The following is a 57,671-nucleotide window of genomic DNA, read 5'->3' on the forward strand; positions in this document are numbered from 1 at the left end:
ATGCGTCACCGTCGTGGACTTCCGGTTCGTGGTCAACGCACTAAGACTAACGCTCGTACCCGTAAGGGACCGCGTAAGCCAATCAAGAAATAATTGAGGTATAATTAAATGGCAAAGACACCTGTTCGTACACGTAAACGTGTTAAAAAGCAAGTTTCTGATGGTATAGCTCATATTCATGCATCATTTAACAATACAATCGTAACTATTACCGATCGTCAAGGTAATGCGTTGGGTTGGGCAACCGCTGGTGGTTCTGGTTTCCGTGGCTCTCGTAAGTCAACACCTTTTGCAGCTCAAGTAGCCGCGGAGCGTTGTGCTGAAGCCGTCAAAGATTACGGAATTAAGAATCTGGAAGTTATGGTAAAAGGACCTGGTCCTGGTCGTGAGTCAACAATTCGTGCATTAAATGCAGCGGGTTATCGCATCACTAATATTACTGATGTTACTCCGATTCCTCATAACGGTTGTCGTCCACCAAAGAAACGTCGTGTTTAATTTTATTAAACATTGAATGTTTAGGATTATTGGAGAAATAAAATGGCAAGATATTTGGGACCAAAGCTCAAATTAAGTCGTCGTGAAGGTACAGATTTATTCCTTAAGTCTGGTGTCCGAGCGATTGATAGTAAATGTAAATTAGAACAAGCTCCTGGACAACATGGTGCGCGTAAACCGCGTTTATCAGATTATGGTGTTCAGTTACGTGAAAAACAAAAAGTTAGACGTATTTATGGAATCTTAGAACGTCAATTCCGTAATTATTACAAAAATGCTGCGCGTATTAAAGGCAATACCGGGGAAAACCTACTTGGTCTTTTAGAGCGTCGTTTAGATAACGTTGTTTATCGTATGGGATTTGGTGCAACTCGCGCTGAAGCTCGTCAATTAGTTAGTCATAAAGCTGTTCTTGTTAATGGTCAGGTAGTGAACATTGCTTCTTATCAGGTTTCACCTGAAGATGTCATTAGTGTTCGCGAAAAATCAAAAAAACAAGCACGTATTAAAGCCGCTTTAGAGTTAGCTGAACAACGTGAAAAACCAACATGGTTAGAAGTTGATGCTAGCAAAATGGAAGGTGTATTTAAACGCTTACCAGAACGTTCAGATTTATCTGCTGACATCAACGAACATTTGATCGTCGAACTTTACTCTAAGTAAAGTTTAGCACTTAAGAGAGGACATAATGCAGGGTTCTGTAACAGAGTTTTTAAAACCTCACCTAGTTGATGTTGTTCAATACAGTCAAACTCATGCTAAAGTGACTTTAGAGCCACTTGAGCGTGGTTTTGGTCATACTTTAGGTAATGCACTACGCCGCATTTTATTATCATCTATGCCGGGACATGCAGTAACCGAAGTTGAAATTGACGGTGTTCTGCATGAGTACAGTACTAAAGAAGGCGTTCAAGAAGATGTGCTTGATATTCTGCTTAATTTGAAAAAATTGGCAGTTCGAGTACATAATAAAGATGATGTTATGCTGACTTTAAATAAATCAGGTATTGGTGCGGTAACTGCATCGGATATCACTCATGATGGTGATGTTGAAATTGTTAATCCTGATTTAGTAATTTGTCATCTTACTGATGCCAATGCTTCAATTAGTATGCGTATTCGTGTACAACGAGGACGTGGTTATGTCCCTGCTTCTGCTCGTGTCAAGTCAGAAGATGAAGATCGACCAATTGGTCGTTTGTTAGTTGACGCATGTTATAGTCCTGTTGAGCGTATCGCTTATTCTGTCGATGCTGCTCGTGTGGAACAGCGTACAGATTTAGATAAACTGGTTATCGATATGGAAACAAATGGTACAATCGATCCTGAAGAATCTATTCGTCGTGCATCAACAATTTTGGCTGAACAACTTGAAGCTTTCGTTGATTTACGTGATGTACGTCAACCTGAAGTTAAAGAAGATAAACCGGAGTTCGATCCAATTCTTTTACGTCCAGTAGATGATTTGGAATTAACCGTTCGGTCTGCTAATTGCTTAAAAGCAGAAGCAGTTCATTATATTGGTGATTTAGTGCAACGTACTGAAGTTGAGTTACTGAAAACTCCTAATCTTGGTAAGAAATCGCTTACTGAAATTAAGGATGTGCTCGCATCTCGTGGTTTATCTTTAGGCATGCGTCTTGAGAACTGGCCACCAGCAAGTATTGTTGAAGACTAAGATAAAATTTATAAGAAGGATAAAGTTATGCGCCATCGTAAAAGTGGTCGTCAACTGAACCGAAATAGCAGCCATCGTCAAGCAATGTTTCGTAACATGACTAGTTCACTTGTTGAACATGAAATCATCAAAACTACATTGCCTAAAGCAAAAGAGTTGCGTCGTGTTGTTGAACCGTTAATTACGCTAGCCAAAAGCGATAGCGTAGCTAATCGCCGTCTGGCATTTGCTCGTATCCGTGATAAAGATACAGTGAAAAAATTATTTTCAGATTTAGGTCCACGTTTTGCTACCCGTCCTGGTGGTTATGTACGCATTTTAAAATGTGGTTTCCGTGATGGAGATAATGCCCCAATGGCTTATATTGAATTAGTTGATCGCCCTGCAGTAGAAGCAGCAGAAGCAGCAACTGAGTAATTATAAAATCATTGTGTACAAAAACCGGCTATAAGCCGGTTTTTTATTAATCAAATATAGGTTATTCATTTGTAGGAGATGGTATATTTAAATAACAAATAATTAACTTTATTATTGTGTTTTCAGTTAAAAATTCAATGTAGTCACTATAAAATGTACAATACATATTAATAATGTGGCGGTGGAGTCTCTTCAGATAAGTTAGCAATATTTGACACTTGTGTAGCTTGAAGTTTTTGTGATAACAACGTTAATTGTTCTTTAAGTTTGCTGATATCCGATTGTAGGTTAACCACCATCTGATTCAATTCTTCAATGGTCATTTCTTGAAATGCAACTTTTGTTTCTAGTAATTCTAATTGATGTTTCATAAAGCGTTTTTTTAATTCGATTCATTTTTTTATATTGTAAGCAAAAAAGCTTATGAAATCCATCCACGTTCGGCAAAAGAGACATATTCTCCTTTACCTATTACAAGATGATCAATAACTCGGATATCAATCAACTCACAAACTTGCTCTATTTTTTTAGTTAATATACGATCAGCCTGACTTGGTTCAGCCATTCCTGATGGATGATTATGCGCTAAAATCAAACCTGCTGCATTATGTTGTAATGCTCGCCTAGCGACTTCCCTCGGATGCATTTCGACACAATTGTAGGTACCTACAAACATTTCTTCAGATGTAATTACTTGATGTTGATTATTTAAAAAAATCACCATAAAAATCTCACGATCTTTATTCGCTAATCGGCTGGCCAAATAATGATGTGTTAAGGATGGTGAGGAAAGAAAGTTTTCATTTGCCATTTTAACTCTAAGATATCGATGTGAAAGTTCAATGACTGCTTTTAATTGTGTGTATTTAACTGTTCCTAATCCATGTTTATTACAAAATTCACTATGACTTGCATTAATTAAGTTATATAAGGAACCAAATTCACTTAATAATTGTTGAGATAACTGTAAAACAGGTAAATTACGCGTACCAGTACGTAAAAATATTGCTAATAATTCAGTATCACTTAAGGTTTCTACTCCAAATTTCAAAAGCTTTTCGCGGGGCATTAATGTTGGATGTAGTGCAGGCATAATACAATTCCTATTATTCAAAACTGAATTATTGGTGAAATAATAAATTAGATAAAATAATCAATAAAAGTATTATGAACTACTTCACAAAAAAAGAGAAATTTTGCACAATAGAAAAAAAGCGCCTAACAGCGCTTTTGAAATATTGTAATCATTGTCGAAATAATTAATGACAACCACAACCACCGTGACTACCACCACAACAAGCATGGTTATCGTCTTCTTCATGATCATGTTCACCACAGCCACAACCGCCATGCCCATGATCGTGACCATGTTCACCATGAATATGTCCATGAGCAATTTCTTCTTCTGTTGCTTCACGTATAGCTAATACTTCACCTACAAACTGTAAATCTTGTCCGGCTAACATGTGATTGCCATCGATAGTGATACTATCTCCATCAATAGCTGTTATTTCCACCGGCAGCGGTCCATGCTGTGTATCAGCAAAAAAACGCATGCCAACTTCTAATTCATCTACACCAACAAAAACATCTCGCGGAACATTTTGTACAAGTGCATCGTTAAAATCACCATAAGCATTAATTAGCTCAATATCAAATTTATCACCGATTTGATGACCTTCCAATGCTTTTTCTAAATCCGGTAATAAGTTTTCTGCTCCATGCAAATATTCACAAGGTGCGGCTTTAGTTGCTTCATCAACTAGTACACCATCTTTAGTTCGAACTTGAAAAGTTAAACTGACAACTTTATTTTTTGCTATTTTCATTTTTTCTCCAATAAACTTTTATTGAGCAAATTAAGTTAGATTTTAACGGAAAAAATCTAATCTGTATGCTATTTTCTTTTTAAAAAAATTTGGGATGAAATTAAGGAAATTTTTTAATCTTCTATAAAATTTTTTCGATAAAAGATGCTTAAATCTGTTAACATCTGTAATATACTTAGCTCTATTTTATATTGTTTTGTATAAATCTATCATTGCTGAATTAAAGTTGTTCTGTTTCATTTTTTAATAATACATGTTTGGAGATGAATCATTTATCAATAAATTACTCAATTCAATCAAAATTCGAAACTAACTAAAAATTATAAGGAGTGATTGTGTTAAATATAAAACAATATTTTAATGGTAAAGTTCAGTCCATTGGCTTTCAAAATGCGTCTGTTGGTCAAGCATCTATTGGAGTAATGCTACCAGGTGAGTATATTTTTAGCACCGATAATCCTGAAGAAATGACTGTGATTACAGGCTCATTGAAAGTATTATTACCTACAGCAAAAGATTGGCAGATTTTTGAAATGGGGCAAATTTTTCATATTGCAGGAGAAAGTCAATTTGATGTTGTTGTTGTAGAACCTACAGCTTATTTGTGCCGCTATTTAGCAAAATATTAAATTATCCTTAATACTTTTCATGTTCTTGCAATATTCAATTCAGTAGCTTTACTGATTGATAGGAATAAATATCACTGTTCATTCGTTTTTTAGCAGATTTTAACTTTACTATGAACCATTCTCCCGTAACTTTACGGGAGAATAATGATATTGGGAATTATTTGAGTTCTAACTCATTCATTGCAGCGATACTAAATCCACCATCGACGTGTACAACTTCGCCAGTAATACCTGATGCAAGGTCTGAACATAAAAAGGCTGCTGAATTACCAACATCTTCTATTGTAACCGTACGGCGGATAGGAGTAACAGATTCGCAGTGCGATAACATTTTTTTGAAGTCTTTAATGCCTGATGCGGCAAGTGTACGAATTGGACCAGCTGAAATTGCGTTAACACGTACTCCTTCTGGTCCCATGGCGTTTGCCATATAACGAACATTTGCTTCAAGCGATGCTTTAGCTAATCCCATTACGTTGTAGTTAGGAATTGCACGTTCAGCCCCTAGGTACGAAAGTGTCACTAATGCTGAATTTGGATTTAACATTGGACGACATGCTTTAGCCATAGCCACAAAGCTGTATGAACTAATATCATGAGCGATAGTAAAGCCTTGGCGTGTAACCGCATTAACATAATCACCATCTAATTGGTCACCTGGAGCGAAAGCGATTGCATGTACAAATCCATCAAATTTGTCCCATGTTTTTTCTAGTTCAGTAAAAAGCTCAGTAATGCTTTCATCATGTGCTACATCACATGGTAACACGATTTTAGAAGCAAAATCCGCAGCAAACTCTTCAACACGAGTTTTCAATTTATCATTTTGATAAGTGAAAGCTAATTCAGCACCTTCACGATGCATAGCTTTTGCAATACCATAAGCAATAGAACGATTACTAGCAACACCGGTAACAAGTATGCGCTTACCTACTAAAAATCCCATAAATTTTTCCTCTAATATTTTAGCTATATAGTTTAGGATGGTGATGATTATATGTTGATAAAGTAAACTTCGCCACAATAAATTTAGTTTTAATGATTTTGTTTTGGTGACTGAGTGACCAGCAAAATGTTGTTTATATCATCAATAGTTGATTATAATAGTCAACTATTGGTTTATTTAACTCGCGATGAAATTTTGAAAAACCTAATTTGTTATAAAATATCATCTGTTTGGTATGCTAAATCATTACCGCAATCATTTCATGAAAAACATAATATGCAAGTTGGTACTTGGGCTAAGCTTCATATCCTGGTAGGCAGTATAGATTTAGAAATATTAACAGAAAAAGGAAAAATACAATCGAAACATCATTATGATGTTTTCCATCAGCCTGCTTTTATTTTGCCTCAACAATGGTATCGCATCGCTCAGGTATCTGAAGATTTGCAATGCCAACTATCATTTTATTGTTTACCAGAAGACTATACTTTTAAAAAGTATCAAATGACTAAAACACATTCTGAAGTACTAGCGGCAAGCAAAATTATTCCGTTAGGAAAAGTATTGGATTTAGGTTGTGGTTCAGGACGTAATTCGCTCTATTTACAGCTAATTGGATTTGATGTGACTGCCGTTGATAAATCCGAATTGAGTATTAGTAATTTACACCAAATCATCAATGATGGAAATTTAAAGCGCCTTAGTACAAAGGTATATGATATCAATCAAGCAAATTTAGAAGGCGAATATGATTTTATTCTTTCAACTGTTGTCATGATGTTTTTGCAACCTGAAAAAATCCCTAACATTATTGATAATATGCAAAAATTGACTAAATCGGGAGGGTATAATCTTATTGTCAGTGCCATGTCGACTTCTGATTATCCTTGTTCTGTTGGTTTTTCATTTACGTTTAAAGAAAATGAATTGCGAGATTATTATCAGGATTGGAAAATACTGAAATATAACGAAAATGTTGGGGAGTTACATAAAACAGATAGACATGGTAATCGAATTAAATTGAGGTTTGCGACTTTGCTAGCTAAAAAACGGTAATAATTACAGGATGGATCATCCTGTAATTTTTTACATTGATCAATTAATTGTTATTTAGTTTTTCACCAACAACAAACCAAGCTTTACGAGAGTTTAATAAATCTTGAGCTGACATCGGTTTTTTGCCTGCGGGTTGTAAAAGTGTCATATTCAATGCACCGTCGCTTGTTGCAATGCATATCCCTTGTTTGTCTGCTTGTAAAATAGTACCGACTGGTTGATTGTGGGATATTGTTATCACTTCTGATTGCCATACTTTTACTGGTTCGCCATTTATTTCAAAATAACTAACAGGCCAAGGATTAAAGGCACGAACGCATCGTTCAAGTTGCTGTGCCGATAAATTCCAATCAAGTTTAGCTTCTTGTTTAGATAATTTTTCAGCGTAAGTAACTTCTGATGGATTTTGTTTTTTGGGTTGAATTTTCCCATCGGTAATCAGTGTTAATGTATCAAGTAGTCCTTGTGGACCTAATTTCGCCAGTTTGTTATATAACGTTGCACTGGTATCATAAGGTTCAATTGGACAGGTGAGTTTATATAACATATCACCCGTATCAAGCCCAGCATCCATTTGCATAATCGTAATACCTGTTAAAGTATCACCGGCCCAACAAGCGCGTTGAATAGGAGCGGCTCCACGCCACCTTGGTAATAACGAACCATGCACATTTAAACACCCAAGTTTTGGGGCATCTAATACTAATTGTGGTAAAATCAATCCATAAGCTACAACAACCATAATATCAGCATTTAGATCAGTAATGATTTTTTGATTTTCTAGTGTTTTAAGTGTTGAAGGTTGATAAATCGGAAGATCATTTTCTAATGCCAATTGTTTAACTGGACTAGCTGTTACTTTGTTGCCTCGACCTGCAGGACGATCAGGCTGTGTTAAAACTGCAACTACATTATGATTAGAATCAATTAATGCTTTTAAATGAGTGGCTGCAAAGTCAGGCGTACCAGCAAAAATGATATTTAACGGTTTAATTGTCTGTTGCATAAGTTTTATATCCATAATAAAAAATAATGATTATAATCGAAATTTCATTGAGAATCTTTAAACAAAAAAAGGGGCTATTATTTGTTACAGAAAAACCTTATTTTCGTATAGCATTATGTTGAATTAAATTACGAGTAAAATGATAAAGGTATGTTACGATTGATCATACCTTCTTTTTAGCAATCTAATACTTTCTGTGTTAATTTCATTGCATCTTGATACAAGATCCCAAATCAAAACATTCGTTTTAAGCGATCAAAATACCATTCATTTTTAAAAAGGGAAAAATATAGGTACTAAAGCAATATCTACAATCATTACCAAAAAGGTTAAAGGAATGCCAACTTTAACAAAATCACTAAAACTGTATCCTCCTGGTGCAACTACCATGGTTTTAACTGGTGAAGAAACAGGTGTAATAAACGACGCTGATGTTGCAATGGCGACTGTCATAGCAAAAGGATAAGGTGAGTAGTTAAATTTAATTGCTAAATCAATCGCAATTGGAGCAATTAAAATCGCAGTTGCAGTATTAGAAATAAATAACCCTACCGTTGAGCACAATAAAAAGATAAAAGTTAATATCATATATGGACCAAAAGATCTTAGGTGAATTTCTAACCATTCAGATATTAGCGAAATTCCTCCCGTTTTATTTAAAGCTACAGCGAAAGGCATCATCCCAATAATTAAAATTAATGTTGGCCAATGAATGGATTTATAAGCATTAGACATGTCAATGCAACGAGTGGCTCCCATTAATAGACAGGCAATGAGCGCAGCAACTACATTCGGTACAATACCTGTAACCATTAATAGAATCATGATTGTTAAATTTATTAAAGCTGCGGGAGCTTGTGAACTTGCAGGTGCGATATCATCAATATCAGCAGGGTAATCCAAGACCACAAAATCATTAGTGCGTGTTTGCAGTTTCTGAATTGATCCCCAATCTCCACATACCAATAATGTATCACTCATTTCTAAACGTTCTTGGAATAAGTTATTAGTTTCAACTGGAGCATGATTTCGCCAAATACCAATTACTGTTAGAAAATATTTTCCTCTGAAATCTATTTCATTGAGTGTTTTACCACACAGTGTTGATTCCGGTAGTAGTGCGACTTCGGCCATACCTACTTCTTTAACTTGTTCAGAAAAATATTCACCTCGTAAAATTTTAGGTTCAAGATTGTTTGTTGTTAGAAATGTTCGGTAATCGGCTTCTGAATGCGACATATCCAATAATAAAATATCATTTTCACGAAATTCGGTCGAACCATTTACTGGTATTAATACTTTATGAAATTTTCGCCAACGTTCAATACCAATAACATTTACACCATGTTCAGTGCGTAAATGTAAACCATCAATAGTTCTTCCTACAAAAGGCGAACCAGCTAATATCTGTGCGCGGTGAGCACGACCAATCAATTTATAGTCTCGAATTAGATCAGTTATTTTTCTTCTTTGTGGTTGAATATTTGTTGGTGTAACTTGTTCTGCGGTAAGCAACCAATTGCGTGTTAATATACAATAAATAACGCCAACAATTAAAACACCAATACCAATTGGCGTAATTGAGAAAAATCCGAACTCTTCTAGTGTGGCACGACTTAGCTCACTGTTTACTACCAGATTAGGCGCGGTAGCGACTAATGTCATCATGCCACTAATTAATGCTGCAATACAAAGAGGCATCATTAATTTTTTAATATGAATACCAGTATGATTAGCAATACTAATAGCTACAGGAATAAATATAGCGACAACCCCTGTTGAGCTCATTACTGAGCCAAGTAAAGCGATGCCTAACATGATGCAAGTGATAATTCGAATATCATTTTGACCGGCTATTTTAAGAATATATTCGCTCATCTTGTATGAAATACCCGTTCTTACCAAGCTTTCACCAATAACAAAAAGTAGTGCGATTAAGATAATATTGGGATCACTAAATCCAGAGAGTGCTTCAGTAGGCGTTAACACCCCCGTCATGGTGATTGCTGTAATTGTAAGTAATGCAATTATATCCATTCTTAACTTACTAATTGAAAATAAGATAATGGCAATACATAGCAATATACAAACAATAATTAGAGGGTAATGTTGGGTTAAATAATCAGGCAAAAAAGCAGTAATAAATGACATTAAGCCATGCTCAGATGACAAATTTTTCACAAAAATAACTCAATGAGGTAGATTTTATTTTATACATAATACCTTGATTTATTGTAATAGGGAATATTTTCTATTGCTATTTATTCAACAATAATTGATCATTTATTACATTTTTAACATTTCTTGCTAATTTTTTATAACCTATTCGTATTAACCAAACTTTGGTGTAATTTACCGAAGTTAACTTATTCAACTAATAACCCTTTTTTAGGAGAAAATATGACATCAAAGAAAACAGTTGCGCAAATTATAGTTGATATTTTGGGTGAAGCTGGTGTTAAACATTGTTATGGTATTGTAGGTGATACATTAAATCAAATTACTTCTGCTATTGAAAAAAGTGATATTGAGTGGGTTCACGTTCGACATGAAGAGGTTGGAGCTTTTGCAGCCGGAGCAGAAGCTTATCTCACTGATCAAATTACGGCTTGTGCTGGTTCTTGTGGACCCGGTAGTTTACATTTCATTAATGGTATTTATGAAGCACAAAGAAATAGAGTTCCAGTCATTTTATTAGCTAGTCAATTAATTACTTCACAACAAGGAAACGACTTTCCACAAGAAGTAGATTTTGAATCGGTTTATAAAAATTGTTCCGTATTTTGTCGGGAAATTAGTGATGCAACTCAAGTCAGAGAAATTACTACTGCTGCTATTCAAGCTGCTATTAATCGACGCGGTGTTGCTGTATTGGTAATTCCTTATAATATTAGTTTAGAGAAAGTAGAAGATAAAAGTGGTCATAAGATTTATCATCCTAAACCAATAATACGCCCATCAGATAAGGAATTAGCTGAAATCGCAGATATTATAAATAAAAATCAAAAAGTGACCATCTTTGCTGGTCAAGGTGTCTATGATGCTCATAATGAGCTTATTGCATTTGCCGAAAAAATAAAATCGCCTATTGTACATACCTCTAGAGGTAAAGATTTTGTTGAATATGATAATCCATACAATGTTGGTATGACAGGAATGTTTGGTGTTAAATCAGGAACTATGGCAATTAAAGAGTGTGATGTTCTTATTATGTTAGGTACTGATTTTGCTTGGTCACAATTTTATCCAAATCATGCCAAAATTATTCAAATCGATATTGATGCAACTCACTTAGGACGACGTCACCCAGTAAGTATTGGTGTTGTTGGTAGTAGTAAACCAACTTTAACTGCTTTGTTACCTTTAGTTAACGAAAAAAAAGATACTAAATTTTTAGAAACATGCCAGGCATTATATAGTAGTGCCATGAGTAAATTGAATAAGAAAGCATTGGCTTCCAAATCAACTATCCATCCTCAATATTTAACTGAACTAATTGATAAATATGCAACAGATGATGCCGTGCTCTGCGCTGATGTTGGTTCGGCTATGGTATGGGCTTGTCGGCACTTTAATACTAATGGTAAAAGACGAACCGTCATTAGTTTAAAACATGGTACTATGGCAAATGCCATGCCGCAAGCTTTAGGTGTTCAAAAAGCGTTTCCTAATCGTCAAGTGATCACCTTATCCGGAGACGGTGGCATTAGTATGTTATTGGGCGATCTATTAACGACAATCCAAGAAAAATTACCAATAAAAATTATCGTACTTAATAATAGTTCACTTAATTTTGTAGAATTAGAACAAAAAGTAGAGGGATTAATTAATCACTATACTGATTTACAGAATCCTGATTTTGCTAAAGTAGCTGAATCGATGGGGTTATTTTCAATAAGGGTTGATGATTCAGATCTACTTGAAGCAGCAATGCAATCATTTTTAACTCATGATGGACCAGCGCTTTTGGACGTTAAAACGAGTGCTGATGAACTTGTTATGCCCCCTGAAATTCATGCTTCGCAAGTCATGGGGATGGCACTTTACAGTATGAAAGCTTCTTTGAGTGGAAAAATTGGCGACGTAATGAATTTATTGGTTGATAACTTTATCAAAAAATAATTTATAACGTTATTATTAATAATCTTTGTCAAAAAGTTTCAGGTTAAGAATACATTTCAGTATATTTTTTACTGATCTCTGCCGCATTTTGCGGCAGAAGAACTCATTTAGAAACTTACTGCACCTTCTTCAGCAGAAGTTAAATTTTCACGAATGATAGAAAATAGTTCTCGCCCATAACCGAGATGTGAATTAGATAAGTCAAAGCGATAAGGCTGACGTTTAGCTAGATTGTTGCGTCTACTAATAATGTTATTTCTCCAGTTAGTCCATTAACTCTAATCATATCTCCATTTTTTATTTTACTTAGTAAACCGCCATCATAGGCTTCTGGTGTTACATGTATTGCTGCTGGCACTTTACCTGATGCTCCTGATAATCTATCATCGGTTAATAAGGCAATTTTATACCTTCGATCTTGTAAAACTCCCAAAGGTGTTATTAATTTATGCAGTTCAGGCATACCGATTGCTTTAGGGTCTTGAAAACGAACCACTACAACACAACTTTTATCTAAGTTGCCTGCTTTATAGTCATCATCTAATTCATATTGACTATTAAAAACAACGGCTGGAGCTTCAATGACCTGATGTTCAGAAGCAATAGCAGAAGTTTTCATTACTGCTCTACCAATATTGCCTGACATCACTTTTAATCCACCATGTGAGTTAAAAGGTTTTTTTATTGATGCAATTACATTTTCATCTAATGATTGATTTGGACTTTCTCAGAAAATGAGTTTTCCATTTTTTAATATTGGCTCTTTGATATAATGACTCAATCCTCGACCCATAACCGTTTCTACATCTTCATGTAATAAGCCACCTTTAAGTAATTCTCTAATTAACACTGAAGTTCCACCTGCAGCTTGAAAATAGTTAATATTAGCCACTCCATTTGGATAAATTCGACATAAAAGTGGTACTACTGTTGAAAGATCTGAAATATCGTCCCAATTAACAATTATGCCTGCAGCTTTAGCTATTGCGACGATATGCATTGTTAAGTTAGTTGAACCGCCTGTAGCAAGTAAGGCAATTAAGCCATTGACAATGACTTTTTCATCAACCATTTTTCCAATAGGCTTATAATAAGCTGATTGTTAAGTTAACCGAGTAATCTGTCTCGCTGCTGCATTGGTTAACTCGAAACGTAAAGCCGTTTCTGGGTTGACCAATGCAGCTCCCGGCAAGGGTAATCCCATTAATTCTATCACCATTTGGTTACTGTTTGCCGTTCCATAAAAAGTACAAGTACCACTAGAATGATAAGATGCAGCTTCTGATTCTAATAAATCTTCACGCGAGGCTTTTCCTTCAGAATAGAGTTGACGTATACGAACTTTCTCTTTATTTGATAGTCCAGAGGGCATAGGTCCAGCTGGTACAAAAATTGTGGGTAGATGACCATAGGTTAGAGCCCCAACTAATAAACCCGGTACAATTTTATCGCATATGCCAAGGTATAACGCACCGTCAAACATGTTATGTGCAAGACTAACAGCAACCGACATCGCAATGATATCTCAACTTATTAATGATAGCTCCATTCCTGGTTCACCTTGAGTTACTCCATCGCACATTGCTGGTATCCCTCCTGCGATTTGGCCAACTGCTCCAACTTCATGTAAGACTTTGCGAATTTGTTCTGGATAGAACTCATAAGGTTTATGGGCTGAAAGCATATCGTTGGAAGAACTAATAATAGCAATATTACTTTTTAAAATATTTTTTAGATCATTCTTATCATCAAGATAGCAGGCTGCAAAAGCATGTGCTAAATTACTACATGGCAATTTAGAGCGGGTAACTTTGTTAATCATCGCATCTTCAATTTTTTGCAGATAGGCTGTGCGAGAAGCTTTAGAGCGTTCAATAATTCGCTGTGTTACATTGTTGACAGTTGAATTAACATTAACCTATTGTATAATTTATTATTTTATATTCTATTTTTTGCGCTGGCATGTTGTGCTTATTAACTGTTGGGTATCATGCACAACCCCTTCTAAAGATTGTTCTATATTGACGGTATACACATCTTTTTCATCAACAGTGGGTTCTTCAAGAGTATCAAATTGCGATTGTAACATCCCTGTTTTTTGATAATGGTCCTTTCGTTTTGCTAAACGATCAGCAATTACATCATAACTACCTTTTAAATAGATAAAGTGTACATTTTCGTTTTTACCACGGATAATGTCCCTATATTTCCGTTTCAAAGCTGAGCAGATGATAATTGAAATATTATTAATGTTGCTCATAGCGAATGCCGCATTACTAATCAAATCAAGCCAAGGAAAACGATCTTCATCATTTAATGGTGTTCCACTACGCATTTTTAAAATATTTGCTTTAGGATGCAAAAAATCACCATCAAGAAATGCTGCATCAAGATTATATGAAACTTGCTTGGCAACTGCGGATTTACCACTACCAGAAACACCCATTAATATAAAAACTTGTTTGTTATTTTTCGTCACAGTGGCTCCTTAATATGCAAATTGTTACGGGTAACATTTTTGCATATTAAGTATTTTTTTCAATTTAAAAACCTTCTTTTTGTGATCGTGATCATACTTTTCTTCATAAACAAAAATAATTACAAGTTTGCGTTTTGATCTTTATTTAAAAAATAGATTTCGATCACAAAAATATAAAAGTCTATTTGCTTTTTAAATCGAAAGAAAATAATCTTTCGTTAAATATTTTGTTTTCGAAAGTTAAAAAAGTTAATAGAAGTACAACAATGGAGATTTAATATGAACAAGTGTCAGCTTATTTTCGAAGACAAGCTCAAATTTAACAATGAGCGAGAAGCATTAACGTATATTAGCGAGCATTTACAGCAGAAAAATATTGTAAAAAAAAGCCATTTAAAAGCATTAATTGAAAGAGAAGCCTTATTTCCCACAGGTATTGCACTTGATGGTTATGCTGTAGCTATTCCACATTGTGAGGCTCAACACGCTAATACACCTGCGATTTTTATTATTCGCACACAATGCCCAGTAGCTTTCAATCGAGCTGATGATGACGGTACAGTTGATGTTTCCCTTATTATTTCATTAGTTGTAACTTCCCCCGAAGCTCAACTTGATTTGTTGAAAGCGCTTTTTTCACATTTACAGAATAAAGAATTCTATCACTTCTTATTAAAAGCGCCACAAAATGAAATTATAGAGCATTTTAGTAAAGTGATATTTAATTAAAAAGTGAGTTAGGAGGCATTATGAAAAAGAAGATTATTGTTGCATGTGGTGGTGCGGTTGCAACATCAACTTTAGCTGCTGAAGAGATTAAAGATTTATGTAAAGAAAATAATATTGAGTTGGATCTTATTCAATGTCGGATTAATGAAATTAACACTTTTATTGATGATGTCGATTTAATTTGTACCACAGCAAGAATGGATCAAACTTTTGGTAACATTCCTATTATACATGGCATGCCTTTTGTTTCAGGTATTGGAATAGATCAGCTAAAAGATAAAATACTAGCGATATTAAAGGGATAAATCTATGTTTAGTGAAATTATGCAGTACATTTTGGATCTTGGTCCGTCAGTGATGTTACCCATTGTCATTATTCTATTTTCATTAGCGTTAAGAATGAAAATGGGAGATGCCTTAAAAGCAGGTATACATATTGGTATTGGATTTGTTGGTATTGGTTTAGTTGTCAGTTTACTAACAAGTTCTGTTGGTCCTGCAGCTCAAGCAATGGCCGAAAAATTTGATATTAGTTTGAATATTGTTGATGTGGGGTGGCCAGGAACTGCGCCGATGACTTGGGCTTCACAGATAGCCTTGGTTGCGATACCTATTGCTATCGCAGTAAATATTGTCATGTTATTGGCAAAGTTAACACGAGTAGTCAATGTCGATATTTGGAATATATGGCATATGACATTTTCTGGGGCATTAGTTTATATCGTAACGAGTTCTTATTGGTTAGGTATTACAGGTGTTATTATTCATGCTATTATTGCCTTTAAATTGGGTGATTGGTTTTCTAAAGATACTAAAGAGTTTTTTGAACTTGAAGGGATTGCTGTTCCTCATGGTACATCAGCTTATTGTGGTCCAATTGCTGTGTTTATTGATGCTGCGATTGAAAAAATACCGGGCATTAATAAGATTAATTTTAATGCTGTTGATATGCAAAAACGGTTTGGTGCGTTTGGTGAACCCGTAACCGTTGGCTTATTTATGGGCATTATATTAGGATTTTTAGCTGGATATGGCGTGAAAGAAACATTACAACTTGCTATTCAAACTGCTGCAGTAATGTTATTAATGCCACGTGTAATTAAGCCAATTATGGATGGTTTAACACCAATATCCAAACAAGCTCGCAAACACCTACAATCAAAATTTGGTGGACAAGAATTTCTTATCGGTTTAGATCCTGCCTTACTGTTAGGACATTCAACAGTTGTCTCTGCTAGCTTAATTTTTATTCCTCTAAGTATTTTCATTGCCATTATTTTACCAGGAAATGAAATTTTACCATTTGGTGATTTAGCCACTATTGGCTTTTTTATTGCAATGGGTGTGGCGATTCATCAGGGTAATTTGTTTAGAATCATTATTTCAGGTTCAATTATTATTGCTATCACGCTTTGGATCGCCACACAAATGGTCCCATTAACAACTCAACTTGCAATCAATGCCGATATTATTACTGATGATAATAGTATTAGTGTTGGGGCAATGGATCAAGGTGGTTCTCCAATTACTTATATGATGGTTCAGTTAGTGAACTTAACACAACCTATTGGCTTTTCTTTTATTGGATTATTTTACCTTTTTTGTCTATTTTTAACTTGGAAGCGAGCGAAAAAATACGAATTCTTTTTAAAAGAACAGCAAATAGTGCAGACAGATAAAATAAAAAATTAGTCTATAAGCCCTATAAATATCTGTAATTTTGTGACTTTCACGAAGTATCCGTGAAAATCATATTTCAAAATAATGTGATGACTAATTAAGGAAAATAAAATGAAAGCGGTTGTTGTCAATGAAGGGGGATCTCTATCTGTACAAGATATTGACATGCCCAAAATTACATATCCAGATCAAATTTTAGTAAAAGTTGCTTATAGTGGATTATGTGGATCAGATATTCCTAGAATATTCCATCATGGTTCGCATTTTTATCCTATCACGCTGGGACATGAGTTTAGTGGTACGGTTATTGAAATAGGCGATGGTGTAACTGAATTTGACGTTGGGGATTTAATTTCTTGTGTACCATTATTACCATGTTTTAAATGTGATGAGTGTCAAAAGCATTATTATTCACTTTGTAAAAATTATACCTTTGTGGGATCAAGAATAACAGGCGGTTTTGCTGAATATATTGTATTAAATAAAAAAAATGCATTTAAATTACCCAAAGGAGTAAATCTTCTTGACGGAGCCTTTTTTGAACCAATGACTGTAGGAATGCATGCTCTACTATTAGCTGATGGCTGCCAAAATAAACATGTCGTAATTGTTGGTGGTGGAACAATCGGACTGCTTGCTATGCTTTGTGCTAAGGCAATGGGGGCGAGCTTTATTGCTGTTTTAGATATTAATGATGAACGGCTGAATCTGGCAAAACGACTAGGTGCTGATGCTATTTATAACTCTAAAAATGTTAGTGTTGATGAGATTTATCAAGCCTTATCTCCTCAACGTTTTGAGCAAATCGTATTAGAAACAGCTGGTTCATCAATTACGGTTAGATTAGCCATTGACATTGCAGGTCCTAGATCTAAAGTGGTTTTAGTTGGTACTGTTCATGATGATTTTACCTTACCAGAAAAAACATTCGGGCTTATTTTACGAAAAGAGTTACAAATTTTAGGAAGTTGGATGAATTATTCTGCACCATGGCCTGGTAAAGAGTGGCTATTGGTAAGTCAGTTTTTTGTAGAAGGTAAGATAAATCTTAATGAATTGATAGCGGTGATTGCTGATTTTAATACATTTATTCAGGAAGTGATAAATTTAAATGGGCAACCAATGAAGGGTAAAATTTTATTAAATTGCAGTTAAAAGTTTGTTTCAAATTAGCTATGAAAAATGAAAGCTTATCTTTTGATTTTGTTTGTTATACACTGCTTAATAATTTTCGAAAAAGGAAATATTATGAATGCAAGTGAAAGACGTCAACAGATAATTGAACTTCTCAATATGCAAGCAACGGTATTAGTAAGCGACTTATCGGAACAATATGAGGTTTCAGAAGTCACAATTAGAACAGATCTTCGATTATTAGAAAAACAAGGTGAGCTAACACGATTTCATGGTGGCGCAACAAAAATCATCAATCATAGCGATATAAAGTCTTTTAAAGAGTTGCAGTTAGAAGAACGGTATCAACGATTTATTGAAGATAAAAAACGAATTGCAATTGAAGCAGTCAAACATGTTAAACAAGGCGATACTATTATTTTAGATAGTGGTAGTACCACCATGTTGATAGCCGAAGAGCTGGTTAAATTAAAAAATATTACTGTTATAACAAATAGTCTTACCTCAGCTTTTATACTCTCTGATAATAGCGACATAATGATATTTATGTGTGGTGGGACACTTAGGCATAAAACCCGATCTTTTCATGGAAAAATTGCTGAGCAATCGTTAGAGGGCATTTCTGCTGATATTTTATTTGTTGGTGCAGATGGTATAGATGCAAAAAGAGGAATAACAACTTTTAATGAAGGGTACACAATCAGCAGTGTGATGGCTAATACCGCAAAAAAGGTGATTGCAGTACTAGATTCATCTAAGTTTGGAAGAAATGGCATCAATGTAGTTTTACCACTGAATAAGCTTAATACTATTATTACAGATATCAATGTTGATAGTAAATATAAGCAAGAATTTAGAAAACAAGGTGTTAGCTTAATCGCTGTTTAATATTTTTGTTGATAATTGGAAACCAGATTAAAGTAGACTTAATGGATCTAAATTTTTTAAAGATAACGAATTTCAGTTTATTTATTTAAGTATTGTTTGCATACTTACTTAAAATGAATCTTATCTAAAAAGTTGATCATTTAAAATGGTTGTTCCTCCCAACAATATTAATTTGTAGGTGAGAATATGATATTAACAATTACGATGAATCCATCGGTGAACTTATCATACCCATTAAATAAATTTATCATTAATGATATTAATCGGGTATCTAATGTAAAAAAGACGGCTAGTGGTAAAGGACTTAATGTTACCAGAGAAATTAAATTTTCAAATATATCCAAATACAATTAGGTAAAGATAACATTGATTATGATTGTTATATTACAAAGCAGAAATCAAGAAACTGTATTGCAATCTTATATGTAGGAAACCAAAACGAAATTTTAGAATCGGGTCCAGAATTCGATATACAGGAAGCTAATCTTTTTTAAAACACTATCAAACGTTGCTTGAAAAATCAGACCTTGTGACCATTTCAGGTTCATTATTTCAGGGTTTTTCCATCGATTTTTATGTAAGTTTAATTGAATAAGCTGCTAAATATCAGATTCTTGTTTTGCTTGTTTTTCTAAAAAAATGTTTCATGCATCGCTCATTTCAAAACATAAACCCTATTGAATAAAACTCAATAAAGAAGAATAAAAACAAATTATTCAAATGGATATTGATGATAGTAATAATAATACATTAACAAAAGCACTTAGTCATTCTTTGTTAGAGGGTATTCCTTTCATGATTATTTTGATAGGTAAAAAAGAGGCGTTTGCTTGTTGTTATAACCAATTTTATCAAGTCACAATTCTTAGAATTAACGTAGTTAATACTGTTGGTTCAGGTGATGATGTCATGTTATCTGGTTTTGCAGTAAGTTTACATTAAAATGAATCAATAGATGATATGTTGAAACGTGCTATAACGATGGATATGTTAAATACAATGGAATCACAGAAAGGGTTTTCAACATGAGTAATTATGTTCAATAAGTTAAATTTAAAAAATATATAAATCATAAGGTTAATTAGGAATAAATTATGTATCTTATTTCCACATCAAGAGAAGTTAAAAAGCTCAGCGAGAACAATATGCTGTGCCCGCTTTTAATATACACAACCTACCTTGAGACGATTCAAGTTGTAATTGATGCAGCAACACCCGCCACTTATCACTATGCTGGTACGCAGTATTTAATCAATATTTGTAAAAATGCAGCGTAAATTCATCATTTTCCATTTGTGTTACATTTAGATCATCATATTCTGACATTTTAAAACAAGAATTTAAAATTTATCCCGATACTAATGATCTAAGGCATTATATGCAATCGGCTAAATCAGCTATGAAAAAAATTGTAAAAGATAAGATTCGTATTTGTGGTAGTGCTGGGAAATTGTAGTACGCAAACAAAGGGTATTTGATTTAGATGGGATATTAGTCAATTCATTACCAGCAGTTGAGCGTTGCTGGTTAGTATTAGCTTATCGTCATAAACTTAATCATTCATATGTATTAGAAACTATTCATGGTCGTAAAGCTATCGATAACATAAAATTATTCTTGCCTAATAAATAAGAAAGTTTTATCAAGTAAGAGTATCGTTGGATGGAACAATTAGAGGCTCAAGATGTGAAAGATATTAACCACAAATATCTGGCGCTAGTTATTTCTTACGCCAATTATTTTCACTTAATATTCCTTGGGAATTGTAACCTCAGGTTCAAAAAAGTTGCTGATCCTCGTTTTGGCCTTCTTAATGTAGCTAAACCAAAAGTTTTTATTACCTGTGAAATGGTGATTAATACTAAGCCAGATCCTGATGGTTATTTACAAGAAGCAAATTTACTCGGATTACCTTCTGATAAGTGTATTGTTTTTGAAGATTCTAAAGTGGGGATTGAATCTGCATTTAATGGCATTGTCAAATTATTAGTGTAAACTCTACTAATTCACTTGGTGATAATTGTATGGTAGATATTTATTCTTTTGGCGAGCGTTTAATTAAAAAATTAAACATGAATGATTTTGTAATATTGAAAAGTAATTTATAAAATATAATTGATAAAGTTATCTATTGCTTTGTGTGAGTAACCTTTGTATCCGAAAATATTGTTGTCACATAATTGTTGATAATACATTCAATTTTACTTAATTTGAATATATTATCAACGGATTTAGACATTATTAATTTATATTGCTTATGAATTTTTTAAAGATTGAAAACGAACAAAAACCCATTGTGTCAATTGGACAATTTTCCATTGCTAATGTTACTTTATGGGGTGGATTATTACGATTTAATTGAGTTAGATTTCGGATTTGATCGGTTGATTGATAAAAATATTCAATTTTCATCAATGTTTTACCACTATAATTATCTCGCCATTTTTGGAACACTATTTTGCCACCAATTGGCGTTTTTTCAAATTGATCCGGCAGTTTATAAGATTTAATTTTTAATGCTGATAATAATGATGCTACATTAGAATCATGGCCGACTAAAAGAGTAAATTTAGTATGATTATTTTCAGAGAAAGCTTGATTAATATAGTTAATTAAATTTGCGGCAACCTGTTTAGCAATAATAGGTGCGCCAAATAAAACTGAATTGTAATATTCTTTTATAGAAACTAATTGTTCAAATTTTTGATTGCTTTTGATCTTTCCCCAAGCAATATCTTGCAATGGTGCGCCTTCATAGTACTGTAAAATAAAGGCATCTGCGATTGATGTCCCAATTCGAAGTGGACCAGTTATGCCGGGCTCCTTACCTTTTTCAATAATAAATTGAGTTGGTAAATTGGTAAAATCACACTGTTTATCGGTCAAACAATTAGTTGATTGAGTATAATTTAGGATGTTAGACAGATCTTGATAAGTTTGATTCAGTTTTTGATTTAACCCTTCAATACCTTTTTCATTAGCTGTTTGGTTGATTGAAATGATTGCCATTTTTTTAAACTTAGGGTTATCATCACGAATTACAGGAAAAAATACGGGATCCATGGTACCTAATTTTTCCTTATGCATAATTGGGATAATACAACCTGGAAAAGCTCCAACCGTAAAGTACTGACCGGTAGCGATAGTACGTTGTAAACTGTTGGTGTAAATATACACTTCATGTTCACTTGGGCAGGTATTTCCAGTTAAAAGTTTATTATCAATAAACCATTCACTAAAGTAATGACCAAAATAACTTTCTAGTACCCCTCCTCGAGCAGTTAAATAACTTGTAGGTGTATCCCATTGTGGCCATTGATTTGGTGTAATTTTACCAAGTGTACTTGTTGGACTGGAAAGTGGCGCTCTTAAACCATGTCGGCTAAATACGATTACTTGTTCTAAGGTATACTTATCTAATGTTTCTATTGCTTGTACAGAGAAAGATAAAACAAAAGACAAAGCTAATATTATTTTTAATTTCCTCATAAAAAACCTCTTAATTCACTTTTAAAGAGATAATATCACCATAATATTTCTGTTATAAGTGGTCGGTGATCACTTACAATTTTTTTCAATTAGGTAGTGTGCTTTTACATTGTTAATATCCAAATTTTTGATAAAGGTATGATCGATTTCTACTTGTCTTTCTCCATCTTTATCCCACAAAGTTCTTGATGGAAATAAGATTTTATTTATCATTTTTTCTAATTGGTTCCAATGTGAAGTCAAATATTGAATGAGTGTGTTATCTTTACTATGATCAATGTTTGAATTCATGTATTTAGTCGGTGAACTGTTGGTTGGAGTGGTATTAAAATCGCCCGCCACTATTAGTGGTAATGTTGATGACTGAACATAGTCAATAATGGCTTTGGGTTGTAATGTCCTTTCTTCAAATGAGCGATAGAGATGTACTCCTATAACATTGAGATTTTTTCCATTAATATTAACTGTTGTCATCAAAGCAGTCTTTGGTTCTGAACCTTTTGGTAAAGAGATATTATATGAATCAATGATAGGGTAACGACTCATAATTCCTATGCCATATTGTCCACCATCATAATCGAAAAATGCATTAAATTTATAATACTTTAAGTGAACTAGTTTTACTATTTGAGCCAATTGATCAACATTGTTGGTTCGTTGGTTTTATCATCAACTTCTTACAATACAATAATATCAGCTCTTTCTGTGATGATTATATTGGCAATGCTTGCCGTGCTAATCCTTCCATCATGCTTTTCACTATGATGAGTATCAAATGACATAATTTTGATTAAGTCAGCATCAGTAATAGTACTTATACATTCTAATAATACTATAAAAGTGATGAAAATTGATTTGATAAACATTTTTATTCCTAAGAAAAGAACATCGTTGATTCTTACTTTGATGAAAAAATTTTTATGGATTTTTAAATCAAAATATCGTTAACATCTACTGATATTCGATAAACAATCTTGCCATTTACTATAGTTGCCAATAGTTGATTATTCGCATTTAAAAGTACTAGATTAGCTTGTTTTCCTATGGCAATATCACCCAAGTAATGATCTATGCCTAATGCTTTTGCTGGATAAGAACTACCATGTTACCATGCTTGTTCAAATGAAATCTTCGCATAATTAGCAAGATTATTAACTCCACAATTTATTGTTAAAGTACTTCCCGCTAGCCCTCCATCTTTTGTACGTACAACATCATTTTGGAGATGTACTTTTAATTTGCCTAATTAATAATTACCATCAGACATCCCTGTTGCTCTCATTGCATTGCTAATTAATAGTAAGTTTTTGCCACAACATTTATAAGAGATATTAACTGCGGCAGGATGTACATGATGACCATCTATGATAATTTGAGTTTGGCAATTATCAATTGTTAGTGCTACACCAACTACAACTGGATTACGATGATGCAATCCTGACATGCCGTTATAACAGTGCACAACCCCACTGGCACCAGCAAGTAGTTCCGCTTTTGTTGTTTGATAGTCTGCATTAGTATGCCCAATCATGACTCTGATTGACTTTCTGTAACAGTCGTAGCTAAAAACGCACCAATACCATGTTGTACTAAGAAATGGCTCATTGTATTAAGTGCTTCATGTATTGCATCCATTATATCTGCGTTCATTACTCCATGAAAATGTGGGTATCTATTAATGCAGGTAAAATTTTGATATTGTATGAACAGACTTTATTTGCTTGCCTATATTTTTTCAAATTCCATCTGAATATTCCTTTTTATCAATTGATTTTCTGTGGTTTTCACTCCATAAGCTGGTTATGCTAGATTTACCAATATCTAATGCTCTCAGACGAAAATTTTCAGCATCTAATTCATCACGTTGTAATAACATTTCTAATAAAATTGGTAAATTTGTACCACTAATTATCTCAACATGATTAAATTGATAGTTTAACCGTGCGGCTAATTGAAATGGAGTGCCTCCTAAGATATCAGTAAAAAATATTACACCATCACCTTTATCACACTTTTTTAAGGCATCAGTGAGTTGTTGTTCTAGTATCTTAGTACTCATCCCATCTGGGAAGTTAATCGCAGTAAACTGTGCTTGTTTTCCAATGATTTGTACTACAGCTTCATAAAGACCAGTGGCAAAGCCACCATGACCTGTTAAAATAACACCTAACATAATCAACCTCTATAAGTAACCAACTAATTTACCAAATATGCCAATTACCACTGTTAAACCGATTAATTTTACAGGCGAGAAATTACGTTTCATTAAATAATAGACAAATAATGTAAATCCTAACGGTAATAAATTTGGCATGAGTTTATCTAATACGTCGGCTTGTAGAGCAATATGTGCTTTACCAGCATTGATCTCTAATGGTGTGGATAGATGTACATAAGAAGCCACTAATGCACCAATAACTGTCATACCGATGATTGATGCTGCATGTGAAATGCGTTTTGTATGAATTTTTAATAAAGGTAATGCGCTAGTACCAGCATGATAACCATAATGAGCAAGACCAAAACGTAATCCGAAATGGACTAAATTAAATATTAATAAAAATATTATTGGTCCCAAAAAACTACCTTCTAGTGCTAATGAAGCACCAATTCCAGCACAAATAGGTAACAATGTTAACCAAAATAGTGCATCTCCAATACCACCTAAAGGTCCCATTAAAGCAACTTTAATTGAACGTATTGATGAAATATTTTCTTTACCTTTTTCCATTGCTAAAACTAAACCAGATAAAAAGGTAACATCAAACGGATGGACATTTATAAACTCCATGTGCATATGCATTGAGTTTTTTAAGTCATCTGAGTTTTTATGAATTTTACGTAGTGCAGGCAAAATAGTATAAAGCCAACCTCCAGCCTGCATACGTTCATAATTAAATGAGGCTTGTAAAGCTAAGGAACGAAATGCCATTCGATTAATGTCAACTTTAGTTAATGTTACATTTTGACTTTGATCAATATAAGTATCAGTTGATACTTTGCTTGTTGACAATGATTGTTCCATACGTTTTTCTGCTTTTGCTGCCATTTTGCTGTCATTTTCGTCATTAAATACCATTTTCCACCTCTACAGAACTTGCCTGTACTGATTTGTTATTATCGTTATTGACTTGGCTATCATTAAAGAAATCAATCATCGCTATTGCTAAAGCACCTAATGTAATTGCTAAAATTGGTAAGTTAAGGTATGTCACACTAAGAAAACCTAGAATGAAATAAGCAATATATGTTTTTTTCATCATAATTTTCATTAACATAGCAAAACCGATTGCGGGCATCATCCCACCAGCAATGCTCAATCCATCAAGTAACCATTGTGGTGATTTTTTTACTAAATCTGTTGCCATATCAGCGCCAAAGTAAATTGGTAAAAATGCGACAATAAAATAAAAGCAAAACAGGATAATCATGCCAAGATAATTGACACATTCAATACCTTTAAAATTAAGTTGATCAACATAGCGATCACATTTGTGCATCATTGGTGAATAGATGGTAAATAAGATAGTAATGCAACCTTGTACCGTTATAGCAAATGGTACGGCAATACCAATGGCAACTTTAGGATCGGCATGAGTTAAAATTGCAAAACTTGTACCAATTACTCCGCCAATGACAACATTAGGTGGTTGCGCTCCTGCTAATGGTACCATTCCCATCCAAACTAGCTCTAATGAACCTCCAACATATAACCCTGTTTTTATATCACCTAAGATCAATCCAACTAAAGGACCAATTACAATAGGTCTATGTAAATGAGTTAGCCCATCAAATAAATCTACACCAGCAATACCTGCTAGTAGTCCAATTAATATTGCATCGATTACCATAGTTTGCTCCCGTATTAGGATTAATCAAGTAGATCTATTATTTTTTGACCAGCTTCATCTGGCACACGGCGAATCTCACATTTTACACCTAATTTTTCAAGTTCTTTAAAAGCAGCTATATCTTCTTCATCAATAGATACTGTTTTATGAATTTGTTTTTTTCCTTCTGAAAAATGCATATTACCTACATTAACAAATTTGATTGGTACGCCTCCTTTAACGAGAGTTAAAACATCATGTGGTGTTTTACAAACAATAAATATTTTTTGTCGTTCGGCTGCTTTCCCAATAATGTCGATGGTTTTTTGTAAAGTGAAGTAACGGGTTTGTATTCTCTCTGCAATAACCATATCCATAAGATTTTGTTGTACAGGATCTTGTGCTGCATTATCATTAGCAACTAATAATAAATTAGCTCCAAGTGCATTGACCCAAGTCACCCCAACTTGACCATGAACTAAGCGATTATCAATGCGCGTCATAAGAATATTCGGAATGTTCATACGTTTTACATCCTTTGTTTTGTGATAATTGGATACCCTAAATTTGATTAAATGGGTAAATAGTAACGCCTTTTACTACTCGATTAACTTCACCTGTTGGACAAGGATTATCAGGTGTTAAACCATTATTTAATGATTTTTCAAATGCAAGCATTTGGGAAAAAATAAGGTATGGGAAGATGAGCCAGCAATCTGAATAATCTCCATTTACTGTAAGTATATTTTGTTTATTACTGCTACTTTTTCCGCATAATACAAACACATCGGTTGCGATATGGTCATTAATTAATTCATTAAATAAATCAGTATCATATTGATGTGTATAATGTTCATTAGTGAAGAAGCAAACAACTAAACTTTGTGAATTAATCATAAATTTAGGACCATGACGTAAACCTAAAATTGAATCAAATCGAGAAACTATTTTACCCGCTGTTAGTTCAAGAATTTTTAATGCAGACTCTTGAGCGACACCAATAAAACAGCTACTACCGATATAAATAACTCTTTCATGGTTTTTATGTGCTAATTGTTTAGTTATTTGCTGCCAACTTTCTATTTTTTGTTCACAGACACGAGCAATTTCCATTACAGCCTTATGTGCCATCACATGATCAATATTTCCCAAAAGGAGTAATGCTGCAAGCATCATACTACTAATACTTGAGGTCATAGCAAAACCTAAATCATGAGCTCCTTCTGGCATGACTAGTTGAAGAATACGATTTGATGAATTGTTAGATGTTGCATAATCGATTAAAGCACAGTTTGGGTTACATATTAAAAATAAGTGATAACAATCAGAAATTAATTGATCGGCTAATTTAACCGTTGCCACACTTTCAGGACTATTTCCCGAACGAGCAAATGACACCATTAACGTTTTTTTATTTGGTGAAAAATATTGTAGTGGGTCAGCAACAATTTCCGTTGTGCCATAGGCATGCACGTTTCGATGAGTATGCTCCCTTAACCACGGCGCAAGAGCAACACCACCAAAAGCCGATGATCCAGCTCCAGTCAAAATAATTTCTAAACTCGGATCAGACAGCAAAGGTTTTAAAAATGTTTGTAGTTGGGTTCTGTTTCGATCAATTAACTGTAGTAAATCACGCCAAATTTTAGGTTGTTGACAGATTTCTTTAGCAGTATGTTCTGCACCGTGCTTTTTAAGCCAATCTAGTGAATAATTTAAGTACTTTTGCATAATTTAGATCCTACCTTTGAGTGATCATTTGGTTAAAAATAAGATCATCTATATATCTACAATTTCCACGTTAATACCTAATGAATGGAATTGCATTAAATGATCTTTGGAAATTTTTGAATCAGTCACTATTGTGTGAATAAGATGAATTTTTTCTATCGTGCAGAAACTTTTCCGACCAAACTTTGTTGAATCTGTTACTGCAATAATGTGTTCAGAAACTTGGCACATTGCTCTATTAACCGAAGCTTCACCAAAATTGGGAGTTGTAATACCTGCATTGAGATCAAATCCGTCAACACCTAAAAATAATTTATTAAAGTGGTACATCTTTAATTGTTGCTCAACGGTTGGACCTGAAATAGAGTAAGCCTTGTTTCTAATATTACCGCCAGCTATGATCACTTCTATATTTGTATTGATGGTTAATTCGTAAGCAATGTTAATCGCATTTGTAAAAACGATTAAATTCTGTTTTTTACCTAAATATGGCACCATTGCAGAGGTTGTTGAGCCTGAATCGAGAATAATTCTATCGCCATCATTTACCATATTGGCAGCTTTTTTAGCAATCTTATTTTTTATTATTGAATTTATGCGACTTTTATCAAATAAAGGTCTATCAAAAGCGAAAGTTTTATTTATCATTGCTCCCCCATAAGAACGTAATACGCAGCCTTTTTGCTCTAAGTGGCGAAGATCATTACGGATTGTGACGGTAGAAACATTAAAAAGTTTACTTAACTTATTTACTGATACGGTATTTTCTTTACCGAGTACATGAATAATTTTTTCTCGACGCTGTAAAGTGTTCATGATTTCATTAGTCATAAAGTTGTAACTTGTTAACCTTTCATTTTGTTATTAGATTTGAACATATGTAAGGGACTGAAAAATGATAAATAAGTCACAAAATGGATTTTGCTTAAAAAAAACAAAAAATCATTTCATTTGAAAATAAGTGAAAGAATGAAAATAAAATTATATTTCAGATAAATAATAATTATTATTCTTATTCAAATAGTTAACAAAAAAATAAATAATGATTAAAAATTTTTTGAATCAGAAATGAAAGTACGTAATTTCATTTTATAAAGTGATGTTTATCACAAATTTGGTAATTTGATTTAAAATAATACTCATTTTGGGCAGATTTAATGTAAAAATGATTAGAGGAAAAAATTAGTGTGAGAAAGTTATTGAAACCATTTTATAGTTTCAATAACTGGATTTTTTAATTCAATTCCGGCTGAGAAGTAGATTTTTTAACTTGGTTAAAAACTATCATTACCACAAATGCAATAACAGTTAAATAAATAATAAACATTCCATAAGTGGACAGCATATCAATGAGTGAACGCCCACGCATAGCGATATCTCGGAAAAAACGGAATAACCAAACTAAAGGAAAGGCGTGGCTAACATAATAAGCCCATATTGGCATAATACCAACAGCCATTGTTGATCCCCCCATAATAAAACCTGGAGGTACTAAAAATACCATTTTACTTGCACCTTCACCTGGATTATTTGTTTTCCAGGAGAGTAAAAAACCTAACCAACCAAATGCTAGCCCTGTCATAAATATACTAGGTACAAATACGAAATAATTACCATCAAAACGCAGTTGTCCAAATAAAACTAGTACTGCGGTAATCAATGTTAATCCGGTGGTATAAAACAATGCATAAGGTATTGTTCTTGCCAATAAAGCGACAAATCCTCTTTCTAAAACGGTATTCCACATGCCAGTAACTTTTAAACGACCTATAATCATCAATGATGTTAATCCATATGTTAAAGATGAGAAAAAGTAAACAAAATAGATGATGGTAGAAATCGTTGATGAACTTGCTGGGTTAAATAGATTACGAGATTTTAGCTGCATAGGTGATAAGGTTGCTTCGGTACCTTCTCGACCAAACCCTAATGAAGAAACTTTACCCACACTTAGTTCTGCACCTAATTCAGGTATATATTCGTTGAGATTTTGAAGTACTTTAGCATTTTGGGCTTCATTCGTATCATCAGCAAAGTAACCTAAACGAACAGTTTGATCCCCTTTTTTTAAACTCTTTTCTAACCCTTTAGGAATATATAACACTCCTAAATTACGGTCATGAGAAACTAAAGTTATAGGGTTAACCGGCGATCTGATTACTTCCGAAACTTCAATGTAAGAAGACGTATTTATTTTACTAATTAATTCAGTCGAATAATTAGAACCATCAAGGTCAATAACTGCAATTTTTCCTTCAAATACCGAACTATGGCTTAGTACTATAGAAAAAATAAGCGCAACAATAGCGGCTAACCCTATAGCAACCTTGTAATACGGGATAAAGTAGCCTGATAACATTGCATCAAGCTCTTCTTGAATAGATTTAATGATGTTTTGCATCATTGTTCAACCTCAAGTGTCATTCCGGTTAATAGTTTTGGAATGGATTCCATATATATTCTGACCTGATAAGACGTTAAATCGGCTTGACCTCGTTCTCGAGTCATGCGTAAATCAGCAAAAGATGGTGCTGCTGTAGCAAAACGAACCTTACCTTTTACTTTTTTATCCAAAGCAATCACATTTGCTTTAACAGTTGTACCTGGTTGGTAGTTATTAACCATTTTTTCATTCACGTAAATATCGATATATTTACGATCAGTTTCTAATAATACAGCGGGTGCGCCTGTTGGTGCCAATTCACCATCTTCAAACATCAGTTTTAAGACTTTACCATCTTCAGGTGCTTTTAACGTCAGTCGTTGATAATTAATTTGCAACTGTTTTAAATCAGCTTCGCCTTGAGCTAACTGTGCTTTAAGTTGTGCTAATTGATTTTGGCGATTTTTAAGCTTTTGTCTGGCAATTGTAATTGATTGTAGTGACATGCCAGTGGCATTTTGCGTTTTCTCAAATTGGCTGACTTGTTCTGATGTAGCACCAATCATTAATGTCGATAGCTGGCTTTCAATTTGGACAACTTGCATTTTTGCTCCAATAAAAGTATTACGAGCATTATCAAGTTGAGATTGTGAATTTCCACCTGTTTTACGTAATTGTGTTTGCCGATCAAACTCAGTGCTAGCTAAATTTCTAGCAGATTTTGCCGATTCTAAGCTTGCTTTTACTTCTTCTATTTTTCGCCAAGTAGATAGTTCAGAAAGATTGGTTTCATTTTCTGTGATTTCAATTGCAGCTTGTTCTTGATTGACCGCAGCTCTTTGACTATCAACCAATGCTTGTAATCGATCAATTGCTAATTTTGTATCGACGTCCTCTAATTGCATTAAAGGATCCCCTTTTTTAACCATTTGTGATTCTTCTACAAATCGCTTAATGACTTTACCTCCTACATTCTGAAAAGCCACATTAATTTCATCAGCCGTTAACACGCCTGATTTAATGCTTTTAGCAACCGTTACCGCATCATTTCGAGAGCCCAAAAAGATTAAAAACGATCCAACAAATAGGAGAAGTAAAAAGATAACCGGAATTTTGACATTTTTTTTCATATATAGCTTATTTTCCATTTATTTAGTCAGCTAAGTATTTAATTAAAAAGAACGACTTCAATTTTCATTGAAGTCAGTTATTTCGTAATAATTTACGTAACATAAGTATTAAAGATTCTTGTTCTTGCGAGTTTAGTACCTGTGCAAAAGTACGAATCGATTTAAGGTGATCGGGTAATGCATTTTGAATAAGTGTTATTCCAGCTTCTGTCAAAGTTATCAAACGTGAACGACCATCTTCCTCGTTTTTTGTCATGGATATTAATGGATTGGATGTGGTCAACATTCGCTTGACCATAACTGATACGGTTGCTGGAGTTACTCCTATACGTAGTGCAAGTTCGCCAGCACTGGTTTCACCTTCAGAATATAATGACATTAACAAAGCAAACTTACCTTCAGAAACGTCATAATCTTTAGTAAGTTGTGCATAAATATTTGAACGAATCAAATCAGCTGTTGTTATCAAACTTAAAACTAGGTCAATACCCGATACGTCGATAATATCATCATTAAATCTTTGTGCTCGTGCTAATGTCTCACGAGATGGAAGCTTTCTTAACTTGTAATTCAATTATCATTACTCAATTTATTTAGTCGGCTAATTATACTGGTTTAATCTTAATTGGCAATCATTTTTTATTTGATTTTTTTATATCTGTTAATGACTAATTAACAAGCCTGTTTTCAAAGGGGCTGTAACATTTTTAATTTTACTTAAATATAAAATATAAATAACATAATGTATTTAAATAATATTATTTGAGATTACTACTAAAGTAGTAACCCTTGAGAGTAATTATATTCCGTATAAAGTTTCATACAATGTGGATAGTATCAAAATTGATTATTTAAATTAGAATAAATTGGAGCTTTAGTATGAGTAAAACCAATCTCGTTATCATTGGTAATGGGATGGTTGGACATCATTTTGTCGAAGAAATTATCGACAAAATACAGTCTGATCAATTCAATATTACAATTTTTTGTCAAGAACCTAGAGTCGCTTATGATAGGGTACACCTTTCTTCTTACTTCTCTGGCTTTACTGCCGAAGAATTATCGCTTGTTCGTGATGGATTTTATGAAGAAAATCACATCAATGTTTTATTAAATGAAAGTGTGATTTTAATCAATCGTCAGCTTAAACAAGTGTATTCACAAACTGGGCGAATTGTTGAGTACGACAAGTTAGTGATAGCGACAGGTTCATATGCTTGGATTCCACCAATTAAAGGTGCTGATGGATCTGATTGTTTTGTTTATCGTACTATTGAAGATTTAGACGCTATTGCACAATGTGCTCGTCATTGCAAAACTGGGGCCGTAGTTGGAGGTGGTTTGCTTGGACTTGAAGCAGCCGGAGCGCTTAAAAATTTAGGTATAAAAACCCATGTAGTTGAGTTCGCCAACGTTTTAATGGCTGAACAGCTTGATGTGATGGGTGGTGAACAATTGCGCCATAAAATTGAAGAAATGGGGGTTAGTGTACATACCAGCAAAAACACCCAAGAAATTTTGCATACACCAAAAGGTAAAGTAATGAAATTTGTTGATGGTTCATCGCTAGAAATCGACTTTATCATTTTTTCTACTGGCATTCGTGCAAATGATCAGTTAGCGCGCGATTGTCAGTTAGACATTGGTGACCGTGGAGGCATTGTAATCAATGATTATTGTCAAACGTCCGATCCTGATATATATGCTATTGGCGAATGTGCATGTTGGCAAGGCAAAATTTTTGGTTTAGTGGCTCCTGGTTATAAAATGGCTCAAATTGCTGTTGCACATTTGCTTGGTGGCAGTGCCTCATTTGAGGGTGCTGATATGAGTGCTAAGCTAAAATTGATGGGCGTTGATGTTGGAAGTATTGGCGATGCCAAAGCTAAAGCTGTGGGTAACCGTAGTTATGTATATTTAGATGAAACTATCCCTGTTTACAAAAAATTAGTTGTATCTAATGATAATAAAAAATTATTGGGTGCTGTTTTAGTGGGAGATACGGCAGATTACAGTAATTTATTACAATTGATGCTCAATAACATGGATCTACCTGAACACCCTGATACTTTGATTTTGCCAGAATATACTGGTTCTAAACCAACAATGGGTGTCGATGCGTTGCCAAATTCAGCTCAAATCTGCTCTTGCTTTGATGTTACTAAAGAAAAAATCATTAATGCCATTAATGCAGGCTGCCATACTGTAGCTGCGATTAAAGCTCAAACTAAAGCTGGTACAGGTTGTGGAGGGTGTATACCTTTGGTTACACAAATTCTCAATACGGAATTAGCAAAACAAGGTATAGAAGTCAGTCATGCACTTTGTGAACATTTTAAATATTCTCGCCAAGAACTATATCATCTGATTAGAGTTGAAGGGATGACAACATTTGAGCAGGTGATAAAAAAATATGGTATTGGTTATGGTTGTGAAATTTGCAAACCAACGATAGCTTCGTTATTAGCCTCATGTTGGAATGATTATATTTTGCGTCAAGATTTGATCCCTCTGCAAGATAGTAATGATATCTTTCTCGGTAATATTCAAAAAAATGGTACTTATTCAGTTATACCTCGTAGTGCAGGTGGAGAAATTACGCCTGAAGGACTGATCGCCGTCGGAAAGATAGCTAAAAAATATCATCTCTACTCTAAAATTACTGGTTCACAACGTATTGGTCTTTTTGGTGCGCAAAAAGATGATTTGCCGGCTATTTGGAAAGAGCTAATTGATGCTGGATTTGAAAGTGGTCATGCTTATGCTAAAGCCTTACGGATGGCAAAAACCTGTGTCGGTAGCACATGGTGTCGTTTTGGTGTAGGAGATAGCGTTAGTTTTGGCGTGGAGTTGGAAAATCGTTATAAAGGCATTCGTGCTCCCCATAAATTTAAATTAGGAGTATCAGGTTGTACTCGTGAATGTGCAGAGGCACAGAGTAAAGACATTGGTGTGATTGCTACTGAAAATGGGTGGAATCTATATGTCTGTGGTAATGGAGGAATGAAGCCTCGTCATGCTGATTTACTGGCGGCCGATTTAGATAAAGCTACATTAATTCAGTATCTCGATCGTTTTATTATGTTCTATATTCGTACCGCAGATAAATTACAACGTACGTCTGTTTGGCTTGAAAATATGGAAGGAGGTGTTGACTATTTACGTAGTGTGATTATTGATAACAAACTTGGTATTAATGATGACCTAGAAACAGAAATGACTCGTTTACGCAGTTTATTTGTATGTGAATGGAAGCAGACAATTGAACATCCGGAAAATCAATATCGATTTGCTCACTTTATCAATAGCAACAAACGAGATGAAAATGTTCAGTTTATTCCTGAGCGAAATCAACATCGCCCAGCAAGTTTACAAGAACGCTATGCAATATTTGAGGAGCAATAATATGACGGATTGGGTAACTGTTTGTAAAATAGATAATATACTGCCTGGAGCAGGTGTTTGTGCGTTAGTTGGAAGAACACATGTAGCGATCTTTCGACCTTACCATTCCAACAAACTTTATGCGATAAGTAACATTGACCCTTTTGCTCATGCTAGTGTGTTGTCACGTGGCATTATTGGTCAGCATGATGATGATTTATGGGTTGCTAGTCCACTAAAAAAACAACGTTTTCGATTAAAAGATGGCTATTGTTATGATGATGAAAATAATTGTATCCCTCACTATGAAGTGAAAGTGAATGATGATGGCTTTGTACAAGTAAAAGCGGATTAAATTTATTTAAAGGGAAAACTTTGTTATGTATAGCGATACTATCAATAAATGTGCCGCTAATGCGGCACGCATTGTTCAATTTGCAAAATTTAATCCATTCGGATTTTGGTTAAGTTCAGCTATGGCTGGCGCATATGTTGGGCTTGGTATTATTCTTATTTTTACGCTTGGTAATTTAATTGATCCTGCCTTAAGACCATTATTAATGGGGGCAACATTTGGGATTGCTTTAACGTTAGTCATAATTGCTGGTTCTGAATTATTTACGGGTCATACCATGTTTTTAACCTTTGGTGTGAAATGTAAAAGCATTACTCATAAACAGATGTGGTTTGTATTACCGCAAACTTGGTTAGGCAATTTGCTAGGTTCAATTTTTGTTTCATTAATTTACTTCTATGCTGCAACTCCTTTATTATCAACTGATACCAGTTTAGTACATGGTGCAGCGTTAGCTAAAACATCAGCGCCAGCTAGTGCTTTATTTTTTCGTGGTATTTTATGTAACTGGTTAGTATGTTTAGCTATTTGGATGGCAAATCGCGTTGAAGGATCTGCAAAATTTATTGCTATTTGGTGGTGTTTACTGGCTTTTATTGCTTGTGGTTATGAACATTCTGTTGCCAATATGACACTTTTTTCTTTATCTTGGTTTGGTAACCATGGTGATAATTACACATTAGCTGATATAGGTCATAATTTATTATGGGTTTCATTGGGTAATATTGTTTCTGGTGCTATTTTTATGGGGTTAGGATATTGGTATGCAACACCTAAATCAGAACGTCCTTAGTACCAATTACATAGTTAAAGTACAGGAATGACAGAGTTATGGATTATTTTCCTTTATTTTGTAAATTACAAAATCGTAATTGTTTGTTGGTTGGGGGGGGTGAAATTGCTGAACGAAAGGCTCGTTTGTTGCTTGAGGCTGGGGCTAATCTTACTGTTAATGCGGTCACTTTTAGCCAACAATTTTTGTGTTGGCAAGATCAAAAGCAATTAATTTTAGTTCAAGATGAATTTAGAGCTCAATTACTTGATGATAAATGGTTGGTTATTGCTGCTACTGACAATGACAAAACTAACCAACAAGTAAGTATTGAAGCCGAAAATCGACGTATTTTTTGTAATGTGGTTGATTCTCCTAAAAATGCTAGCTTCATTATGCCTTCAATTATCGACCGTTCACCAATTATGGTAGCGGTTTCATCTGCGGGTCATGCTCCCGTTTTAGCACGATTATTACGTGAAAAATTAGAGGCTATTTTACCACAACATTTAGGTAAATTAGCCAAATATGCTGGTTATTTACGTAATAAAGTCAAATTAAGTTATAAAACATTAACAGAACGTCGCCGATTTTGGGAAAAGTTATTTACCCATGATAGGTTAGCACAAGCTATTGCAAATAATGATTCAGAACGTATTGAATTATTAACTAGTGAATTATTTAATATGTCACTTGATGATCGCGGAGAAGTTGTTTTAGTTGGCGCAGGGCCAGGTGATGCTGGCTTATTAACATTAAAAGGACTACAGCAAATTCAACAAGCTGATATCATAGTTTATGATCGATTAGTATCAGATGAAATTATGAATCTTGTTCGTCGCGATGCTCAGCGTATTTTTGTTGGTAAACGGGTGGGATATCATTGTGTTTCACAAGAACAAATTAACCAAATCTTGTTAGAACAAGCTCAAAAAGGATTACGTGTAGTACGCTTAAAAGGGGGAGATCCTTTTATTTTTGGTCGTGGTGGAGAGGAACTTGAAACATTATTTAATGCTAATATCCCTTTCTCAGTAGTGCCCGGTATAACTGCTGCTTCTGGTTGTTCTGCATATAGTGGTATACCATTAACACATCGTGATTATGCACATAGCGTACGTTTGGTTACAGGGCATTTAAAAAATGGAGATCATTTGGATTGGCAGAGCTTAGCGGCGGAAAAACAAACTTTAGTTTTTTATATGGGGCTTTCTCAAGCGGAAAACATCCGGAATCAATTGATTAAACATGGTATGAATGCTCAAACACCTATTGCAATTGTCGAGGAGGGAACAAGTACTAAGCAAAGAGTCATTACTGGTTTATTGAACGATTTAGCGAATCTGGCTTTGCAAGCACGAAGTCCGAGTCTAGTTTTTATTGGGTCAGTGGTTGCACTGCGTGAAAAATTAAATTGGTTTTCTAATCATTAACTTTAATAGGCAAGTAAATGTTACCTGTTAGTCATATACTTGTCTGTTATTTATAGATTATTTTATTTTTAAAAACTGTAACGAATTGATTTTCAATAATTGTTGTTCTATATAAATTAAATCTATTTGTTTTCATTACTTGAGTTATTCCTTACTTTGTAAATACCATACTGTCATTTCCATGCGAGATTTGAAGTTAAGTTTTTTGAATATGCTTTTGATATGAACTTTTACTGTACTTTCGACAATATCTAAATCTTTGGCTATTAGTTTATTGGATAGTCCTTGCACTAATAGATGAAATATTTCATGCTCCCTAGGGGTGAGAAGGCTGACATCATGGATCGGTTTGGTTGTCGATTCTTCGCCATGACGCATATAATTAAGAATAATATGCGAAATTGTATCATCCATTATTACTTTTCCAATTGAAATATCTTGTAACGCTTTGAGAAAATCTTCTGGTTCCATATCTTTTAATAGGTAACCATCAGCACCTATTTTAAGAGCCGTAATAATATCTTCTTTTGCATTTGATACGGTAAAAATAATGATACGACTTGAGATATTTTTTTCACGTAAATTTCGAAGAATATCTAAACCATTAACATCGTGTATATTAATATCAAGTAATATAATATCTGGATCAAGCTCTTCAGCCAGTTTTATTCCTTCTATTCCTGACCCTGTTTCATCAACTATTTCAAAATGATTGACGGTGTGGATTAATTGCTTTACACCATTTCGTAACATAGGGTGATCGTCAATAAGTAATATTGAACTTTTAATTTGTTCCATTGGTTAATCTTCTACTATTTTTAATGGAATGGCTTTCATAGCTTTAAATGTTACCACAATTTGTGTTCCTTTATTGGGTTTACTATCAATAATTAGATTACCATTTAATATCTCAATTCTATCTCGCATAATAATAAGACCATAATGGTGATCTTGTTTAATTTGATTTTGAAAGCCTATCCCATTGTCTTTTATATTTAGTGTAATAATTTGATTATTATCCATTTCTAATTTTATTATTACACAGGAAGCTTTTGCATGTTTATATACGTTATTCAGTGCTTCACGAATAAACTGTAATAAATGAAAAGCATATTTGCTATTAATGATATTTAAAGGCAATTGATATTCAAGTTGAATATTGAATTTTAATTTGTCATTAAACTCTTCTACTAACTCGATTAAGCTTGCATAAAATCCTGTTTGATTTAGACGTAAACGAAAAGAGGTAATTAACTCTCTTAGTTGAGAGTAAGTAACATTCACTTCTTTGCGCATAGTCGTGAGTAGATCAGCGCTGGTTGGTGAATTCAAGTCAGATTGCATCTGTAAGCAACTGAGATAAATTTTTAAACAAGATAGCGATTGGGCTATCGAATCATGAAGTTCGCGCGCCATTGCCGAACGCTCTTTCATTAACAAATATTGTTTTTGCTTTTCAATTTGTCTATCAAGCATAATTGCTGTGGTCATTTGTTCAATTAATCCAGTAATTAGATTTTCTTGCTCAATGCTTAATGTGATGTTAGATGGTTGAATAGCAAATAAAACGCCATATTTTTCACCATTTTCTTGAAGATACCAAAGGCGTTGAATCCCATTTTTTTGATAGATTTTTGAGGGAGTTAAACAAGCATTACATTTGGGATTAAGACAATAGGGTAATTTTTGTTGGTTATCATAACTGATTTGTTGATAATGTTCTGGATTATTAGATTCATAAAAACGAATTTGAAATTGAGTTAGGGGTACCAATTCTTCTAATTCTCGTAGTATTTTAAGAAAACGCTCACATAGTGGTTCTGAAGTATGCAGTTGCTTGGTTGCATAATATTGAAATAAAATAATTTGATTGGTCTTTTGTAATTCAGAAGTTTTTTCGGTAACGCGCTGTTCAAGTAATAAATATTGTGATTCAATTTGTTCTGACATTTTATTAAAAGCTAACCCAAGTAAATCAAATTCATTCTTTTTTTTCTGAATATTAAAACGTTCGCTGAAGTTATGCTTTGAAATGGCTTCTGCCATATCAATGAGTTTTTGCCATGGAACTAAAATGTAGCGGCGTAAATAGTAAATTTGGATAATTAAGGAAATTATAATGATGACAATAAATACTAATTGTAACTGAAAAATATAATGGATTTGCTTTTCCGTTTTTAGATCAATTTTGTGTACCAAGTTATTAGTGAGATCAACATAGTTATCTATATCATTTTTTACTTCATCACTTTTTTGGGCTTGTTGTATTTTTGGTACTATATTCCTCATCCACTCATATTTTAATTGGTTGAATTCATTGGTTAAGCCATAATGCTCAAATAGTTGTAAACATTGTTTTGAGGAAGATAAATCTACAAAAATATTAAGACGATTATGATCATTTTGGTGCACTGGAATAATTGTCAAAAGTTGATAACTCTTCATTCTAAGTAGCCCTAATTGATTAATCATATAAGCACTACCTTTAGTATCATTGGCGATTCTAATTGATAGTGATAGTGCTACTAATGCAATACTGCCTAAAATGAACATAAGTAGTGTTAAGCGACTAGTAATAGAGGCATTGTAGCCAACTTTTCTTCCTGACATATTGAAACTCTATAGGATTGCAAATATTTCAAATAAATAATAATTTATAATTATTGTAACGTGAAAACAGTATACCTCAGATCTTTTTTGTAACTTTTTGCGATCTTTTACTAAACAGCGCTTGCAACAAGAATAAATTTTGCGTAAAATTCACGCCCTATAAGATTAATCATACAGACATCTATGTTCAATCAAATAATCGTCTGTTTTTTATTGCGGAGTTAAGTATGTACGCAGTTTTCCAAAGTGGTGGTAAGCAACACCGAGTTAGCGAAGGACAAGTCATTCGCTTGGAAAAAATTGAAGTCGAAACAGGTGCGGAAGTTGTTTTCGATAAAGTTTTAATGGTAGCAAATGGTGAAGACATCAAAGTTGGTGCTCCGTTTGTTGAAGGTGCAACAATTAAAGCAGAGATTGTTGAACATGGTCGCGGCGATAAAGTGAAGATTGTTAAATTCCGTCGTCGTAAACATTATCGTAAACAACAAGGTCACCGTCAGTGGTTTACTGATGTGAAGATCACTGCAATCGCTTAATAGGAGTATCGAACAATGGCACATAAGAAGGCAGGTGGTTCATCACGTAATGGTCGTGATTCCCAGAGTAAACGTTTAGGTGTTAAACGTTATGGTTCTCAAGAAGTTCTTGCTGGTAATATTCTAGTTCGTCAACGTGGAACTCAATTCCACCCAGGCACTAACGTAGGTTGTGGTCGTGATCATACTCTATTTGCCTTGATTGATGGACAAGTAAAATTTGAAGTTAAAGGGCCTAAAAACCGTCGTTATGTTAGTGTAATTGCTAACAGTTAATTAAAAACGGTTTGGAAGTTATAGAAGCCTCACAGTTATTGTGGGGCTTTTTTCATTTCTTGAAATTCTTATAAATTAGTTGCAATATGATAAAACAGCAAAATGTAAAATTAGGTTTTGCGTTGGCCATATTAACTGCGGTGATGTGGGGCGTTGTGCCGATTGCAATGAAATATGCGTTAGTCGTTATTGACCCATTAACTTTAGCATGGTCACGACTTTCTATTTCGGCAATTGGTATTACTATTTGGCTTGCATTTAAAAAACAATTTCCAAATTTAGCCATTTTTAAAAAACGTCGTCGTTTTATTTTGTTGATGGTTGCAGGTTTTGGTTTATTAGGTAATTTTGCATTATTTGCTACAGCAGTGCAGTATCTTAGTGCTACAACAGCTCAAGTTGTTGGTCAAATGGGTATTGTAATATTTATGATTTCAAGTGCATTTATTTTTAAAGAAAGGTTAAGAACAACGCAAATTATTGGTATAACAATATTGTTGATTGGATTAGGGCTATTTTTTAATAAAAATATTGTTGATCTTTTTGCTAATATGTCTACTTATGGCATTGGCGTATGGCTCGCTTTACTTGCTTCGGTTTCATGGGCAGGTTATGCGCTGGCTCAAAAAGTTTTATTGCAAAAATTACGTGCGGAACAGTTACTTTGGTTAATTTACCTTATTTGTGCTGTCTTTTTATGGCCTTTTGCATCACCGAGTATTATAGCTAATGCCGACGGTACACAATTGTTTGCTATCATATTTTGTGGTTTAAATACCATTATTGCTTATGGTGCATTAGTGATGGCCATGGAACGCTGGCAAGCAGCACAAGTTAGCGCTATAACAACTTTAACGCCATTATTTGCACTAATCTTTTCCGATTTGTTTGCGTTAATTTGGCCAGAAAAATTTGCTATGCAATATTTAAATATTTTAGGTTATATTGGTGCAATATCTGTTGTTGCAGGTGCTATGTTTGCAACTATTGGACACCATATTTGGCATCCAAGAAAAGGTTGGCTAATTAACCGGAAAAAGGGGAAGAATAATGAAATTTGTTGATGAAGCTTCAATCCGAGTAGAGGCCGGTGATGGTGGAAATGGTTGTGTGGGTTTTCGTCGAGAAAAATATATACCCAAAGGCGGTCCTGATGGTGGAGACGGCGGCGATGGAGGTGATGTATTTTTTATTGCCGATGAAAATTTAAACACATTGGTTGATTTTCAATTTGAAAAAAATTATCGCGCAGAACGCGGACAAAACGGTCAAGGTTCAGATTGTACAGGTAAACGAGGCAAAGATATTACTGTTAAAGTACCAGTAGGAACACGTATTACCGATAAATACACTGGTGAAATTATCGGTGATTTAACACACCACCAACAAAAAGTATTAGTTGCTAAAGGTGGATTCCATGGTTTGGGTAATGCCCGTTTTAAATCATCTGTAAACCGCGCGCCAAGACAAAAAACCGATGGAACTCCAGGTGAAAAGCGTGATGTGCTTTTGGAATTATTGTTACTTGCTGATGTGGGAATGTTAGGTTTACCAAATGCGGGTAAATCAACCTTTATTCGTTCAGTTTCTGCCGCTAAACCAAAAGTTGCTGATTATCCATTTACAACTTTAGTTCCAAGTTTGGGTGTAGTAAGAATGGATAATGAACAAAGTTTTGTTGTTGCTGACATTCCAGGTTTAATTGAAGGCGCATCAGATGGAGCCGGTCTTGGTATTCGTTTTTTAAAACATCTTGAACGTTGCCGTGTATTAGTTCATTTGGTTGATATTGCTCCCATAGATGGATCTGATCCTATTGAAAATGCAAAAGTAATCATCCAGGAATTACATCAGTATAGTGAAAAATTAGCCAATAAACCACGTTGGTTAGTATTTAATAAAATGGACGTGTTGGGTGCTGAAGAGAGTGCTAAACGTGCAGGAGAAATTGCTAAAGCACTTGATTGGCAAGACAAATTTTATGTTATTTCTGCAGTTAAACATGAAGGAGTAAAAGCTCTTTGTTGGGATTTGATGGAATACATGAATGCTCATCCGCGTGAAGCTGAACAAGAAGAATCATCAGCTGAAAAAGTAGAATTTATGTGGGATGATTATCACCAACAAGTAATAGATGAAGCTTTTGATGATGATTTTGATGATTGGGACGAAAGTGATGAAGAGGGTATTGAATTCATTTATCAAAAATAAGAAAGTTTGTACTCTATTCTACATTCTATCAAATTTAGCTACTTTATAAAATTATCTATTACAAGTAGAGGCAACCGCCTCTACTCATTTCGTTTCTTTTTTATTTGGTTGGATATTAATCTTTTTTTAAAATAATGTATGGAAAATTTATTTTTAAAAAAGTCCAAAAAAACGCTTGCTTTTAATAATGAGAATCATTATCATTAATTTGTGCTTTATTAGAACTCTGAAAGATTTCTAATAAAGTATGACATTGCTCACATTGCTTCCAATGTTTGCCAGCTTGGCTTATCTAGGCTGGCTTTTTTGCTTTCATAATATTAAATTATATTTGTTATCGTATATTGATATTGAATTTCTATTTCTAAGACACATTTTCAATATAAAGTATTCATACCTTATTATTCAATTTTAATTATTTTTAAAATATTCATATACGTTATATGACAGTAATTAATCATCGTTATAATTCTTGTGAATAATATATGATGAATCTCTACATAATTTATTGTTACTCATTAGTAATATACTTATACAACTGTAAATATTGCAAGTAGAGCATTAGTGATAAAAATTTGGCGAGATTTTGATATATATTCAAATGTTTTAATTGGCAATGATTAATTATTTGCTAATTCATCATTGATATCTAATAAAATAAGTAACGCAGCATTGCCCCCAAATTCTTTTGGTGCTTGATGAAAGCAAAGAATTTTTGGGTGCTGTGCAAGCCACATTGGTGTTTGTTTTTTTAATATGTTTTTTCCATGTCCATACATAATACATGCACAAGGATTTTTTTCTCGCAAACAAGCTGCAATAAGCGCGGCTATCTCTTTTTTGGCTTCTTGTTGTGTTAAGCCATGTAAATCTAAAAAAAATTCAGGCTCATAAAAACCGCGTCGTAATTTTTTAACTTCGTTAGGATCAGCATTTTTTCTACTATATCGAATGGGATCTTCTTGTAATAGTGGTTGATAATCGTCAGAAAAATAAAATTCAGCATTAATTTTTTCATATTGCTGTTTTTGGATTTCTATTACTTTTTGTGAACGCTTTTGTGGTTTGTGTAGCACAGTATCTTGTTTTAACTTTTTGGCATCTCCAAAGCTATTTTTAAATAAGTTGATATCATCTTGGGTTAATTTATATTTATCTAGCATTATTTTTTACTCAGGGTAAATTTTTTCTTTAAATTCACACAGATCTTCAATTACACATGCACCACATCTAGGTTTTCTGGCAATACAAGTATAACGACCGTGTAGAATTAACCAGTGGTGGCAATTAATTTTATATTTTTCCGGTACAACTTTTAATAATTTTTCTTCAACAGCTTCTACTGTTTTACCTGGTGCGAAACCTGTTCTATTACTGACACGAAAGATATGGGTATCAACCGCAATTGTTGGCCAACCAAAAGCAGTATTTAATACTACATTTGCAGTTTTTCGGCCAACACCAGGCAATGCAATAAGTGAATCAAAGTTTTCTGGTACTTGACCTTGATATTTATCCACTAATATTTTACATGTTTTTATGATGTTTTCCGCTTTGCTATTATAAAGACCAATTGTGCGAATAAAGTCTTTTAATTTATCAACGCCAAGCGCTAAAATTTGTTCAGCAGTATTGGCAACAGAAAACAATGGTTTTGTTGCTTTATTGACACTAATATCAGTAGCTTGAGCTGAAAGTACAACCGCAATAAGTAATTCAAAAGGAGTCTTGTATACAAGCTCCGTTGTTGGATCTTTAATGTGTTCTTTCAGTCTTTCTAAAATTTGAATTCGAGTTAATTGTTTCACAAAATAGTTATATCTAAAAGTAATTTACCGTTTATTATATACTTTAATTTAGGGTTTATCTGTAAGTTAAATTGAGTTTTTAAATAGCCCATACCTATGAAAGAAACATAGCTATTATTATATAAGTTGAATATTCTTAATGTTAGCATTAAGTTATCTTTTATTTCTTGCTTACAGATATCCATAAATAGCCTGCTTTTTAGCATAAGCTTTTTATGATAAGCTAGCCAACTATTTTTAATTTCATTTTACAGGGTATATTATAAAAATGTCGTTACCAATGATTGTCACCTTTGCTGTGTACATTTTAGGAATGATTGCAATTGGTTTTTTTGCGTTTTGCGCAACACAAAACTTTGGTGATTATATATTAGGTGGACGTCGTATCGGTAGCGTGGTGACAGCACTTTCTGCTGGAGCTTCTGACATGAGTGGTTGGTTGTTGATGGGACTTCCTGGTGCTGTTTTTTTATTTGGTATTTCACAAAGCTGGATTGCAATTGGTTTAATAATTGGTGCATATCTTAATTGGTTACTGATTGCTGGGAGACTGCGTGTTTTTACCGAAATTAACCATAACTCTTTAACTTTACCCGATTACTTTGCTCGTCGATTTGATGATAAAAGCTCATTACTTCGTATTATTTCAGCTATCATTATTCTTATTTTCTTTACTATTTATTGCGCTTCCGGTGTTGTTGCGGGAGCGAAATTGTTTGAAAGTACATTTGGTATGAGTTATGGGTGGGCTATGTTAGCCGGTGCTGGAGCAACGATAGCTTACACATTTATTGGTGGATTTTTAGCAGTAAGTTGGACTGACACGATTCAAGCTAGTTTAATGATGTTTGCACTTATTTTAACGCCAATCATGGTTATGATAAACTCAGGTGGATTTACTGATGCAATGAATTATATTGAGTCGCTTAATCCTAATTACATTAATTTATTTGCTCATATGGATTTTGTCGCTATTATTTCACTATTGGGATGGGGGCTTGGATATTTTGGGCAACCTCATATTTTAGCTAGATTTATGGCTGCAGACTCCCATGATGTGATGAAAAATGCTCGTAGAATTAGTATGACATGGATGCTTTTATGCTTAGGAGGCGCAATTACTGTTGGTTTTTTTGGTATTGCGTTTTTTGCCCATCATCCTGATTTATCTTATCTGATCAATAATGGTAAACATGAGCGTATTTTTATTGAATTGTCAAAATTACTCTTCAATCCTTGGATTGCAGGTGTTTTGCTGGCAGCTATTTTAGCTGCGGTTATGAGTACTCTAAGTTGCCAGTTATTAGTTTGTTCAAGTGCATTAACAGAAGATTTTTATCGTGCATTTTTTAGACCGAAAGCAAAACAAAAAGAGCTTGTTTGGGTAGGGCGTATAATGGTACTAATTGTATCAATTATCGCAATATTATTAGCAATTAATCCAAATAACAGTGTACTTGATTTGGTCAGTCACGCATGGGCTGGTTTTGGTGCAGCATTTGGACCTATTATTGTATTTTCTGTTTTTTGGTCACGTATGACACGTAATGGTGCATTAGCTGGTATGATAATTGGTGCAGTAACTGTATTGCTTTGGATTAATTTTAATTGGTTTAATCTTTATTCGCTTATTCCTGGATTTTTATTTGCCTCTATTGGTATTATGATTTTTAGTCTTTTTGATAAAAAACCTAATGAAATAGTGGAAGATCATTTTAAACAAGCGTATAAACGTTATCATAACAAGACACAATAGATTATTATTTAAATAATAAAATATAAATCGTAAAAAAATTAATAGGTAGAATATTATGACAAAAAATGTGATCAAACAACTACAAGAGCGAGGACTTATTGCTCAGCTTACTGACGAAAAAGCACTGATAGAACTCATTGAACACAATTCTATTGCGCTTTATTGTGGTTTTGATCCAACCGCCGATAGCCTACATTTAGGGCATTTAGTGCCGTTACTTTGTTTAAAGCGCTTTCAGTTAGCAGGTCATAAACCTGTTGCTTTAGTTGGTGGTGCAACAGGATTAATTGGTGATCCTAGTTTTAAAGCTGTTGAGCGTAAACTTAATACTCAAGAAACAGTTGTTGAATGGAGTGAAAAAATAAAACAACAAGTTTCACCATTTTTAGATTTTGATTGTGGTGAAAAATCGGCTATTGTTGCCAATAATTACGATTGGTTTGGTTGCATGAATGTGCTGACATTTTTACGTGATATTGGTAAATACTTCTCGGTTAATGCTATGATTAATAAAGAATCTGTAAAACAACGTATTGACCGCGATGAAGTTGGGATCTCGTTTACAGAATTTTCTTATAGTTTATTACAGTCGTATGATTTTGCATGTTTAAATAAATCTCATAATGTTGTTTTACAAATTGGAGGATCTGATCAGTGGGGTAATATTACCGGTGGTATAGATTTAACACGTCGTTTACATCAAAAACAAGTTTATGGTTTGACTGTACCGTTGATCACAAAATCAGATGGTACTAAATTTGGTAAAACGGAAAGTGGTGCAGTATGGCTTGATCCTAAAAAGACCAGTCCATATAAATTTTATCAATTCTGGATTAATACTGCTGATGCTGATGTTTATCGATTTTTAAAATTCTTTACATTTATGCCATTAAATGAAATTGATGCATTAGAGGAAGAAGATAAAAATAGTGGTGTTGCACCTCGTGCTCAATATGTTCTTGCCGAGGAGGTTACTCGTCTCGTACATGGTGAAGAAGGACTAAATGCAGCTAAACGAATTACTGAAAGCTTATTTTCTGGACGATTAAGTGACCTATCTGAAGCAGATTTAGAACAACTTGCCCAAGATGGTATGCCAACCCTTGTTGTTGAAAGTGACGTTGATTTACAACAAGCAATTGTCAATGCCCAATTTGCACCATCACGAGGACAAGCTAGAACCATGATTGAATCGAATGCTATTTCAATTAATGGTGAACGTAATACAACAACTGATTATCGTTTTTCAGAGAGCGATAAACTTTTTAATCGCTATACTTTACTTCGCCGCGGTAAAAAATATTATTGCTTATTAATTTGGAGCTAATTCCATGAAAAGTATTTTATCGATTCAGTCACATGTGGTTTTTGGTCATGCGGGAAATAGTGCGGCAGTGTTTCCTATGCGTCGAATAGGTGTAAATGTTTGGCCTCTAAATACAGTTCAATTTTCTAATCATACTCAATATCATAAGTGGACTGGAACGGTAATGCCTGCATCTCATTTGATTGAGATTGTTGATGGAATTAATGCTATTAATGAATTAAAGCATTGCGATGCAGTACTAAGTGGCTATATGGGATCACCAGAACAAGGTGATGCCATTATTCAGATTGTTAAAAAAGCAAAAGCCGTTAATCCAAATGCTATTTATTTTTGTGATCCAGTAATGGGGCATCCTGAAAAAGGTTGCTCTGTTGCTCCAGGAGTATCTGCATTTTTATGTAATACTGCTTTATCTATGGCAGATATTATGGCACCAAATATACTTGAGCTAGAAGAGCTCAACGGAAAACAGCCTATCAATAATGTTGATGAGGCCGTATTAGCTTGCCGAACCATATGTAAAAAAGGACCAAAAGCTATTTTGGTTAAGCATCTAAGCCGAGCAGGATATCATAATGATCGTTTTGAAATGTTACTCGTGACTCAAAATGAAGCATGGCATATAAGTAGACCGTTAGTTGATTTTGGTATAAGACAACCGGTTGGTGTTGGTGACATGACCAGTGGATTATTTTTAGCTAATATTTTACTTGGGAAATCATTGATAGAAGCTTTAGAACATACTACTGCTGCGGTGTATGCTGTTATGCTTGAAACTTTAAAACAAAAAGAATATGAACTACAATTGGTGGCTGCACAAGATGAAATAGCAAAGCCAACTCAGTGGTTTAGTGCGAAAAAAATTGATTAATTATCAAAATATGTAAAAATGAGACATCTTTCGGGATTATTATAGACATGAGGGGATAATGGATAACGTTTCATTAGGAGGAAAGCTAGCCTATTTAAGAGAGCAAATGGGATTTACTCAAGATGATATTGCCAATAAGATTCATGTCCGTAAAGCGATAATTGATGATATTGAAAAAGAACAATTGATTCGCACTTCTTTCGTTTTTGTTAGAGGATATATCCGTTCTTATTCTGAACTTGTGGGATTATCTGCTGATGAATATCAACCTTATCTTAATGAATTATCCCACCATTACCAATCCTATGAAATGAAAAGTTATTCACAAAAATATAAAAAAAGATATGGAAAAAAAATATTTTTTATGATTGTTTTAGTTTTTTTGTGTGCATTTGGTATTACCCTATATTATGTTAATAAAGAAAATAAAAGCAATCTTGTGGAAGTTAGTCATTATATTTCACCATCACTATCTAAACATGTTAATAGTTAGCAAATTTTCTTATTCTTATACAGACTTTTGCTTTAAATCTTGTTAAGATTGCTGGCTAGTTATTTTGTAATATAATTAGGCATGTTATGAGTCATCAAGATTCACCTATTATTAGACGAGAATCTACCCAAATTTATGTCGGCAATGTTCCTATTGGTGGAGGGGCACCAATTGCTGTTCAATCGATGACAAATACTCGTACAACAGATGTAGAAAAAACTGTAGCTCAAATTCAAGCTCTTGAACGTGTTGGAGTCGATATTGTTCGTGTCTCTATTCCCACAATGGATGCGGCTGAAGCGTTTAAATTTATTAAACAGCAAGCAAAAGTTCCACTTATTGCTGATATTCATTTTGATTATCGTATAGCTTTGAAAGTTGCTGAGTATGGTGTGGATTGTTTAAGGATAAATCCTGGTAATATAGGCAACGAATCAAGAATACGTGCGGTTGTTGATTGCGCTAAAGATAAAAATATTCCAATTCGCATTGGGGTTAATTCAGGTTCATTAGAAAAAGATATTCAAGAAAAATATAGGGAACCAACTCCACAAGCAATTGTTGAGTCAGCTATGCGTCATGTTGATATACTTGACAGACTTGACTTTGAACAGTTTAAAGTCAGTGTAAAAGCCTCAGATGTTTTTACGGCTGTTGATGCTTATCGATTGTTAGCTAAGCAAATTAAGCAGCCACTACATTTAGGTATCACTGAAGCCGGTGGAGTTCGTAGTGGTGCTATTAAATCGGCTATAGGATTGGGATTATTATTATCAGAAGGCATTGGTGACACCTTACGTGTGTCATTAGCTGCAGACCCCACAGAAGAAGTGAAAGTAGGATTTGATATTCTAAAATCACTGCGTATACGGGCTCGAGGCATTAATTTTATTGCATGCCCTACATGTTCTCGTCAGGAATTTGATGTGATAAATACGGTAAATATATTGGAACAAAGATTAGAAGATATTATTACACCCATGGATGTCTCAATTATTGGTTGTGTGGTTAATGGTCCAGGAGAAGCATTAGCTTCAACCATGGGGGTTGCTGGAGGCCATAATAAAAGTGGTTTTTATGAAGATGGTGTTCGAATAGGCCGTATTGATAATGAACAAATGATCGACGAATTAGAAGCTAAAATCCGAGCTAAAGCATTATTGTTGAAAAATAAAATTTCAACAACTGAATTATAATTTTAAAAGAAAGCGAATAAACAAATGACAGAGAAAAAAATTCAATCAATACGAGGAATGAACGATTTACTTCCAACAGATAGTGCAAGTTGGCAGCAGATTGAAAAAGTCGTTAAAGGTGTATTAAATAGCTATGGTTATAACGAAATTAGAACACCTATTGTTGAAGATACTGCACTTTTTAAAAGGGCGGTAGGTGAAGTTACAGACATCGTTGAAAAAGAAATGTACACATTCAATGATCGTAATAATGAGAGCATTACTCTGCGTCCTGAAATTACAGCAGGTTGTGTTCGTGCGGGCATTGAACATGGTCTTTTTTATAACCAAGAACAACGACTTTGGTATTTAGGACCTGCTTTTCGTTACGAAAAACCTCAAAAGGGGCGTTATCGCCAATTCCATCAATTTGGTGTTGAGGTCTTTGGGCTTGAAGGGCCAAGTATTGATGCAGAACTTATTTTATTAACGGCGCGTTTTTGGAAGGCGCTTGGTATTGAACAGCATACTTCTCTTGAACTTAATTCAATTGGTTCTCTTGACGCTCGAGCAAATTATCGTAATGCTTTAGTGAACTTCCTTGAACAACACAAAGATAAATTGGATGAAGACTGTTTACGTAGAATGTATACTAATCCATTAAGAGTTCTTGATTCTAAGAATCCTGTTGTACAAGATTTGCTAGATGAAGCTCCAAAACTGTTTGATTATTTAGATGAAGAATCTAAACAGCACTTTGACGGTTTGTGTCGCTTATTGGATAATGCTGGTATCAAATACAATATTAATCAACGATTAGTCCGTGGATTAGATTATTATAATCGCACAGTTTTTGAATGGGTAACAAGTAGTTTAGGAGCACAAGGTACCGTTTGTGGAGGTGGTCGTTATGATAGTCTTGTTAGCCAATTAGGAGGACAATCTACACCTGCTGTTGGTTTTGCTATGGGTGTTGAGCGTTTAGTTTTATTAGTTCAAGCGGTCAATCCGTCATTAAATTTTGATAATTCTATTGATATTTATATGATTTCGTCAGGTGATGAAAAGACAATCTCTGCAGCACAATGCATAGCCGAACAATTACGGGATGGATTACCTGAAAAGCGCATTGTCACCAATTATGGTTCCAGCAATTTTAAGAAACAATTTGCCAAGGCAGATAAGTTAGGTGCTAAAATAGCGATTATTATTGGAGAAAACGAGATAGAAAACCAAACAGTAACCATTAAAAATTTACTAAGCGGTGAACAAGTTGAAGTTGCGAATACAGATATTGTTCAAACTTGTTTGGCTATACTATAAATAAAGGATAATAGGAGAAAAAAGTGAGTCATCAATTAACGCCTGAGGAACAATTTTCAGAAATTAAAGAATTTCTTGCTAAAACATGGAAAATTATTGTTGCAGTTATCGTAATTGGTTTATTAGCTTTTTATGGATGGCGTTATTGGCAATCTTATAAAGTAGATAAATCAATTGAATCATCAGAAAGATATGAACAATTAATAGCGAAATTAGATAATACTAATCCCGATTCTGTCGGAGAATTAGTCGCTTTTGCTAAAAACGATGATACTATTTATAGTGTATTTGCTAGCTTTAATGCGGCGAAATTTTATGTAGAAGTATTAAAAGATTATAAAGGAGCTCAAGTTTTACTGACTGACTCTTTGAAGAAAACTGATGCAGAACCAGTTAAAGCAATCGCATATATTCGAATAGCTCGTTTACAATATCAGCAAGAACAATATCAAGAAAGTTTAACTTCATTAAGTAAGATATCAGAAAAAAGTTGGATGACAATTGTAAATGATATTCGTGGCGATAACTTCGTGAAGATGGACCGTTATAGTGATGCGGTAGATGCATATAACCTTGCACTGACCTCATCAACAACTAATGAGTTAAAAACAAATATAAAAATGAAATTAAACGAAGCAGAATATTTAAAAGCTAAACAGGATGAACAAGCAATAAAAGATAAGGAAAAACAAGAGTCACAAGGGAACAAAGCAGCAACTGAAGAAAGTAAAAATTAATTTATCCTGCTATAAGGGTCATATAATATGAAGTTAACAAAATGTTTTTTTTCCAGTGTTTTAATTTGCTTACTTGCGGGATGTTCTTTATTTGGTGGTGAAGAAGAGATTGTACAGATTTCACCTTCACCGAAAGTGAAAAGCCAATTTCCTATTCAGCAAATATGGCGAAATAATACAGCCGGTAATACGCAAATATACTCCTTATTAGGGCCTGCCAGTTATGATAATATAATTTATGTTGCTAGTCGCAGTGGACAGGTTAAAGCGATTGATTTATCAAATGGTCATACTATATGGGATGTAAATTTATCCCAAAGTACTTTTTTTAGTAGCAAAACAGCTTTGTTTTCAGGTGGAGTAAGTGTTGATGACAAGTACGTTTACATTGGAAGTGAACGAGCTGTTGTTTATGCTTTAGATCGCAATAATGGTAAAGTTATTTGGGAAAAAAATGTAAAAGGCGAAGTCCTTGCACGACCTGTCTCTTTTCAGGATAAATTAATTATTCATACTGCTAACGGCATTTTACAAGGACTAAACAGTAATACAGGTGAAGATCTATGGGATGTAACCCTTGATGCACCTACTTTATCGTTACGAGGCAATTCCACACCAACTGTCGTTCATGGTGCTGCCATTGTGGGTGATGATAGTGGACGAGTTAATGCTTACTATATCAACGATGGACAATTAATTTGGCAACAACGTATTTCTCAACCGACAGGTTCAACAGAAATAGCAAAATTGAACGATGTTGATTCTACACCTGTTGTTGAAGGGAATTTGGTTTATTCCGTTGGTTATAATGGAAATGTTGTGGCATTAGATTTAAGTAATGGTCAAATTGTTTGGCGTAAGCAATTAGGATCAACTCATAGTTTTGCTGTTGACTCCCAACAAATATTCATTGTTGATCAAGATGATAATGTTCAAGCTATCACTAAAAAAGGTGGAGCAGTGGACTGGACCCAATCTAGCCTTTTGCATCGTCAATTGACCGATCCAGTTATTTACCAAAATTATATTATTGTAGGTGACTTTGAAGGTTATTTGTATTTGCTAAATAAAGATAGCGGCGAAATCGTTGCTAAAACAGAAATAAGTAGTAGTGGTTTAATATCTCGACCATTAGTTGTAGACAATAAAATAATTGTCCAAGCAAAAAATGGAGATATTTATGCGTTTACAAAAAATTAAGGTAATTAGAGAATATACATGGTACCTGTTATAGCACTAGTTGGTCGTCCGAACGTTGGAAAGTCGACTTTATTTAATCGGTTAACTCGAACTAGGGACGCATTAGTTGCTGATTTTCCCGGATTAACTCGTGATCGAAAATATGGACGAGCTGAAATTAAAGGTCACGAATATATCGTCATTGATACTGGTGGTATTGATGGAACTGAAGATGGGGTTGAGAGCTTTATGGCAGAGCAATCCCTACAAGCGATTGAAGAAGCAGATATTGTGCTTTTCTTAGTAGATGCTAGAGCAGGTGCTATGCCTGCTGATCATGCTATCGCTAAACACTTGCGTATGCGCCAGAAAGCCACATTTTTAGTCGCTAATAAGATTGATGGTATTGATGCTGACATTGCGATTTCTGACTTTTATGGGTTAGGATTAGGTAAAATTCACTCAATCGCAGCTAGTCATGGTCGAGGAGTAAGTTCATTAATTGAGACTGTTTTAGAACCCATTTTTCAATTCAAAAATGAACAACAAAATAATTTTGTTAACGACGAACTATCTAACGATCTACCTGAATCGTATGATGATATCCTTGATGATACTCAATCATTGATAAACCAACCAATCAAGGTTGCTATTGTTGGTCGTCCAAATGTTGGTAAGTCAACACTAACAAATCGCATATTAGGTGAAGAGCGCGTTGTTGTATATGACATGCCAGGAACAACGCGAGATAGCATTTATATACCAATGACACGTGATGAGCGTGAGTATATCTTAATTGATACAGCAGGTGTTCGTAAACGTGGTAAAGTAACTGAAACTATTGAAAAATTTTCTGTTATTAAAACGTTACAAGCAATTGAAGATGCAAATGTGGTGATTTTAGTTATTGATGCTAGAGAAGGCATATCGGATCAAGACTTATCCTTACTTGGTTTTATTATAAATAGTGGTCGTTCACTTGTAATAGCTGTTAATAAATGGGATGGTTTATCACAAGATATTAAAGAACAAGTCAAAACGACTCTTGATGATCGACTCGATTTTATTGATTTTGCTCGAGTCCATTTTATCTCTGCATTACATGGTAGCGGCGTTGGTAATTTATTTGATTCCATCCAAGAAGCTTATGATTGTGCGACGCGTCGTGTGAACACTGCACTATTAACAAAAATCATGCAAATGGCACAAGATGATCACCAACCTCCTTTGGTGTGTGGTCGTAGAGTAAAACTAAAATATGCACATGCTGGTGGCTATAATCCACCAATTGTTGTTATTCATGGTAATCAAGTTGAAGATTTACCTGACTCTTATAAGCGTTATTTAATGAACTATTTTAGACGTTCATTAAAAATTATGGGTTCACCAATTCGAATACAATTTAAAGAGGGATCTAACCCGTTTGAAGGTCGAAAAAATAGCCTAACAGCATCACAGCAACGTAAGCGTCGCCGATTGATGAAACATGTTCGAGGTCGAAAATAAATTATGACAAAAAAAATAGCAGTGAATCATGGACAAGAAGGTATTTGCCCGAACTGTAATGAAAAAATGAGTCTTATTTCTCCTCAACATTTTAATTGTTCTAAATGCCAACAGCATTACATTGAACAATATATTTGTCCAGTTTGCCAACAAAGTGCGCAAATGATTAAAGGCTGTGGCTCGATCAATTATATATGTCAAACAGATGGTTTAATATCAAGTAGTAAAGTGATATTTCATTATTTACCAGAATAGAAAAACTATTTATATTAAAGTTATAAGAGGTTATTTAATGCGAATTATATTATTAGGTGCGCCAGGAGCAGGAAAGGGAACTCAGGCACAATTTATTATGCAAAAGTATGGTATCCCACAAATCTCAACAGGGGATATGTTGCGCGCAGCAGTGAAAGCAGGTAGCCCATTAGGACTACAAGCAAAATCACTTATGGATGCAGGAAAACTTGTTACCGATGAGCTGGTCATAGCGCTAGTGAAAGAACGTATTGCACAAAGTGATTGTAGTCATGGTTTTTTATTAGATGGTTTTCCTCGTACAGTGCCACAAGCAGATGCAATGAAGGCTGCTGGTATTGATGTCGATTATGTACTTGAGTTTGATGTACCTGATGAAGTGATTATTGACCGTATGAGTGGACGACGCATTCATGCTGCTTCTGGTCGTGTATATCATATCCGTCATAATCCTCCAAAAGTTGAAAATATTGATGATGTTACAGGAGAATTACTGACTACTCGCAAAGACGATAGTGAAGAAATTGTTCGTAAACGTCTTGTTGAATATCATGATCTAACAAAACCTTTGATTAGTTATTACCAACATGAAGCTAAAGAAGGGCATACACAATATTTTCGTATTGATGGAACTCAGCCGGTTGCTGATGTAACAAAAGAATTAGCTAAAATATTAGGATAATTGATTTCATCAAAAGAGTCAGATCGTTTTTAGCATCTGACTCTTTTAATATTGTACAAAAGATCAATTTGAAGCAGCTGTAAGGGCTTGCTCTAGATCTGCAATAATATCGTCAATATGTTCGATACCAATTGATAAGCGAATCATTTCTTGACTGACCCCAGCTTTTTGCAGTTCCTCATCATTAAGTTGTCTATGTGTTGTGGTAGCTGGATGACAAGCTAATGAACGAGTATCGCCGATGTTAACTAAGCGGATTATTAATTTTAATGCGTCAATAAATTTAGCTCCTGCTTGTTTACCTCCTTTTATACCAAACGATAAAATACCAGCTGGCAAACTATTATTTATCTGTTTTACGGCTAAGTGGTGTTCTGGATGATTTGATAAACCGGCATAATTTACCCAGCTAATTTGAGGGTGGGCTTCTAAATATTGAGCTACTTTTAGAGTATTATGACAGTGGCGTTCAACTCTTAAAGATAATGTTTCAAGTCCTTGTAATATTAGAAAAGTGTTAAATGGAGATAATGCAGCACCCATATTACGCAATGGGATAACACGACAGCGAGCTATATAGGCAGCCGCACCAAATGTTTCAGTATATGAAACGCCATGATAAGATGGATCGGGTTGATTCAACATTGGATATTTATCAGCATGATCTTTCCAAGAAAATTTACCTGAGTCAACAATCATTCCACCTAAACTATTGCCGTGTCCACCAATATATTTAGTGAGCGAATGAATGACAATATCCGCTCCAAATTCAAACGGTCGGCAAAGTGCAGGACTAGCGACAGTATTATCAACAATTAAAACAATACCATGACGATGAGCAATATTTGCTAACCCCTCAAGATCAACAATATTGCCAGAAGGGTTACCAATACTTTCACAATAGATGGCTTTAGTTTTATTATCAATTTGTTTTTCAATAGCGATGAGATCATCGTGAGGAGCAAATTTAGTTGTAATACCAAAGTTAGGTAATGTATGAGCAAATAAATTATACGTTCCACCATAAAGCTTAGAAACTGAAACGATATTTTCACCTGAAAAAGTGATTGCTTGAATTGCGTAAGTAATAGCCGCCATACCTGATGCTACAGCTAAGGCACCAACTCCACCTTCAAGCGCTGCGACTCTTGCCTCAAGTACGGCATTAGTGGGATTTGTAATTCTTGTATAAATATTTCCAGGTACTTTCAAATCAAAAAGATCTGCGCCATGTTGAGTGCTGTCAAAAGAATAAGAAGTGGTTTGATAAATAGGTACAGCAACAGCGTGGGTTGTTAACTCGGGTGTATAGCCAGTATGAATGGCAA

General features: G+C 34.2%; 60 protein-coding genes and 2 pseudogenes (2 of these 62 running past the window's edge). 35 read left to right on the plus strand and 27 right to left on the minus strand.

Annotated features, from left to right (window positions below):
• The 5 genes in view from rpsM to rplQ are tightly spaced (at most 42 nt apart) and all read left to right on the plus strand, a layout consistent with a single transcriptional unit that may run on beyond the window.
• Positions 1–93: the 3' end of a 30S ribosomal protein S13 gene (gene rpsM, locus J3U13_RS03920; RefSeq protein WP_267340280.1), read on the plus strand. Its footprint begins 264 nt before the window's first position; only the last 93 of its 357 coding nucleotides appear in the window; the start codon falls outside the window, past its left edge; its stop codon occupies positions 91–93.
• A 15-nt stretch (positions 94–108) separates the two neighbouring features.
• Positions 109–498, plus strand: coding sequence for a 30S ribosomal protein S11 (rpsK, locus tag J3U13_RS03925; RefSeq protein WP_025314405.1), 390 nt, complete (start codon positions 109–111; stop codon positions 496–498).
• A gap of 42 nt (positions 499–540) precedes the next feature.
• Positions 541–1,161: a 30S ribosomal protein S4 gene (rpsD, locus tag J3U13_RS03930; RefSeq protein WP_267340281.1), complete on the plus strand. Its 621-nt coding sequence runs from the start codon at positions 541–543 to the stop codon at positions 1,159–1,161.
• A gap of 25 nt (positions 1,162–1,186) precedes the next feature.
• Entirely contained in the window at positions 1,187–2,176 is a 990-nt protein-coding gene (locus J3U13_RS03935; RefSeq protein WP_065738256.1) for a DNA-directed RNA polymerase subunit alpha, read from the plus strand.
• Between the two features lie 27 nt (positions 2,177–2,203).
• Positions 2,204–2,593 (plus strand): 50S ribosomal protein L17, encoded by a 390-nt coding sequence (gene rplQ, locus J3U13_RS03940; RefSeq protein WP_267340282.1) that lies wholly within the window; start codon positions 2,204–2,206, stop codon positions 2,591–2,593.
• A gap of 167 nt (positions 2,594–2,760) precedes the next feature.
• Here the strand turns inward: rplQ and J3U13_RS03945 are convergent, their stop codons facing one another.
• The 3 genes from J3U13_RS03945 to slyD all read right to left on the minus strand — a co-directional run bounded on the left by J3U13_RS03945 (position 2,761) and on the right by slyD (position 4,422).
• On the minus strand, positions 2,761–2,964 hold the full coding sequence (locus tag J3U13_RS03945; RefSeq protein WP_267340283.1) for a SlyX family protein: 204 nt from the start codon (positions 2,962–2,964) through the stop codon (positions 2,761–2,763).
• Between the two features lie 50 nt (positions 2,965–3,014).
• Positions 3,015–3,686, minus strand: a complete 672-nt coding sequence (radC, locus tag J3U13_RS03950; RefSeq protein ID WP_267340285.1) for a RadC family protein — start codon at positions 3,684–3,686, stop codon at positions 3,015–3,017.
• Positions 3,687–3,852: 166 nt separating this feature from the next.
• On the minus strand, positions 3,853–4,422 hold the full coding sequence (gene slyD / locus J3U13_RS03955; RefSeq protein WP_267340286.1) for a peptidylprolyl isomerase: 570 nt from the start codon (positions 4,420–4,422) through the stop codon (positions 3,853–3,855).
• A gap of 335 nt (positions 4,423–4,757) precedes the next feature.
• Here slyD and ppnP point away from each other — a divergent pair, with 335 nt between their 5' ends.
• On the plus strand, positions 4,758–5,051 hold the full coding sequence (gene ppnP / locus J3U13_RS03960; RefSeq protein WP_267340287.1) for a pyrimidine/purine nucleoside phosphorylase: 294 nt from the start codon (positions 4,758–4,760) through the stop codon (positions 5,049–5,051).
• Positions 5,052–5,208: 157 nt separating this feature from the next.
• Here the strand turns inward: ppnP and fabI are convergent, their stop codons facing one another.
• On the minus strand, positions 5,209–5,997 hold the full coding sequence (gene fabI / locus J3U13_RS03965; RefSeq protein WP_267340288.1) for an enoyl-ACP reductase FabI: 789 nt from the start codon (positions 5,995–5,997) through the stop codon (positions 5,209–5,211).
• A gap of 126 nt (positions 5,998–6,123) precedes the next feature.
• Here fabI and tehB point away from each other — a divergent pair, with 126 nt between their 5' ends.
• Positions 6,124–7,053 carry an SAM-dependent methyltransferase TehB gene (gene tehB / locus J3U13_RS03970; protein ID WP_416380570.1) on the plus strand — a complete coding sequence of 310 codons (930 nt, stop codon included), beginning with the start codon at positions 6,124–6,126 and terminating at the stop codon, positions 7,051–7,053.
• Positions 7,054–7,096: 43 nt separating this feature from the next.
• On the opposite strand, the gene fmt is transcribed toward tehB, so the two are convergent.
• Positions 7,097–8,059 carry a methionyl-tRNA formyltransferase gene (fmt, locus tag J3U13_RS03975; RefSeq protein WP_267340290.1) on the minus strand — a complete coding sequence of 321 codons (963 nt, stop codon included), beginning with the start codon at positions 8,057–8,059 and terminating at the stop codon, positions 7,097–7,099.
• A 273-nt stretch (positions 8,060–8,332) separates the two neighbouring features.
• Positions 8,333–10,210: an SLC13 family permease gene (locus tag J3U13_RS03980; RefSeq protein ID WP_267365734.1), complete on the minus strand. Its 1,878-nt coding sequence runs from the start codon at positions 10,208–10,210 to the stop codon at positions 8,333–8,335.
• Between the two features lie 249 nt (positions 10,211–10,459).
• Here J3U13_RS03980 and J3U13_RS03985 point away from each other — a divergent pair, with 249 nt between their 5' ends.
• Complete coding sequence (locus tag J3U13_RS03985; RefSeq protein WP_267340294.1) at positions 10,460–12,181, plus strand: thiamine pyrophosphate-dependent enzyme; 1,722 nt, start codon at positions 10,460–10,462, stop codon at positions 12,179–12,181.
• Between the two features lie 107 nt (positions 12,182–12,288).
• Here J3U13_RS03985 and edd read toward each other — a convergent pair.
• Both edd and J3U13_RS03995 read right to left on the minus strand, forming a co-directional pair.
• A pseudogene (gene edd / locus J3U13_RS11470) lies at positions 12,289–14,060 on the minus strand (phosphogluconate dehydratase).
• Between the two features lie 66 nt (positions 14,061–14,126).
• Positions 14,127–14,627 carry a gluconokinase, GntK/IdnK-type gene (locus J3U13_RS03995; RefSeq protein WP_416380252.1) on the minus strand — a complete coding sequence of 167 codons (501 nt, stop codon included), beginning with the start codon at positions 14,625–14,627 and terminating at the stop codon, positions 14,127–14,129.
• A gap of 312 nt (positions 14,628–14,939) precedes the next feature.
• Here J3U13_RS03995 and gatA point away from each other — a divergent pair, with 312 nt between their 5' ends.
• The 8 genes and pseudogenes from gatA to J3U13_RS04035 all read left to right on the plus strand — a co-directional run bounded on the left by gatA (position 14,940) and on the right by J3U13_RS04035 (position 21,086).
• Entirely contained in the window at positions 14,940–15,389 is a 450-nt protein-coding gene (gene gatA, locus J3U13_RS04000) for a PTS galactitol transporter subunit IIA (RefSeq protein ID WP_267340296.1), read from the plus strand.
• Between the two features lie 20 nt (positions 15,390–15,409).
• Entirely contained in the window at positions 15,410–15,694 is a 285-nt protein-coding gene (gatB, locus tag J3U13_RS04005; protein ID WP_267340297.1) for a PTS galactitol transporter subunit IIB, read from the plus strand.
• A 4-nt stretch (positions 15,695–15,698) separates the two neighbouring features.
• On the plus strand, positions 15,699–17,081 hold the full coding sequence (locus J3U13_RS04010; RefSeq protein WP_267340298.1) for a PTS galactitol transporter subunit IIC: 1,383 nt from the start codon (positions 15,699–15,701) through the stop codon (positions 17,079–17,081).
• Positions 17,082–17,180: 99 nt separating this feature from the next.
• Positions 17,181–18,224 (plus strand): alcohol dehydrogenase catalytic domain-containing protein, encoded by a 1,044-nt coding sequence (locus tag J3U13_RS04015; protein WP_267340299.1) that lies wholly within the window; start codon positions 17,181–17,183, stop codon positions 18,222–18,224.
• 93 nt (positions 18,225–18,317) lie between these two features.
• Positions 18,318–19,091 (plus strand): DeoR/GlpR family DNA-binding transcription regulator, encoded by a 774-nt coding sequence (locus J3U13_RS04020; protein ID WP_267340300.1) that lies wholly within the window; start codon positions 18,318–18,320, stop codon positions 19,089–19,091.
• Between the two features lie 720 nt (positions 19,092–19,811).
• Positions 19,812–20,033, plus strand: a complete 222-nt coding sequence (locus J3U13_RS04025) for a hypothetical protein (protein ID WP_267340301.1) — start codon at positions 19,812–19,814, stop codon at positions 20,031–20,033.
• Positions 20,034–20,185: 152 nt separating this feature from the next.
• Positions 20,186–20,365 (plus strand): annotated as a pseudogene (gene kbaY / locus J3U13_RS04030) (tagatose-bisphosphate aldolase subunit KbaY); the annotation flags it as partial.
• A 388-nt stretch (positions 20,366–20,753) separates the two neighbouring features.
• Positions 20,754–21,086, plus strand: coding sequence for an HAD-IA family hydrolase (locus J3U13_RS04035; RefSeq protein ID WP_267340303.1), 333 nt, complete (start codon positions 20,754–20,756; stop codon positions 21,084–21,086).
• Between the two features lie 246 nt (positions 21,087–21,332).
• On the opposite strand, the gene agp is transcribed toward J3U13_RS04035, so the two are convergent.
• The 14 genes from agp to J3U13_RS04100 all read right to left on the minus strand — a co-directional run bounded on the left by agp (position 21,333) and on the right by J3U13_RS04100 (position 32,228).
• The gene (gene agp, locus J3U13_RS04040; RefSeq protein WP_267340304.1) at positions 21,333–22,580 is read right to left on the minus strand and encodes a bifunctional glucose-1-phosphatase/inositol phosphatase; all 1,248 of its coding nucleotides are present in this window, start codon (positions 22,578–22,580) and stop codon (positions 21,333–21,335) included.
• A gap of 69 nt (positions 22,581–22,649) precedes the next feature.
• Positions 22,650–23,216, minus strand: coding sequence for an endonuclease/exonuclease/phosphatase family protein (locus J3U13_RS04045; RefSeq protein WP_267340305.1), 567 nt, complete (start codon positions 23,214–23,216; stop codon positions 22,650–22,652).
• Between the two features lie 292 nt (positions 23,217–23,508).
• A complete protein-coding gene (locus tag J3U13_RS11475; RefSeq protein ID WP_416380634.1) occupies positions 23,509–23,640 on the minus strand; it encodes a hypothetical protein in 132 nt (43 codons plus the stop codon).
• Positions 23,641–23,826: 186 nt separating this feature from the next.
• Positions 23,827–24,111 (minus strand): hypothetical protein, encoded by a 285-nt coding sequence (locus tag J3U13_RS04050; RefSeq protein WP_267340306.1) that lies wholly within the window; start codon positions 24,109–24,111, stop codon positions 23,827–23,829.
• Complete coding sequence (locus J3U13_RS04055; RefSeq protein WP_267340307.1) at positions 24,108–24,230, minus strand: hypothetical protein; 123 nt, start codon at positions 24,228–24,230, stop codon at positions 24,108–24,110. Before J3U13_RS04055 ends, J3U13_RS04050 begins: the two co-directional genes overlap by 4 nt.
• An 85-nt stretch (positions 24,231–24,315) precedes the next feature.
• A complete protein-coding gene (gene agaF, locus J3U13_RS04060; protein WP_267340309.1) occupies positions 24,316–24,753 on the minus strand; it encodes a PTS galactosamine/N-acetylgalactosamine transporter subunit IIA in 438 nt (145 codons plus the stop codon).
• 9 nt (positions 24,754–24,762) lie between these two features.
• Positions 24,763–25,659: a PTS system mannose/fructose/sorbose family transporter subunit IID gene (locus J3U13_RS04065; RefSeq protein ID WP_267340311.1), complete on the minus strand. Its 897-nt coding sequence runs from the start codon at positions 25,657–25,659 to the stop codon at positions 24,763–24,765.
• On the minus strand, positions 25,649–26,431 hold the full coding sequence (gene agaW, locus J3U13_RS04070) for a PTS N-acetylgalactosamine transporter subunit IIC (RefSeq protein ID WP_267340313.1): 783 nt from the start codon (positions 26,429–26,431) through the stop codon (positions 25,649–25,651). Before agaW ends, J3U13_RS04065 begins: the two co-directional genes overlap by 11 nt.
• Before the next feature lie 20 nt (positions 26,432–26,451).
• Entirely contained in the window at positions 26,452–26,934 is a 483-nt protein-coding gene (gene agaV / locus J3U13_RS04075; protein WP_267340314.1) for a PTS N-acetylgalactosamine transporter subunit IIB, read from the minus strand.
• 37 nt (positions 26,935–26,971) lie between these two features.
• Positions 26,972–28,141, minus strand: a complete 1,170-nt coding sequence (locus J3U13_RS04080) for an SIS domain-containing protein (protein WP_267340315.1) — start codon at positions 28,139–28,141, stop codon at positions 26,972–26,974.
• A gap of 48 nt (positions 28,142–28,189) precedes the next feature.
• On the minus strand, positions 28,190–28,972 hold the full coding sequence (agaR, locus tag J3U13_RS04085) for a transcriptional repressor AgaR (protein WP_267340317.1): 783 nt from the start codon (positions 28,970–28,972) through the stop codon (positions 28,190–28,192).
• Between the two features lie 403 nt (positions 28,973–29,375).
• Positions 29,376–30,545, minus strand: a complete 1,170-nt coding sequence (locus tag J3U13_RS04090) for an ABC transporter permease (protein WP_267340318.1) — start codon at positions 30,543–30,545, stop codon at positions 29,376–29,378.
• On the minus strand, positions 30,542–31,654 hold the full coding sequence (locus J3U13_RS04095) for an HlyD family secretion protein (protein WP_267340319.1): 1,113 nt from the start codon (positions 31,652–31,654) through the stop codon (positions 30,542–30,544). Before J3U13_RS04095 ends, J3U13_RS04090 begins: the two co-directional genes overlap by 4 nt.
• 73 nt (positions 31,655–31,727) lie before the next feature.
• On the minus strand, positions 31,728–32,228 hold the full coding sequence (locus J3U13_RS04100) for a MarR family winged helix-turn-helix transcriptional regulator (protein WP_267340321.1): 501 nt from the start codon (positions 32,226–32,228) through the stop codon (positions 31,728–31,730).
• 305 nt (positions 32,229–32,533) lie between these two features.
• Here J3U13_RS04100 and nirB point away from each other — a divergent pair, with 305 nt between their 5' ends.
• The 4 genes from nirB to cysG are packed head-to-tail and all read left to right on the plus strand — an operon-like array spanning position 32,534 to position 37,598.
• Positions 32,534–35,059, plus strand: a complete 2,526-nt coding sequence (nirB, locus tag J3U13_RS04105; RefSeq protein WP_267340322.1) for a nitrite reductase large subunit NirB — start codon at positions 32,534–32,536, stop codon at positions 35,057–35,059.
• Between the two features lies 1 nt (position 35,060).
• Complete coding sequence (gene nirD, locus J3U13_RS04110) at positions 35,061–35,393, plus strand: nitrite reductase small subunit NirD (protein ID WP_267340323.1); 333 nt, start codon at positions 35,061–35,063, stop codon at positions 35,391–35,393.
• Between the two features lie 25 nt (positions 35,394–35,418).
• A complete protein-coding gene (gene nirC, locus J3U13_RS04115; protein ID WP_267340324.1) occupies positions 35,419–36,186 on the plus strand; it encodes a nitrite transporter NirC in 768 nt (255 codons plus the stop codon).
• A 38-nt stretch (positions 36,187–36,224) separates the two neighbouring features.
• Positions 36,225–37,598 carry a siroheme synthase CysG gene (gene cysG, locus J3U13_RS04120; RefSeq protein WP_267340325.1) on the plus strand — a complete coding sequence of 458 codons (1,374 nt, stop codon included), beginning with the start codon at positions 36,225–36,227 and terminating at the stop codon, positions 37,596–37,598.
• A 144-nt stretch (positions 37,599–37,742) separates the two neighbouring features.
• Here the strand turns inward: cysG and narL are convergent, their stop codons facing one another.
• Complete coding sequence (gene narL / locus J3U13_RS04125) at positions 37,743–38,396, minus strand: two-component system response regulator NarL (RefSeq protein WP_267340327.1); 654 nt, start codon at positions 38,394–38,396, stop codon at positions 37,743–37,745.
• A 3-nt stretch (positions 38,397–38,399) separates the two neighbouring features.
• Positions 38,400–40,208 (minus strand): nitrate/nitrite two-component system sensor histidine kinase NarX, encoded by a 1,809-nt coding sequence (narX, locus tag J3U13_RS04130; RefSeq protein WP_267340329.1) that lies wholly within the window; start codon positions 40,206–40,208, stop codon positions 38,400–38,402.
• A 227-nt stretch (positions 40,209–40,435) separates the two neighbouring features.
• Between narX and rplU the strand changes: the two genes are divergently transcribed.
• From rplU to cgtA, 4 genes are all read left to right on the plus strand, one after another.
• Positions 40,436–40,744, plus strand: a complete 309-nt coding sequence (rplU, locus tag J3U13_RS04135) for a 50S ribosomal protein L21 (RefSeq protein ID WP_267340331.1) — start codon at positions 40,436–40,438, stop codon at positions 40,742–40,744.
• A gap of 15 nt (positions 40,745–40,759) precedes the next feature.
• A complete protein-coding gene (gene rpmA / locus J3U13_RS04140) occupies positions 40,760–41,020 on the plus strand; it encodes a 50S ribosomal protein L27 (protein WP_025314437.1) in 261 nt (86 codons plus the stop codon).
• A gap of 86 nt (positions 41,021–41,106) precedes the next feature.
• Positions 41,107–42,084: a DMT family transporter gene (locus J3U13_RS04145; protein ID WP_267340332.1), complete on the plus strand. Its 978-nt coding sequence runs from the start codon at positions 41,107–41,109 to the stop codon at positions 42,082–42,084.
• Positions 42,071–43,231, plus strand: a complete 1,161-nt coding sequence (gene cgtA, locus J3U13_RS04150) for an Obg family GTPase CgtA (protein WP_267340333.1) — start codon at positions 42,071–42,073, stop codon at positions 43,229–43,231. The genes J3U13_RS04145 and cgtA overlap by 14 nt, the downstream gene beginning before the upstream one ends.
• A 620-nt stretch (positions 43,232–43,851) precedes the next feature.
• Here the strand turns inward: cgtA and smrB are convergent.
• Positions 43,852–44,394, minus strand: coding sequence for an endonuclease SmrB (gene smrB, locus J3U13_RS04155; protein WP_267340335.1), 543 nt, complete (start codon positions 44,392–44,394; stop codon positions 43,852–43,854).
• A 6-nt stretch (positions 44,395–44,400) separates the two neighbouring features.
• A complete protein-coding gene (gene nth, locus J3U13_RS04160) occupies positions 44,401–45,039 on the minus strand; it encodes an endonuclease III (protein ID WP_267340336.1) in 639 nt (212 codons plus the stop codon).
• Between the two features lie 262 nt (positions 45,040–45,301).
• Between nth and putP the strand changes: the two genes are divergently transcribed.
• The 11 genes from putP to adk all read left to right on the plus strand — a co-directional run bounded on the left by putP (position 45,302) and on the right by adk (position 56,343).
• Positions 45,302–46,795: a sodium/proline symporter PutP gene (gene putP, locus J3U13_RS04165; RefSeq protein WP_416380253.1), complete on the plus strand. Its 1,494-nt coding sequence runs from the start codon at positions 45,302–45,304 to the stop codon at positions 46,793–46,795.
• A gap of 55 nt (positions 46,796–46,850) precedes the next feature.
• A complete protein-coding gene (tyrS, locus tag J3U13_RS04170; protein WP_267340338.1) occupies positions 46,851–48,122 on the plus strand; it encodes a tyrosine--tRNA ligase in 1,272 nt (423 codons plus the stop codon).
• A 4-nt stretch (positions 48,123–48,126) separates the two neighbouring features.
• A complete protein-coding gene (pdxY, locus tag J3U13_RS04175; RefSeq protein WP_267340339.1) occupies positions 48,127–48,993 on the plus strand; it encodes a pyridoxal kinase PdxY in 867 nt (288 codons plus the stop codon).
• A 58-nt stretch (positions 48,994–49,051) separates the two neighbouring features.
• The gene (locus J3U13_RS04180) at positions 49,052–49,486 is read left to right on the plus strand and encodes a helix-turn-helix domain-containing protein (protein ID WP_267340341.1); all 435 of its coding nucleotides are present in this window, start codon (positions 49,052–49,054) and stop codon (positions 49,484–49,486) included.
• Between the two features lie 86 nt (positions 49,487–49,572).
• Positions 49,573–50,682, plus strand: a complete 1,110-nt coding sequence (gene ispG, locus J3U13_RS04185; protein WP_267340342.1) for a flavodoxin-dependent (E)-4-hydroxy-3-methylbut-2-enyl-diphosphate synthase — start codon at positions 49,573–49,575, stop codon at positions 50,680–50,682.
• A gap of 24 nt (positions 50,683–50,706) precedes the next feature.
• Positions 50,707–51,984 carry a histidine--tRNA ligase gene (gene hisS / locus J3U13_RS04190; RefSeq protein ID WP_267340344.1) on the plus strand — a complete coding sequence of 426 codons (1,278 nt, stop codon included), beginning with the start codon at positions 50,707–50,709 and terminating at the stop codon, positions 51,982–51,984.
• 23 nt (positions 51,985–52,007) lie between these two features.
• A complete protein-coding gene (locus J3U13_RS04195; RefSeq protein WP_267340345.1) occupies positions 52,008–52,721 on the plus strand; it encodes a YfgM family protein in 714 nt (237 codons plus the stop codon).
• Positions 52,722–52,748: 27 nt separating this feature from the next.
• A complete protein-coding gene (gene bamB, locus J3U13_RS04200) occupies positions 52,749–53,921 on the plus strand; it encodes an outer membrane protein assembly factor BamB (RefSeq protein WP_267340346.1) in 1,173 nt (390 codons plus the stop codon).
• 18 nt (positions 53,922–53,939) lie between these two features.
• A complete protein-coding gene (gene der / locus J3U13_RS04205) occupies positions 53,940–55,406 on the plus strand; it encodes a ribosome biogenesis GTPase Der (protein ID WP_267340347.1) in 1,467 nt (488 codons plus the stop codon).
• A gap of 3 nt (positions 55,407–55,409) precedes the next feature.
• Positions 55,410–55,661 carry a zinc-ribbon domain-containing protein gene (locus J3U13_RS04210; protein WP_267340348.1) on the plus strand — a complete coding sequence of 84 codons (252 nt, stop codon included), beginning with the start codon at positions 55,410–55,412 and terminating at the stop codon, positions 55,659–55,661.
• Between the two features lie 37 nt (positions 55,662–55,698).
• Positions 55,699–56,343 carry an adenylate kinase gene (adk, locus tag J3U13_RS04215; RefSeq protein WP_267340349.1) on the plus strand — a complete coding sequence of 215 codons (645 nt, stop codon included), beginning with the start codon at positions 55,699–55,701 and terminating at the stop codon, positions 56,341–56,343.
• Positions 56,344–56,406: 63 nt separating this feature from the next.
• Here adk and J3U13_RS04220 read toward each other — a convergent pair whose 3' ends face one another.
• Positions 56,407–57,671: the 3' portion of a bifunctional O-acetylhomoserine aminocarboxypropyltransferase/cysteine synthase gene (locus J3U13_RS04220; RefSeq protein WP_267340350.1), read on the minus strand. Its footprint extends 16 nt past the window's final position; 1,265 of the gene's 1,281 nt are visible here — the last part of the coding sequence; the start codon falls outside the window, past its right edge; it ends in the stop codon at positions 56,407–56,409.

This window comes from Gilliamella sp. B2887 (assembly GCF_026537015.1).
In the GTDB taxonomy this organism is placed as follows: Bacteria; Pseudomonadota; Gammaproteobacteria; order Enterobacterales; family Orbaceae; genus Gilliamella.

Coding starts and splice junctions, on each gene's coding strand:
- nirC (WP_267340324.1), top strand. CDS start 35,419: ATGTATAGCGATACTATCAATAAATGTGCCGCTAATGCGGCACGCATT.
- J3U13_RS04010 (WP_267340298.1), top strand. CDS start 15,699: ATGTTTAGTGAAATTATGCAGTACATTTTGGATCTTGGTCCGTCAGTG.
- cgtA (WP_267340333.1), top strand. CDS start 42,071: ATGAAATTTGTTGATGAAGCTTCAATCCGAGTAGAGGCCGGTGATGGT.
- nirD (WP_267340323.1), top strand. CDS start 35,061: ATGACGGATTGGGTAACTGTTTGTAAAATAGATAATATACTGCCTGGA.
- narL (WP_267340327.1), bottom strand. CDS start 38,396: ATGGAACAAATTAAAAGTTCAATATTACTTATTGACGATCACCCTATG.
- agaR (WP_267340317.1), bottom strand. CDS start 28,972: ATGACTAATGAAATCATGAACACTTTACAGCGTCGAGAAAAAATTATT.
- J3U13_RS04035 (WP_267340303.1), top strand. CDS start 20,754: ATGGAACAATTAGAGGCTCAAGATGTGAAAGATATTAACCACAAATAT.
- J3U13_RS03935 (WP_065738256.1), top strand. CDS start 1,187: ATGCAGGGTTCTGTAACAGAGTTTTTAAAACCTCACCTAGTTGATGTT.
- fabI (WP_267340288.1), bottom strand. CDS start 5,997: ATGGGATTTTTAGTAGGTAAGCGCATACTTGTTACCGGTGTTGCTAGT.
- cysG (WP_267340325.1), top strand. CDS start 36,225: ATGGATTATTTTCCTTTATTTTGTAAATTACAAAATCGTAATTGTTTG.
- rpsK (WP_025314405.1), top strand. CDS start 109: ATGGCAAAGACACCTGTTCGTACACGTAAACGTGTTAAAAAGCAAGTT.
- rpmA (WP_025314437.1), top strand. CDS start 40,760: ATGGCACATAAGAAGGCAGGTGGTTCATCACGTAATGGTCGTGATTCC.
- agaV (WP_267340314.1), bottom strand. CDS start 26,934: ATGAACATTCCGAATATTCTTATGACGCGCATTGATAATCGCTTAGTT.
- rplU (WP_267340331.1), top strand. CDS start 40,436: ATGTACGCAGTTTTCCAAAGTGGTGGTAAGCAACACCGAGTTAGCGAA.
- J3U13_RS04065 (WP_267340311.1), bottom strand. CDS start 25,659: ATGGTATTTAATGACGAAAATGACAGCAAAATGGCAGCAAAAGCAGAA.
- tehB (WP_416380570.1), top strand. CDS start 6,124: ATGTTGTTTATATCATCAATAGTTGATTATAATAGTCAACTATTGGTT.
- adk (WP_267340349.1), top strand. CDS start 55,699: ATGCGAATTATATTATTAGGTGCGCCAGGAGCAGGAAAGGGAACTCAG.
- J3U13_RS04095 (WP_267340319.1), bottom strand. CDS start 31,654: ATGAAAAAAAATGTCAAAATTCCGGTTATCTTTTTACTTCTCCTATTT.
- slyD (WP_267340286.1), bottom strand. CDS start 4,422: ATGAAAATAGCAAAAAATAAAGTTGTCAGTTTAACTTTTCAAGTTCGA.
- J3U13_RS03980 (WP_267365734.1), bottom strand. CDS start 10,210: ATGTCATTTATTACTGCTTTTTTGCCTGATTATTTAACCCAACATTAC.
- smrB (WP_267340335.1), bottom strand. CDS start 44,394: ATGCTAGATAAATATAAATTAACCCAAGATGATATCAACTTATTTAAA.
- bamB (WP_267340346.1), top strand. CDS start 52,749: ATGAAGTTAACAAAATGTTTTTTTTCCAGTGTTTTAATTTGCTTACTT.
- radC (WP_267340285.1), bottom strand. CDS start 3,686: ATGCCTGCACTACATCCAACATTAATGCCCCGCGAAAAGCTTTTGAAA.
- gatB (WP_267340297.1), top strand. CDS start 15,410: ATGAAAAAGAAGATTATTGTTGCATGTGGTGGTGCGGTTGCAACATCA.
- rplQ (WP_267340282.1), top strand. CDS start 2,204: ATGCGCCATCGTAAAAGTGGTCGTCAACTGAACCGAAATAGCAGCCAT.
- J3U13_RS04055 (WP_267340307.1), bottom strand. CDS start 24,230: ATGAACGCAGATATAATGGATGCAATACATGAAGCACTTAATACAATG.
- gatA (WP_267340296.1), top strand. CDS start 14,940: ATGAACAAGTGTCAGCTTATTTTCGAAGACAAGCTCAAATTTAACAAT.
- agp (WP_267340304.1), bottom strand. CDS start 22,580: ATGAGGAAATTAAAAATAATATTAGCTTTGTCTTTTGTTTTATCTTTC.
- J3U13_RS03985 (WP_267340294.1), top strand. CDS start 10,460: ATGACATCAAAGAAAACAGTTGCGCAAATTATAGTTGATATTTTGGGT.
- narX (WP_267340329.1), bottom strand. CDS start 40,208: ATGTCAGGAAGAAAAGTTGGCTACAATGCCTCTATTACTAGTCGCTTA.
- fmt (WP_267340290.1), bottom strand. CDS start 8,059: ATGCAACAGACAATTAAACCGTTAAATATCATTTTTGCTGGTACGCCT.
- der (WP_267340347.1), top strand. CDS start 53,940: ATGGTACCTGTTATAGCACTAGTTGGTCGTCCGAACGTTGGAAAGTCG.
- J3U13_RS04020 (WP_267340300.1), top strand. CDS start 18,318: ATGAATGCAAGTGAAAGACGTCAACAGATAATTGAACTTCTCAATATG.
- J3U13_RS04210 (WP_267340348.1), top strand. CDS start 55,410: ATGACAAAAAAAATAGCAGTGAATCATGGACAAGAAGGTATTTGCCCG.
- agaF (WP_267340309.1), bottom strand. CDS start 24,753: ATGTTAGGTGTTATTTTAACAGGTCATGGTGGCTTTGCCACTGGTCTT.
- pdxY (WP_267340339.1), top strand. CDS start 48,127: ATGAAAAGTATTTTATCGATTCAGTCACATGTGGTTTTTGGTCATGCG.
- J3U13_RS04180 (WP_267340341.1), top strand. CDS start 49,052: ATGGATAACGTTTCATTAGGAGGAAAGCTAGCCTATTTAAGAGAGCAA.
- J3U13_RS04090 (WP_267340318.1), bottom strand. CDS start 30,545: ATGATGCAAAACATCATTAAATCTATTCAAGAAGAGCTTGATGCAATG.
- J3U13_RS04080 (WP_267340315.1), bottom strand. CDS start 28,141: ATGCAAAAGTACTTAAATTATTCACTAGATTGGCTTAAAAAGCACGGT.
- ispG (WP_267340342.1), top strand. CDS start 49,573: ATGAGTCATCAAGATTCACCTATTATTAGACGAGAATCTACCCAAATT.
- rpsD (WP_267340281.1), top strand. CDS start 541: ATGGCAAGATATTTGGGACCAAAGCTCAAATTAAGTCGTCGTGAAGGT.
- agaW (WP_267340313.1), bottom strand. CDS start 26,431: ATGGTAATCGATGCAATATTAATTGGACTACTAGCAGGTATTGCTGGT.
- J3U13_RS04145 (WP_267340332.1), top strand. CDS start 41,107: ATGATAAAACAGCAAAATGTAAAATTAGGTTTTGCGTTGGCCATATTA.
- J3U13_RS04015 (WP_267340299.1), top strand. CDS start 17,181: ATGAAAGCGGTTGTTGTCAATGAAGGGGGATCTCTATCTGTACAAGAT.
- J3U13_RS03995 (WP_416380252.1), bottom strand. CDS start 14,627: ATGGGTGTTTCTGGTAGTGGTAAATCCGCAGTTGCCAAGCAAGTTTCA.
- J3U13_RS03945 (WP_267340283.1), bottom strand. CDS start 2,964: ATGAAACATCAATTAGAATTACTAGAAACAAAAGTTGCATTTCAAGAA.
- J3U13_RS04050 (WP_267340306.1), bottom strand. CDS start 24,111: ATGATTGGGCATACTAATGCAGACTATCAAACAACAAAAGCGGAACTA.
- tyrS (WP_267340338.1), top strand. CDS start 46,851: ATGACAAAAAATGTGATCAAACAACTACAAGAGCGAGGACTTATTGCT.
- hisS (WP_267340344.1), top strand. CDS start 50,707: ATGACAGAGAAAAAAATTCAATCAATACGAGGAATGAACGATTTACTT.
- J3U13_RS04025 (WP_267340301.1), top strand. CDS start 19,812: ATGGATATTGATGATAGTAATAATAATACATTAACAAAAGCACTTAGT.
- nirB (WP_267340322.1), top strand. CDS start 32,534: ATGAGTAAAACCAATCTCGTTATCATTGGTAATGGGATGGTTGGACAT.